The sequence below is a fragment of the Amycolatopsis sp. NPDC006125 genome (assembly GCF_040614195.1).
Taxonomy (GTDB): Bacteria; Actinomycetota; Actinomycetes; order Mycobacteriales; family Pseudonocardiaceae; genus Amycolatopsis_E; species Amycolatopsis_E tucumanensis.
Map to the genome: position 1 here is coordinate 1 of NZ_JBEXTZ010000019.1, position 54976 is coordinate 54976.

58 protein-coding genes and 1 pseudogene (1 of these 59 cut by a window edge) are annotated in these 54976 nt (G+C 71.6%); 27 read left to right on the top strand and 32 right to left on the bottom strand.

Going from position 1 to position 54976, the window contains the following annotated elements:
- Positions 1-108 precede the first annotated feature (108 nt).
- Positions 109-1266, bottom strand: coding sequence for a helix-turn-helix domain-containing protein (locus ABZ193_RS12285; protein ID WP_354709847.1), 1158 nt, complete (start codon positions 1264-1266; stop codon positions 109-111).
- 165 nt (positions 1267-1431) lie between these two features.
- Here ABZ193_RS12285 and ABZ193_RS12290 point away from each other — a divergent pair, with 165 nt between their 5' ends.
- The 3 genes from ABZ193_RS12290 (at position 1432) to ABZ193_RS12300 (ending at position 4636) form a co-directional block, all read left to right on the top strand.
- Positions 1432-2646, top strand: coding sequence for an oxygenase MpaB family protein (locus tag ABZ193_RS12290; protein WP_354709848.1), 1215 nt, complete (start codon positions 1432-1434; stop codon positions 2644-2646).
- Positions 2647-2747: 101 nt separating this feature from the next.
- Complete coding sequence (locus ABZ193_RS12295; protein ID WP_354709849.1) at positions 2748-3584, top strand: DUF6597 domain-containing transcriptional factor; 837 nt, start codon at positions 2748-2750, stop codon at positions 3582-3584.
- A 125-nt stretch (positions 3585-3709) separates the two neighbouring features.
- The gene (locus tag ABZ193_RS12300) at positions 3710-4636 is read left to right on the top strand and encodes an NAD(P)-dependent oxidoreductase (protein ID WP_354709850.1); all 927 of its coding nucleotides are present in this window, start codon (positions 3710-3712) and stop codon (positions 4634-4636) included.
- A gap of 133 nt (positions 4637-4769) precedes the next feature.
- Here ABZ193_RS12300 and ABZ193_RS12305 read toward each other — a convergent pair whose 3' ends face one another.
- Genes ABZ193_RS12305 through ABZ193_RS12315 form a run of 3 tightly spaced genes read right to left on the bottom strand, consistent with a single transcriptional unit; the run spans position 4770 to position 8339 of the window.
- A complete protein-coding gene (locus ABZ193_RS12305; protein WP_354709851.1) occupies positions 4770-6941 on the bottom strand; it encodes a xanthine dehydrogenase family protein molybdopterin-binding subunit in 2172 nt (723 codons plus the stop codon).
- Positions 6941-7900: a xanthine dehydrogenase family protein subunit M gene (locus ABZ193_RS12310; protein ID WP_354709852.1), complete on the bottom strand. Its 960-nt coding sequence runs from the start codon at positions 7898-7900 to the stop codon at positions 6941-6943. The genes ABZ193_RS12305 and ABZ193_RS12310 overlap by 1 nt, the downstream gene beginning before the upstream one ends.
- Positions 7887-8339, bottom strand: coding sequence for a (2Fe-2S)-binding protein (locus ABZ193_RS12315; protein WP_354709853.1), 453 nt, complete (start codon positions 8337-8339; stop codon positions 7887-7889). Before ABZ193_RS12315 ends, ABZ193_RS12310 begins: the two co-directional genes overlap by 14 nt.
- 170 nt (positions 8340-8509) lie before the next feature.
- Here ABZ193_RS12315 and ABZ193_RS12320 point away from each other — a divergent pair, with 170 nt between their 5' ends.
- Together ABZ193_RS12320 and ABZ193_RS12325 are read left to right on the top strand one after the other, a co-directional pair.
- Positions 8510-9079 (top strand): TetR/AcrR family transcriptional regulator, encoded by a 570-nt coding sequence (locus ABZ193_RS12320; RefSeq protein WP_354709854.1) that lies wholly within the window; start codon positions 8510-8512, stop codon positions 9077-9079.
- A 145-nt stretch (positions 9080-9224) separates the two neighbouring features.
- Positions 9225-10016, top strand: coding sequence for an HD domain-containing protein (locus tag ABZ193_RS12325; RefSeq protein ID WP_354709855.1), 792 nt, complete (start codon positions 9225-9227; stop codon positions 10014-10016).
- On the opposite strand, the gene ABZ193_RS12330 is transcribed toward ABZ193_RS12325, so the two are convergent.
- The 5 genes from ABZ193_RS12330 to ABZ193_RS12350 form a co-directional block, all read right to left on the bottom strand.
- Positions 10017-10418 carry an arsenate reductase ArsC gene (locus ABZ193_RS12330; protein WP_020418982.1) on the bottom strand — a complete coding sequence of 134 codons (402 nt, stop codon included), beginning with the start codon at positions 10416-10418 and terminating at the stop codon, positions 10017-10019. It abuts the gene before it with no gap.
- Positions 10415-11491 carry an ACR3 family arsenite efflux transporter gene (gene arsB, locus ABZ193_RS12335; protein ID WP_354709856.1) on the bottom strand — a complete coding sequence of 359 codons (1077 nt, stop codon included), beginning with the start codon at positions 11489-11491 and terminating at the stop codon, positions 10415-10417. The genes ABZ193_RS12330 and arsB overlap by 4 nt, the downstream gene beginning before the upstream one ends.
- Positions 11488-11844 (bottom strand): metalloregulator ArsR/SmtB family transcription factor, encoded by a 357-nt coding sequence (locus ABZ193_RS12340; RefSeq protein ID WP_354709857.1) that lies wholly within the window; start codon positions 11842-11844, stop codon positions 11488-11490. Before ABZ193_RS12340 ends, arsB begins: the two co-directional genes overlap by 4 nt.
- 47 nt (positions 11845-11891) lie before the next feature.
- A complete protein-coding gene (locus ABZ193_RS12345; RefSeq protein ID WP_354709858.1) occupies positions 11892-12389 on the bottom strand; it encodes a hypothetical protein in 498 nt (165 codons plus the stop codon).
- 224 nt (positions 12390-12613) lie between these two features.
- Complete coding sequence (locus ABZ193_RS12350) at positions 12614-13945, bottom strand: FAD-dependent oxidoreductase (protein WP_354709859.1); 1332 nt, start codon at positions 13943-13945, stop codon at positions 12614-12616.
- Between the two features lie 97 nt (positions 13946-14042).
- On the opposite strand from ABZ193_RS12350, the gene ABZ193_RS12355 reads away from it, so the two are divergent.
- Complete coding sequence (locus ABZ193_RS12355; RefSeq protein WP_354709861.1) at positions 14043-14885, top strand: metalloregulator ArsR/SmtB family transcription factor; 843 nt, start codon at positions 14043-14045, stop codon at positions 14883-14885.
- 57 nt (positions 14886-14942) lie between these two features.
- Here ABZ193_RS12355 and ABZ193_RS12360 read toward each other — a convergent pair whose 3' ends face one another.
- Together ABZ193_RS12360 and ABZ193_RS12365 are read right to left on the bottom strand one after the other, a co-directional pair.
- The gene (locus ABZ193_RS12360; RefSeq protein WP_354709862.1) at positions 14943-15521 is read right to left on the bottom strand and encodes a dihydrofolate reductase family protein; all 579 of its coding nucleotides are present in this window, start codon (positions 15519-15521) and stop codon (positions 14943-14945) included.
- 68 nt (positions 15522-15589) lie between these two features.
- Positions 15590-16411 carry a helix-turn-helix transcriptional regulator gene (locus ABZ193_RS12365; protein ID WP_354709932.1) on the bottom strand — a complete coding sequence of 274 codons (822 nt, stop codon included), beginning with the start codon at positions 16409-16411 and terminating at the stop codon, positions 15590-15592.
- 146 nt (positions 16412-16557) lie between these two features.
- On the opposite strand from ABZ193_RS12365, the gene ABZ193_RS12370 reads away from it, so the two are divergent.
- Positions 16558-16773, top strand: coding sequence for an Imm7 family immunity protein (locus ABZ193_RS12370; RefSeq protein WP_354709863.1), 216 nt, complete (start codon positions 16558-16560; stop codon positions 16771-16773).
- Positions 16774-16824: 51 nt separating this feature from the next.
- Here the strand turns inward: ABZ193_RS12370 and ABZ193_RS12375 are convergent, their stop codons facing one another.
- Together ABZ193_RS12375 and ABZ193_RS12380 are read right to left on the bottom strand one after the other, a co-directional pair.
- On the bottom strand, positions 16825-17745 hold the full coding sequence (locus ABZ193_RS12375) for an alpha/beta hydrolase (protein WP_354709864.1): 921 nt from the start codon (positions 17743-17745) through the stop codon (positions 16825-16827).
- Positions 17746-17758: 13 nt separating this feature from the next.
- Positions 17759-19396, bottom strand: a complete 1638-nt coding sequence (locus ABZ193_RS12380) for an NAD(P)/FAD-dependent oxidoreductase (RefSeq protein ID WP_354709865.1) — start codon at positions 19394-19396, stop codon at positions 17759-17761.
- 177 nt (positions 19397-19573) lie between these two features.
- Between ABZ193_RS12380 and ABZ193_RS12385 the strand changes: the two genes are divergently transcribed.
- The gene (locus ABZ193_RS12385; RefSeq protein ID WP_354709866.1) at positions 19574-21913 is read left to right on the top strand and encodes a LuxR C-terminal-related transcriptional regulator; all 2340 of its coding nucleotides are present in this window, start codon (positions 19574-19576) and stop codon (positions 21911-21913) included.
- A 39-nt stretch (positions 21914-21952) separates the two neighbouring features.
- Here the strand turns inward: ABZ193_RS12385 and ABZ193_RS12390 are convergent, their stop codons facing one another.
- The 3 genes from ABZ193_RS12390 to ABZ193_RS12400 form a co-directional block, all read right to left on the bottom strand.
- On the bottom strand, positions 21953-22699 hold the full coding sequence (locus ABZ193_RS12390; RefSeq protein ID WP_020418993.1) for a cytidyltransferase: 747 nt from the start codon (positions 22697-22699) through the stop codon (positions 21953-21955).
- 116 nt (positions 22700-22815) lie between these two features.
- Positions 22816-24303, bottom strand: coding sequence for a 4-hydroxyphenylacetate 3-hydroxylase N-terminal domain-containing protein (locus ABZ193_RS12395; RefSeq protein WP_354709933.1), 1488 nt, complete (start codon positions 24301-24303; stop codon positions 22816-22818).
- 101 nt (positions 24304-24404) lie between these two features.
- Positions 24405-24947 carry a flavin reductase family protein gene (locus ABZ193_RS12400; RefSeq protein WP_354709868.1) on the bottom strand — a complete coding sequence of 181 codons (543 nt, stop codon included), beginning with the start codon at positions 24945-24947 and terminating at the stop codon, positions 24405-24407.
- 103 nt (positions 24948-25050) lie between these two features.
- Between ABZ193_RS12400 and ABZ193_RS12405 the strand changes: the two genes are divergently transcribed.
- On the top strand, positions 25051-25881 hold the full coding sequence (locus ABZ193_RS12405; protein WP_354709869.1) for an IclR family transcriptional regulator C-terminal domain-containing protein: 831 nt from the start codon (positions 25051-25053) through the stop codon (positions 25879-25881).
- A gap of 43 nt (positions 25882-25924) precedes the next feature.
- Here the strand turns inward: ABZ193_RS12405 and ABZ193_RS12410 are convergent, their stop codons facing one another.
- On the bottom strand, positions 25925-26146 hold the full coding sequence (locus tag ABZ193_RS12410) for a helix-turn-helix domain-containing protein (RefSeq protein WP_354709870.1): 222 nt from the start codon (positions 26144-26146) through the stop codon (positions 25925-25927).
- Between the two features lie 17 nt (positions 26147-26163).
- On the opposite strand from ABZ193_RS12410, the pseudogene ABZ193_RS12415 reads away from it, so the two are divergent.
- Positions 26164-26595, top strand: a pseudogene (locus ABZ193_RS12415) (hydroxymethylglutaryl-CoA lyase); the annotation flags it as partial.
- A gap of 60 nt (positions 26596-26655) precedes the next feature.
- Here ABZ193_RS12415 and ABZ193_RS12420 read toward each other — a convergent pair.
- The 6 genes from ABZ193_RS12420 to ABZ193_RS12445 all read right to left on the bottom strand — a co-directional run bounded on the left by ABZ193_RS12420 (position 26656) and on the right by ABZ193_RS12445 (position 32670).
- Complete coding sequence (locus ABZ193_RS12420; RefSeq protein ID WP_354709871.1) at positions 26656-28059, bottom strand: MFS transporter; 1404 nt, start codon at positions 28057-28059, stop codon at positions 26656-26658.
- A gap of 163 nt (positions 28060-28222) precedes the next feature.
- Positions 28223-29464, bottom strand: coding sequence for an NAD(P)/FAD-dependent oxidoreductase (locus tag ABZ193_RS12425; RefSeq protein WP_354709873.1), 1242 nt, complete (start codon positions 29462-29464; stop codon positions 28223-28225).
- 29 nt (positions 29465-29493) lie between these two features.
- On the bottom strand, positions 29494-30618 hold the full coding sequence (locus tag ABZ193_RS12430; RefSeq protein WP_354709874.1) for a M20 family metallopeptidase: 1125 nt from the start codon (positions 30616-30618) through the stop codon (positions 29494-29496).
- Positions 30615-31280, bottom strand: coding sequence for a DUF1028 domain-containing protein (locus ABZ193_RS12435; RefSeq protein WP_354709876.1), 666 nt, complete (start codon positions 31278-31280; stop codon positions 30615-30617). The genes ABZ193_RS12430 and ABZ193_RS12435 overlap by 4 nt, the downstream gene beginning before the upstream one ends.
- Positions 31277-31699: a RidA family protein gene (locus tag ABZ193_RS12440; RefSeq protein ID WP_354709877.1), complete on the bottom strand. Its 423-nt coding sequence runs from the start codon at positions 31697-31699 to the stop codon at positions 31277-31279. The genes ABZ193_RS12435 and ABZ193_RS12440 overlap by 4 nt, the downstream gene beginning before the upstream one ends.
- A 44-nt stretch (positions 31700-31743) precedes the next feature.
- A complete protein-coding gene (locus tag ABZ193_RS12445) occupies positions 31744-32670 on the bottom strand; it encodes a LysR substrate-binding domain-containing protein (RefSeq protein ID WP_020419002.1) in 927 nt (308 codons plus the stop codon).
- 351 nt (positions 32671-33021) lie between these two features.
- Between ABZ193_RS12445 and ABZ193_RS12450 the strand changes: the two genes are divergently transcribed.
- Positions 33022-33501 carry a hypothetical protein gene (locus ABZ193_RS12450; protein ID WP_354709879.1) on the top strand — a complete coding sequence of 160 codons (480 nt, stop codon included), beginning with the start codon at positions 33022-33024 and terminating at the stop codon, positions 33499-33501.
- Here ABZ193_RS12450 and ABZ193_RS12455 read toward each other — a convergent pair.
- The 3 genes from ABZ193_RS12455 to ABZ193_RS12465 all read right to left on the bottom strand — a co-directional run bounded on the left by ABZ193_RS12455 (position 33483) and on the right by ABZ193_RS12465 (position 35900).
- Complete coding sequence (locus ABZ193_RS12455) at positions 33483-34043, bottom strand: FAD-binding protein (RefSeq protein WP_354709880.1); 561 nt, start codon at positions 34041-34043, stop codon at positions 33483-33485. The genes ABZ193_RS12450 and ABZ193_RS12455 overlap by 19 nt on opposite strands.
- A 24-nt stretch (positions 34044-34067) precedes the next feature.
- Entirely contained in the window at positions 34068-34331 is a 264-nt protein-coding gene (locus ABZ193_RS12460; protein WP_354709881.1) for a hypothetical protein, read from the bottom strand.
- Between the two features lie 417 nt (positions 34332-34748).
- Complete coding sequence (locus ABZ193_RS12465; RefSeq protein WP_354709883.1) at positions 34749-35900, bottom strand: epoxide hydrolase family protein; 1152 nt, start codon at positions 35898-35900, stop codon at positions 34749-34751.
- A gap of 63 nt (positions 35901-35963) precedes the next feature.
- Between ABZ193_RS12465 and ABZ193_RS12470 the strand changes: the two genes are divergently transcribed.
- Positions 35964-36941, top strand: coding sequence for a WYL domain-containing protein (locus tag ABZ193_RS12470; RefSeq protein ID WP_354709885.1), 978 nt, complete (start codon positions 35964-35966; stop codon positions 36939-36941).
- 63 nt (positions 36942-37004) lie between these two features.
- On the opposite strand, the gene ABZ193_RS12475 is transcribed toward ABZ193_RS12470, so the two are convergent.
- Together ABZ193_RS12475 and ABZ193_RS12480 are read right to left on the bottom strand one after the other, a co-directional pair.
- Positions 37005-37733 (bottom strand): SDR family oxidoreductase, encoded by a 729-nt coding sequence (locus ABZ193_RS12475; protein ID WP_237339063.1) that lies wholly within the window; start codon positions 37731-37733, stop codon positions 37005-37007.
- On the bottom strand, positions 37721-37999 hold the full coding sequence (locus ABZ193_RS12480; RefSeq protein ID WP_354709887.1) for a hypothetical protein: 279 nt from the start codon (positions 37997-37999) through the stop codon (positions 37721-37723). The genes ABZ193_RS12475 and ABZ193_RS12480 overlap by 13 nt, the downstream gene beginning before the upstream one ends.
- Before the next feature lie 153 nt (positions 38000-38152).
- Here ABZ193_RS12480 and ABZ193_RS12485 point away from each other — a divergent pair, with 153 nt between their 5' ends.
- From ABZ193_RS12485 to ABZ193_RS12500, 4 genes are all read left to right on the top strand, one after another.
- Positions 38153-39028: a helix-turn-helix transcriptional regulator gene (locus ABZ193_RS12485; protein WP_237339061.1), complete on the top strand. Its 876-nt coding sequence runs from the start codon at positions 38153-38155 to the stop codon at positions 39026-39028.
- Complete coding sequence (locus tag ABZ193_RS12490) at positions 39025-39186, top strand: hypothetical protein (RefSeq protein WP_237339060.1); 162 nt, start codon at positions 39025-39027, stop codon at positions 39184-39186. Before ABZ193_RS12485 ends, ABZ193_RS12490 begins: the two co-directional genes overlap by 4 nt.
- A 461-nt stretch (positions 39187-39647) precedes the next feature.
- Positions 39648-41033: an MFS transporter gene (locus tag ABZ193_RS12495; protein ID WP_237339059.1), complete on the top strand. Its 1386-nt coding sequence runs from the start codon at positions 39648-39650 to the stop codon at positions 41031-41033.
- Between the two features lie 375 nt (positions 41034-41408).
- Positions 41409-41750: an IS3 family transposase gene (locus ABZ193_RS12500; RefSeq protein WP_308191203.1), complete on the top strand. Its 342-nt coding sequence runs from the start codon at positions 41409-41411 to the stop codon at positions 41748-41750.
- Positions 41751-41812: 62 nt separating this feature from the next.
- Here ABZ193_RS12500 and ABZ193_RS12505 read toward each other — a convergent pair whose 3' ends face one another.
- Positions 41813-42559 carry an SDR family oxidoreductase gene (locus tag ABZ193_RS12505; RefSeq protein ID WP_237339058.1) on the bottom strand — a complete coding sequence of 249 codons (747 nt, stop codon included), beginning with the start codon at positions 42557-42559 and terminating at the stop codon, positions 41813-41815.
- A gap of 69 nt (positions 42560-42628) precedes the next feature.
- On the opposite strand from ABZ193_RS12505, the gene ABZ193_RS12510 reads away from it, so the two are divergent.
- Positions 42629-43474 carry a LysR family transcriptional regulator gene (locus ABZ193_RS12510; RefSeq protein WP_237339057.1) on the top strand — a complete coding sequence of 282 codons (846 nt, stop codon included), beginning with the start codon at positions 42629-42631 and terminating at the stop codon, positions 43472-43474.
- Between the two features lie 102 nt (positions 43475-43576).
- Here the strand turns inward: ABZ193_RS12510 and ABZ193_RS12515 are convergent, their stop codons facing one another.
- Positions 43577-43717: a transposase gene (locus tag ABZ193_RS12515; protein ID WP_237339081.1), complete on the bottom strand. Its 141-nt coding sequence runs from the start codon at positions 43715-43717 to the stop codon at positions 43577-43579.
- Between ABZ193_RS12515 and ABZ193_RS12520 the strand changes: the two genes are divergently transcribed.
- Positions 43716-44060: a hypothetical protein gene (locus ABZ193_RS12520; protein WP_237339083.1), complete on the top strand. Its 345-nt coding sequence runs from the start codon at positions 43716-43718 to the stop codon at positions 44058-44060. The genes ABZ193_RS12515 and ABZ193_RS12520 overlap by 2 nt on opposite strands.
- Positions 44061-44382: 322 nt before the next feature.
- Here the strand turns inward: ABZ193_RS12520 and ABZ193_RS12525 are convergent, their stop codons facing one another.
- Positions 44383-45114, bottom strand: a complete 732-nt coding sequence (locus ABZ193_RS12525) for a TetR/AcrR family transcriptional regulator (protein WP_237339056.1) — start codon at positions 45112-45114, stop codon at positions 44383-44385.
- Positions 45115-45207: 93 nt separating this feature from the next.
- Between ABZ193_RS12525 and ABZ193_RS12530 the strand changes: the two genes are divergently transcribed.
- From ABZ193_RS12530 to ABZ193_RS12540, 3 genes are all read left to right on the top strand, one after another.
- The gene (locus tag ABZ193_RS12530; RefSeq protein WP_354709890.1) at positions 45208-46254 is read left to right on the top strand and encodes an amidohydrolase family protein; all 1047 of its coding nucleotides are present in this window, start codon (positions 45208-45210) and stop codon (positions 46252-46254) included.
- Positions 46255-46338: 84 nt separating this feature from the next.
- Positions 46339-46452 (top strand): DUF6537 domain-containing protein, encoded by a 114-nt coding sequence (locus ABZ193_RS12535; protein ID WP_354709935.1) that lies wholly within the window; start codon positions 46339-46341, stop codon positions 46450-46452.
- Positions 46453-46481: 29 nt separating this feature from the next.
- The gene (locus ABZ193_RS12540) at positions 46482-46625 is read left to right on the top strand and encodes a hypothetical protein (protein WP_354709892.1); all 144 of its coding nucleotides are present in this window, start codon (positions 46482-46484) and stop codon (positions 46623-46625) included.
- Positions 46626-47410: 785 nt separating this feature from the next.
- Here ABZ193_RS12540 and ABZ193_RS12545 read toward each other — a convergent pair.
- Positions 47411-48028, bottom strand: a complete 618-nt coding sequence (locus ABZ193_RS12545) for a TetR/AcrR family transcriptional regulator (RefSeq protein WP_237339053.1) — start codon at positions 48026-48028, stop codon at positions 47411-47413.
- A 108-nt stretch (positions 48029-48136) separates the two neighbouring features.
- Here ABZ193_RS12545 and ABZ193_RS12550 point away from each other — a divergent pair, with 108 nt between their 5' ends.
- From ABZ193_RS12550 to ABZ193_RS12575, 6 genes are all read left to right on the top strand, one after another.
- A complete protein-coding gene (locus ABZ193_RS12550) occupies positions 48137-49342 on the top strand; it encodes a cytochrome P450 (RefSeq protein ID WP_354709894.1) in 1206 nt (401 codons plus the stop codon).
- Positions 49342-50286 carry an MBL fold metallo-hydrolase gene (locus ABZ193_RS12555; RefSeq protein WP_354709896.1) on the top strand — a complete coding sequence of 315 codons (945 nt, stop codon included), beginning with the start codon at positions 49342-49344 and terminating at the stop codon, positions 50284-50286. Before ABZ193_RS12550 ends, ABZ193_RS12555 begins: the two co-directional genes overlap by 1 nt.
- Positions 50283-51266, top strand: coding sequence for a fumarylacetoacetate hydrolase family protein (locus ABZ193_RS12560; RefSeq protein ID WP_354709898.1), 984 nt, complete (start codon positions 50283-50285; stop codon positions 51264-51266). The genes ABZ193_RS12555 and ABZ193_RS12560 overlap by 4 nt, the downstream gene beginning before the upstream one ends.
- Complete coding sequence (locus ABZ193_RS12565; RefSeq protein WP_354709899.1) at positions 51242-53203, top strand: acetoacetate--CoA ligase; 1962 nt, start codon at positions 51242-51244, stop codon at positions 53201-53203. The genes ABZ193_RS12560 and ABZ193_RS12565 overlap by 25 nt, the downstream gene beginning before the upstream one ends.
- A gap of 8 nt (positions 53204-53211) precedes the next feature.
- On the top strand, positions 53212-54168 hold the full coding sequence (locus ABZ193_RS12570; RefSeq protein ID WP_354709900.1) for a PDR/VanB family oxidoreductase: 957 nt from the start codon (positions 53212-53214) through the stop codon (positions 54166-54168).
- Positions 54169-54501: 333 nt separating this feature from the next.
- Positions 54502-54976, top strand: partial view of a helix-turn-helix domain-containing protein gene (locus ABZ193_RS12575; protein WP_354709902.1) — the 5' end (the start) only. Its footprint extends 1208 nt past the window's final position; 475 of the gene's 1683 nt are visible here — the first part of the coding sequence; its start codon is at positions 54502-54504; its stop codon lies beyond the right edge, outside the window.

The following is a 54976-nucleotide window of genomic DNA, read 5'->3' on the forward strand; positions in this document are numbered from 1 at the left end:
AATCCGCGACGACATCCACCAAGCCTTCCTCAGCATCGCCTGCAGCATCATCTGCTGGCGCCGACTCAAGAAACACTCAATCTGTTAGGGCCTCTTAGGCGCCCAGGATCAGGCGCCCAGCGCGCTCAGCACCAGCGCCGACACGGTGGCGCGGTGCGCCGGGCTGTCCTCCCACCGAAGCCGGCGCCCGGACTCGACCACCACGCCGAAACCGGCGTGCACCAGCACCCGCGCCTGCCGCGAGTCGAGCTCCGGCCGCACCGTCCGCAGGTGCTGCTCCCACACCGCGATGTGGTCCCGCTGCGCGGCGACCAGCGGGCGCCGCAGGTCGTCCGGCAGCCCGACGATCTCGGCGTTCGCGACCGTGGTGAGAGCGTTGTACTCGAAGCTGTACGCCACGTAGGTGGCCGTCAGCGCGGCGAGCGCGTCACGCGGATCGGTCACCCCGCGCAGGTTGTGGTCCACCGCCTGCGTCAGGAGCGCCGCCGCCTGCAGGCACGCCGCCGCCAGGATGTCGGCCTTGCCCGGGAAGTAGCGGTACAGCGCGGACGGGACCAGGCCGACGGCCTCGGCGATCCGGCCGTTGGTGACCGCGGCGAACCCGTCCCGTTCGAACAGCGGCACGGCGGCCGCGAGGATCTCCGAGCGCCGCGTCCGCGCCACCGGTTGCGCGGGGAGTTCGACCGCGTGCGCGGCGCTCGCCTCCGGGTCGGCCGCCGCCACGCGCAGCGCGCAGCTCCGCAGCTCGTCCTCCAGCCGTCGCTGGGCGATCGACGTGTGGTGCATCGTGATCGACCCGATCGCGCCGAGCGCCGCCACGGCCCGCAGGTGCTCGTCGGGGCGCGGGTGCTCGCGCCGCACCGCCTCCGCCACCCGCTCGACGACACGCGCGAACTTGCCCCGCAGCACCCGCCGGTCCGCGCGGTCGAGGTAGCGGGACTCCCACCGGTAGAGCCCGCCGGACGCGCGGTGGGCGACGGTGACGCGGGTGGCGGCCGCGAGCACGTCGGCCAGGGGCGCTCCGGCGGGCACCTCGTCCAGCGCGGCGAGGAGGCCGTCGACCATGACGTCCGCGCACTCGGCGAACAACGCGTACTTGTTCGGGAAGTGCCGGTACAGGGCGGCGGCGGTGATGCCGACCCCGGCGGCGATCTCCTCCATCGACGCCGCGTGGTAGCCGCGCTCGCTGAACACGCGCCCGGCCGCGTCGACGATGAGCTGCCTGCGGTTGCGGGGCCGGACGGCCGCGGCCGGCTCTGCGGTCACCGTGCGTCGGACGTACGCGGGAACTGGGCCATACGCGCCAGTCAACCACGCCCCGCGCGGCTCCTCTTGCCGACCAGCCGCCGTGCTCGATATGTTAATGAGAAATCTCTTCATCGACTGGCAACGAATGCCCCACCACACCTACCAAGGAAGCTAGGTAAGTAAATGACCGATCTCAACCGACGGAAAGCACTGTCGCTCGGCGTCGCCCTGGGTCTGGTCGGCGCGGCGAGCGCCACGCCGGCGTGGGCGTGGTCCCCGGCCGGGTCGGTGGCGGGCACCGGCACGGGCGCGGATCCGTGGTGGGTCTGGGACGACGAGGTGGACGCCGTCGTGGCCGGGCTCTTCGCCGAGGGCCGCATCCCGGCGGTCAACACCGCGATGGCGTCCTGGGTGAACAACCACGACCCGCTGCCCGCCGGCCTGCCCGCCGAACTGTCAGCCTGGCTGCAGAAGGTCAACAAGCTGCCCACCTGGGCCGACCCGGTCAAGCTGCGCCGCGCCGCGGACTTCAACCGGCGCAAGGACACCTACCTGTTCATGCTGTACGGGCTCGGCAGCGGCATCATGAGCACGGTCATCCCGCGGGAGGCCAAGTCGGTGTACTGGTCCGCGGGCGGCGCCGACATGCAGGACCGGGCGGCGAAGACGTTCACCTTCGGCTACGACCTGAGCGACCTCGACGCGTTCGAGCCCTCAGGCCAGTTCGTGGTCACCGCCAACAAGACGCGCCTGGTGCACGCCGCGGTGCGGCACCTGCTGCCGCAGTCGCCGCACTGGCGGGCGGTGGCCGACGAGCAGAAGCGGATCCCGATCAGCAACGGCGACATCCTGATCACCTTCCACAGCCTGGGCACGTTCGTGCACCGCAAGCTGATCGAGTGGAAGGTCCCGATGTCGCCCGCGGACGAGGAGGCCTTCCTGCACTCCTGGCAGGTCGCCATCCACCTGCTCGGCGTGCGGGAGGAGTTCATCCCGAAGACGTGGGCCGAGGCGGACGCGCAGTCCGCGTCGGTGCTCACCCCGCTGCTCGCGCCGACGTTCGAGGGCCAGGAGCTGGCCGAGGACCTGCTGGGGCTGACCGCGCAGATCGACCTGGGCGTCACGCGCGGGTTCCTGAACGAGTTCGTGCGGTACGTGCTGAGCGACGAGATCGGCGACTGGCTCGGACTGAGGCGGGACTACGCGGCGGCCGGGCTGATCCGCGCCGGGTGGCCGGCCTACATCGCCTTCCGGGAGGGCCTGCTGCCCGTCGCGCCCGCCGGGTTCTACATGTTCGACCAGTTCATCCGGGCGATCGCGATGCTGTTCCTGAACAAGGGCACGTCGGCGACGACCACGCCGATCACCATCCCCACCGGGAACCGCCCCGGAACCTGATCCGTGCGGTCGTCGCGCCCGGTGCGGTGGCCCGAGCGCGACGACCGCGCTTCCAGCGCCCTGCCTTGACGCCGTTCGCGCCCGCGCGGTTGGCTTCGGAGATGACCGTGGGGGAGTCGTACGTCGAGCGGCCGCCGTTGCCGGCGCTGGCCGGAGTGGTGCGCACGGTCTGGATCCAGCGCACCGGCGACGCGCCGTACGTGCAGCGGCACCTGCCCACCGGCGGGGTCGAGATCCACTTCCCGCTCGGCGGCCGCCCGCAGCTGCTCGGCCCGCTCACCGGTCCGCACGTCGAGGTCGTCCCGGCCCGCACCACGCTCGTCGGGGTGCGGTTCCGGCCGGGAACCGCACCGCCGCTGCCCGCTGCGCTGGGCGACCTCGTCGACCAGCGCCTGGACCTCGCCGGACTGTGGGGCCCCGCGGCCGGCCGGCTGGTGGAGGAGGCCGCGGGCGCGCCCGAGCGTGCGCTCTTGCTCCTGCAGCACCACCTCCTGCGCCGGTTCCGCGCGGCGGGGAGAGTGGATCCGCTGGTGCGCGAGGCCGCCACGGCGCTGATGCCCTGGCAGCCGGTCGGCATCGACACCCTGGCCGACCACCTGGCTCTGTCGGCGAGCCAACTGCGCCGCCGCTGCCTCCAGGCGGTGGGGATGGGCCCCAAGGTCCTGCAGCGGACGTTGCGGTTCCAGGGGTTCCTTGCGCTCGCCCAGGCGGGCGCCACGGCGACGGGCCGTCGCGGCGTGGACGGCGTGGCCGGCCTCGCGGTCGACGCCGGGTACGCCGACCAGGCCCACCTCAGCCGGGAGTGCCTCCGCCTGACCGGCGTCACCCCGCGTGAACTGCTCGGCGGTGACGTCGAACGCTGCGCCTGCGGCCACGATCACTCCGCGTCGTACCTGCCGTTCCTCGCGCGGCGCGACCGGGCGCCCCTGCTCGTCTGATTCCTGCGCGTTTTGTTCAAGAGCCGCCGCCGCGCCGCTCCTAGTGTCGTCGCCGCGGTCGAGCGCGCCTGCGACCCGCACCGGTTCTCCGGCTTCCCCCAGGCGATCACCAGCGAAGGAGCGCAATGACCAAGGTTCTCGTCACCGGCGGGCTGGGCATGATCGGCGCGCACACCGCCCGCGCGCTCGCCGACCTGGGCCGGGAGGTGGTCTGCACCGCCCACCACCGGGCCGAGGTGCCGTCGTTCCTGGCCGGCGAGGTCGCCGTGGAGGCTCTCGACGTCACCGACCGGGACGCGTTTCTCGCCCTCGGCAGCCGCCACGACATCGGCGACATCGTCCACCTCGCCGGCAGCGTTCCCGGCGACGACCCGGTGGCCTTCTTCCGCACCGACACGGCCGGACTGCTCAACGCGCTCGACGCGGCCCGCGTCTGGGGCGTGCGCCGGTTCGCCGTCGCCAGCAGCCTCGGCGTCTACTTCGGACGGACCGAAGTGCCGTGGCACGAGGAACTCCCGCTGCCGTCCGCGGCCCTGCCACACCTGATCATCGCGTTCAAGAAGGCCGTCGAGCCGCTCACCACGCACGCCCTGCGCGGCAGCGGCGTGCAGCCGGTACTCCTCCGGATCGGGAGCACCTGGGGTCCGTTGATGGACCCGGAGTCGCCGTTCAACCCGATCCCGCCCTGCATCAGCGCGGTGCTGCGCGGTGAGCAGCCCAAGCCGCTGTACGCCGACGACGGCGGCGACAGCTGCTACGCGCCCGACGCGGGGCGCGCGATCGCGATGCTGACCACGGCGGAAACGCTGCGGCACGACACCTACAACGTGTCCCGCGGCGAACCGTTCACCAACCGCGAACTCGCCGAGGCCCTGCGGGCGATCACCTCCGGGCCTGCGCTCGACGTCCGGCCGGGACGGCAGAACGGCCCGGGTCCCGACCCCTACCTCGACATCACCCGGCTCACCCAGGACACCGGTTTCACACCCGCGTTCGACACCGCCGCGGCGGTCGCCGACTACGTCGCGTGGCGCGCCGGCAACCCCCGCTGAACGGACATCCCGTCATCGACCCGGACGTGCGCCGCGATCCGCGTCTGGCGCTGTCCCTCGCCCCCGCCGGCAACCCCTTCGAGCCGGGTCGTCGTGCGGGGGCGGGGCGTCGCCCTGATCTGAACCGGGCGGGTCAGTCCAGCAGGTCCTCGATCCGGATCGGGATGTGGCGGACGCGGATGCCGGTCGCGTTGTGGATCGCGTTGGCGACCGCCGCCGCCACGCCCACCGTGCCGATCTCGCCGAGGCCCCGCGCGCCGAGGTCGTTGTGCAGCGTGTCCGGGTACTCCACGAATTCGACCTCGATGTCCGGGATGTCGGAGTTCGCCGGGATCAGGTAGCCGGCAAGGTCCGCGTTGGCGAGCCGGCCGCTGCGCTCCACCTCGAAACCCTCGTGCAGCGCCGCCGACACACCCCAGATCATGCCGCCGCTGAGCTGGCTGCGCGCGGCCTTGTCGTTGATGATCCGGCCGCCGTCGAAGACCCCGAGCATCCGCGACACGCGGGCCTCGCGGGTGAGGCGGTGCACCCGGACCTCGACGAACTGCGCGCCGAACGAGCTGAACGAGTGCTTGGTCAGCTCCTCGCCCGGCGCCGACGACCCGACCGCGGTGAGGCTCGGCCTGCCCACCGCGCGCAGCACCTCGCCGAAGGTCATCGACCGGCCGCCGCCGTGGACGCGGCCGTCGGCGTAGGTGACCTCCTCGCCGGCGAACGGCGCCCCGGGAGCCGAGGCCAGCGCGAGCAGTTCGTCGATCACCTGCCCGGCGCCCGCCATGATCGCCGTGCCCGCGCTCGCCGTCGCGGTGGACCCGCCGGACATCCCGCCGGGCGGCAGAGCCGAGTCGCCGAGGCGCGGGGTGATCCGGTCCGCCGGGATGTCCAGCGATTCGGCGCCCACCAGGGACAGCACGGTCAGCAGGCCGGTGCCCGGGTCCGCGCCGCTGGTCGCGATGTCCGCCGTGTCGTCGGCGTTGAGCGTGATCCCGACCGACGCGGGGAACCGGAGCGCGGGGAACATCGCCACGGCCACGCCCATGCCGACCAGCCAGTCCCCGTCGGTGCGGCCGCCCGGCCTGCGGTCGGCCCACCCGAACCGCTGCGCGCCGATGCGGAAGCACTCGTCGAGGTGCTTGCTCGACCACTGCAGGTCCTTGCCGGGCGGGGCGAGCGAGTTGTTCCGCTGCCGCAGCTCGATCGGGTCCATGCCGAGCGCGTCGGCCAGCTCGTCGATCGCGCTCTCCAGCGCGAAGGAGCCGGGCGCCTCGCCGGGCGCGCGCATGAACGTGGTCGGCGGCAGGTTCAGCGGCACGATCCGCTGGCTGATCTGCAGGTTGCGCGTCGCGTACCACTCGCGGGACGTGCCGTGCGAGGTCGGCTCGATGAACGAGCGCGCGGTGTCCGTGCTGCACCACGAGTCGTGCCGCAGCGCGACCAGCGTGCCGTCCCGTTCCGCCCCCAGGGTGATCCGCTGCACCGTGGCCGCGCGGCCCGCCGTCGCCGTGAACACCTGCTCGCGGGTCAGCGACGCCTTCACCGGCCTGCCCAGCGCGCGGGACGCGGCGGCCGCCAGGAACGCGGGCGCCGAGGTGCGGCCCTTGCCGCCGAACGCGCCGCCCACGAACGGGTTCACCGCCCGCACCGCCGCCGGCTCCAGCCCCAGCGCCATCGACAGCTCCATGGCCTGCAGGTGGGCGCCCTGGTTTCCACTGTAGACGGTGAGGGTGCCGTCGTCCCACACCGCGACGGCCGAGTGCGGCTCCATCGGGGTGTGGTTCTGCGCCGCCGTCCGGTAGGTCGCGTCGACCACCACCGGGCTGGCGGCGATCGCGTCCTCGATGGACTCGACGCCGTCTTCGAGGACGCTGAGCGTCGGCGGCGCGTCCACATGCCCTGGCGACGCCTCGATGGCCGTGGCCAGCCCGTCCTCCAACGAGGTCACGGCGGGCAGCTCCCGGTAGGCGACCTCGACCAGCATGGCCGCGTCCCGCGCCTGCTCGAACGTCTCCGCGACGACGAAGCCGATCGGCTGGCCGACGTAGGTGACCTGCCGGTCGCGCAGCGGGATCCACGTCTCGCCGAACATCGGCATCGTGACCGAGTTCAGCGCCAGCGGGTCGAAGGGGGAGTACACGCCGAGCACGCCCGGGGCGCTCTTCGCGGCGGTGACGTCCATGGACTCGATCTCGCCGTGCGCGATCGTGCTGACCACGATGTAGCCGTAGACCATGCCCGGGAAGTTGTGGTCCACCCCGTACTTCGCGCTGCCGGTGACCTTCAGCGGCGCGTCCAGCCGTGCGGGCATCAGCGGCTCCCCTCGGTGACTTCGAGCAGCGCGCGGACGATCGTCCGCGGCAGCAGGGACAGCTTGAAAGCGTTTTCCGACAGCGGCCGCGCGCCGTCGGTGGCGAGCGCGGCGGCCGCCGTGAACGACTCCTCGGTCGCCGGCTTCCCGCGCAGGGCCGCCTCGACCGCCGTGAGCCGCCACGGCACGGTGGCCACGCCGCCTGCCGCGACCCGCGCGTCGGCGACGATCCCGTCCCGCACGTCGAGAGCGACCGCGGCCGAGCAGAGCGCGAACTCGTAGGACTGCCGGTCGCGCACCTTGACGTAGGTCGAGTGTGTGGCCCAGTCCAGCCGCGGCACGACGACCTCCGTGATCAGCTCACCGGGGCGCAGGTCGTGCTCGACGTGCGGGGTGTCGCCCGGCGTGCGGTAGAAGTCGGTCAGCTTGACGGTGCGCTCGCCGTCCGGCCCGGCGAGCCGGACCCCGGCGTCGAACGCGACGAGGGCGACCGCCACGTCACTGGGGTGGGTGGCGACGCACTTGTCGCTCGTGCCGAGCACCGCGTGCATCCGGTTCGCGCCGCCGAGCGCGGGGCAGCCGCTGCCCGGCTCGCGCCGGTTGCAGGGCGTGGTCACGTCGCGGAAGTACGTGCACCGCGTGCGCTGCATCAGGTTGCCGCCGATGCTGGCCATGTTGCGCAGCTGCTGGGACGCGCTGAGCAGCAGGGCGCGGGAGATCGCCGGGTACACGCCGGGGTGCGCGGCGATGTCGGCCATCCGCTCCAGCGCGCCGATCCGCAGCCCGTCGCCGGTGTCGATGCCGCGCAGCGGGAGCCTGTTGATGTCCAGGACGCGTTGCGGGGTCAGGACGTCGAGCTTCATCAGGTCGACGAGCGTGGTGCCGCCGGCCAGGAAGGTGCCGGGGGAGTCCAGCGCCTCGGCGACGGTGGCCGGGGCGGTCAGCTCAAAGGCTCGCATCGGCCCTCCTCGCCTGCTCGACGGCGCGGACGATGTTCGGGTACGCCGAGCAGCGGCACAGGTTGCCCGACATGAACTCGCGGACGTCCGCGACGTCCTGTTCGACCGCGGCCACCGCGGACATGACCTGCCCCGGCGTGCAGAAGCCGCACTGCAGGGCGTCGTGGTCGGCGAAGGCCCGCTGCACGGGGTGCAGCTCGTCCCCTGTGGACAGCCCTTCGACGGTGGTGACCGGTTCGGTCACGGTGGCGGCGAGGGTGAGGCAGGACAGCACGGGCCGTCCGCCGACGTGCACGGTGCAGGCGCCGCACTGGCCGCGGTCGCAGCCCTTCTTGGGGCCGGTGATCCCGAGTCGCTCGCGCAGCGCGTCGAGCAGCGTGACGCCCGGGTCGACGCTCAGGTGTTCGGGGTGGCCGTTCACTTCGAGTGAGATGTCCACTGGGTCTCTTCCCTGACGGCGTGGTGGGTCCGGAAACGGAAGCGGATATTTATCCGCTTGCTCTCGACGGTATCGGATTACAATCCGCTTCGCAACGAAGAGTACGCCCGGAGCAGCTCCAGGTGTGCGGGTTACCGTGAAGCGGCACCGGAACGGCGAGGGAGGGACCAATGACGACGGGTTCGGTCAGCCCACGGCGTGCCGACACCCGCCGCAACCACGAGCGCATCCTCGCCGTCGCGGCGCAGACCCTCGCCGAGTCGGGGGAGGTGTCGTTCAACGCGATCGCCAAGCGCGCCGGGGTCGGCGTCGGCACCGTGTACCGCCACTTCCCGGCGGCCGCGGACCTCATCCTGGCCGTCTACGAGCGCGAGGTCCGGCACCTGCTGGAGGTCGTGCCGGAGCTGCTGGAGCACGCCGGGCCGGCCCGGGCGTTCCGGACCTGGGTGACCGACCACCTGGCGCCGTACATGATGACCAAGCGCGGGCTGGCGAAGGCGCTGGCCGAGGCGACGGCGCAGCGCGGGACGCTGCCGGTCAGCGCTGTGCAGTCCATCCGCGAGGCGATGGAAGCGCTGCTGACGGCCGGTGTCGAGGAGGGCCTGGTCCGCCCCGGGGTCGACGTCGAGACGGTGATGCGCAGCCTGCTGGGCCTGCTCCACCTCGACCCCGAGGATGACTGGCAGCGCCAGACGGCGGACCTGGTGGACCTCGTGTGGCGCGGTCTTCGCCCGGACTGAGCACCAGCGACTGCTGCCGGGTGCCGCCCCTGGCCGCCCGGGGACGAAGGTCACTTCTCCGGGTAGGGCGCTGTACTCGCGGGTAGCCGTCTGGCAGGGTCGTGACTCCGGCCGCGTTCGCGGGCCGTGTGGAAGGGGTGAGCACGTGCCCGGGACTCTGGAGAAGATCGCCCACGGGCGCCGGGGTGAGCAGGAGATCCGGCGTTTGGAAGGGCTTCTGCGGCTGGAGCAGCCGCAGTTCGCGCCCGGTGTGGTGCACGAGTGGGTGGCGCGCGAGTTCGCCCGGTTCGACGACGCCCCGGTGCGGGCCTACATCCCGATCCTGGTGGAACGCGCCGTCCGGGCGCGGCTGCGCGCGACGCCCGTGGTGCCCTACTCGCCGGCCGCGGACCTGGTGGACTGGGCGCGCGGCACGGCCGAGATCCTGCTGGCCGGGGAGCTGCCGCGCCGCTGGCAGCACACCCGGGGAGTGGCCGGGCGGGCGAGCGAGGTGTCCGCGGTCCTGCCGCCCGCCGAGCGCGCGGTGCTGGTCGCGGCCGCCTGGCTGCACGACATCGGCTATGCGAGCCCGGTGTCGGTGACCGGCCTGCACTCCCTGGACGGTGCCCGGTTCCTGGCCCGGCTCGGCGTTCCGTCCCGGGTGTGCGCGCTGGTCGCCCACCACTCCGGCGCGGCGGCCGTCGCCTCGTTGAGCGGGCTCGCCGGGGAGCTCGCCGAGTTCGGTGACGAGCGCGGGCCGGTGCGGGACGCGTTGTGGTACTGCGACATGAGCACCAGCCCGTGGGGCGAGCCGGTCTCGTTCGAGGAGCGGATGGCCGAGATCGAGACCCGCCGCGGCCCCGAAGACCCGGTGGTCCGGGCGCTGGCGATCAACCGCGCCGAGCGGGCCGCCGCGGTCGAGCGGACCACCGAGCTGCTCCGCCGGCGTTCCTGCTGATCAGCTGCCCGCCAATTCGGTGAGCAGCGCCCGGACGCGCCGGTCGATCTCGTCGCGGATCGGCCGCACCGCGTCGACGCCCTTGCCTGCCGGGTCTTCGAGCCGCCAGTCGAGGTAGCGCTTGCCGGGGAACACCGGGCAGGCGTCGCCGCAGCCCATGGTGATCACGACGTCGGCGGCCCGCACGGCGTCCGTGGTCAGCGGCTTGGGGAATTCCTTGGACAGGTCGAGGCCGATTTCGCGCATGGCTTCGACGACGGCCGGGTTGATGGTGTCGGCAGGGGCGGAGCCGGCGGAGCGCACGGTGACCCGCCCGGCGGCGTGGTGGTCGAGCAGCGCGGCGGCCATCTGGGAGCGGCCGGCGTTGTGGACGCAGACGAAGAGGACTTCGGGTGTGGTCATCGGGTGGTCTCCGTTGTGGTGAACCGGCGGCGGAGGGCGAGCGAGACGTAGACGAGCGCGACCAGCACCGGCACCTCGATCAGCGGGCCGACGACCCCGGCGAGGGCCTGGCCGCTGGTGGCCCCGAAGGTCGCGATGGCGACGGCGATGGCGAGCTCGAAGTTGTTGCCCGCCGCGGTGAAGGCGAGCGTGGTGGTGCGCTCGTAGTTCAGGCCGAGCGCCTTGCCGAGGGCGTACGAGCCGGCCCACATGAGTCCGAAGTAGACCAGCAGCGGCAGTGCGATGCGGGCGACGTCGAGCGGGCGGCTGGTGATCTGGTTGCCCTGCAGGGCGAACAGCACGACGATGGTGAACAGCAACCCGTAGAGGGCGATGGGCCCGATGCGCGGCAGGAACCGGGTTTCGTACCAGTCGCGGCCCTTGCCTCGTTCGCCGAGACGGCGGGTGAGGTATCCGGCGACGAGCGGGATGCCGAGGAAGATCAGCGTGCTCTTCGCGATCTGCCACCCGGACACTGACAGGCTGGTGGTGTCGAGGCCGAGCCAGCTGGGCAGGATCTCCAGGTAGAACCAGCCGAGCACGCCGAACATGATCACCTGGAACACCGAGTTGAGCGCGACCAGCACGGCGGCGGCTTCGCGGTCGCCGCAGGCGAGGTCGTTCCAGATGATGACCATGGCGATGCAGCGGGCCAGGCCGACGATGATGAGGCCGGTGCGGTACTCGGGCAGGTCCGGCAGCAGCAGCCACGCGAGGGCGAACATCAGCGCCGGGCCGATCAGCCAGTTGAGCACGAGCGAGGGCCACAGCAGTTTCCGGTCGCGGGTGACCGAGTCCAGCCTGTCGTAGCGGACCTTGGCCAGCACCGGGTACATCATCACCAGCAGGCCGAGCGCGATCGGCAGCGAGATGCCGTCGACGGCCACGGCGTTGAGGCCGGTCTCCAGGCCGGGGATCCAGCGCCCGGCGAGCAGCCCGAGGACCATCGCCGCGCCGATCCACACCGGCAGGAAGCGGTCCAGTGTGGACAGCTTGCCGACGACCCCGGCGGGGGCGGTGCCGGTGGTCGTCACGCGGTCACCGCCGCCGGCGTGAGGACTGCGGACAGGCGGGCCAGCGTCTCGGGCTGGACGCGGTAGTAGATCCAGGTGCCCCGCCGCTCGCCGGTGATCAGCCCGGACTCGCGCAGCACCTTGAGGTGGTGCGAGATGGTCGGCCCGGTCAGTTCGAACGCGCCGGTCAGGTCACACACGCACGCCTCGCCGCCATCGTGCGAGGCGATCAGCGACAGCAGCCGCAACCGCACCGGATCGCCGACCGCCTTGAACACCCTGGCGAGCTCCGCGGCCTGCGGCTCGGACAGGGGCTCGCGCACGAGCGGCGAGCAACAGGCGACGTCCTCCGCGAGCGGCAACTGCTTCGACATGCCTCTATCTAAACAGACTTCTATATTGGGGTGTATCGAGGCAAGGATCACGCCCGGAGGAGACGGCTCACCAGGTACTTCGCGTCGCGGCCGACGCCACGGATGGTCGCGGAGGCGAAGCTGCGCTGCCACTCCAGCCCGACGTAGCCGAGGCCGGGATGGGTGGTGGACAGGCCGCGGCGCTGCCGGGGCGCGCCGGTGCTGTCGAGGGCGCCGAGACCGCGCAGGTAGGGGAACGCGGGGCGGAACCCGGTCGCCAGGATGATCGCGTCGACGTGCTCGCGGGTGCCGTCCGGCCAGGTGACGGTGTCGTCGTCGCAGCTGGTGAACAGGCGGCGCTGATCGGGGTCGCCGGCCTCGATGGCGGAGCGGTAGCCGCCGGTGTCCAGGACCGGCGTGCTGGGCTTGGTGCGCAGCCACGGCGCCCGGAACCAGAAGTGCACGTCGCGGCCGCCAAGCAGCTGGACGCCGACATCCGCCCCGGCCGCCGGCGTCACCCACGACGGGTAGTTCCAAGTGCAGCTCGACGATGGCCCGCCTGTCACGCACCGATCGTGATCGCCGCGACCGGAGCGTTCGGCTCGTCGCACCGGCCTGCGTTACCCGGGCTGGACCGCTTCACCGGCACCGTGCTGCACTCCAGCCGAGGTTACCGGGAAAGGGCAGGCCTGGGAGGGCCCGGCACCGGGCGGGCGCACACCGCGGGCGAGCAGGGCGTGGGCGGCGGCGAGGCCGGCCTGCCCGCCACCGATGACGACGGCCTCGGGCATCAGGAATGTCCTTTCCGGGCCGGCGACAGCGAGATCAGCTCCGGTCCGGCCGGCGTGCCGCAGCACCCGCCCTGTCCGGGCTCGTCGAACAGCCCCGAACCGCCGCACACCCCGGTCTCGGCGAGCTGCAACTCCACCCGCTCCGCGGCCGCGTGGTCGCCGGCCAGGAAGGCGGCGATCGAGCGGACCTGCTCGTAGCCGGTCATCGCCAGGAACGTCGGCGCCCGGCCGTAGCTCTTCATGCCGGCCAGGAACACGCCCGGTTCCGGGTGCGCCAGCTCCTTCGCCCCGTGCGGGTAGACGGTGCCGCAGGAGTGCACGTTCGGGTCGATCAACGGCGCGAGCGCGACCGGCGCCTGCAGCGTCGCGTCCAGCTCCAGCCGCAGTTCCGACAGCCACGAGAGGTCCGGGCGGAACCCGGTGACCGCCACGACCTCGTCGACCTCGAGCCGTGTTCCCGCCGAGGCGGTCAGGATCAGCCGGCCCGCCGGGTCGCGGTCGACGGACTCGGTGCGGAACCCGGTGAGCACCGTGACCAGGCCGGCCTCCACCGCGGCCTTGGCCCGCAACCCGAGGGCGCCGCGCGCCGGCAGCTGGTCGGCCTCGCCGCCGCCGAAGGTGTCGCCCACCGCGCCACGCCGCAGCAGCCAGCTGATCCGGGTCTCCGGCTCCTCCTGCGCCAGCGCCGCGAACGCCACGAGGGCGGTGAGTGCGGAGTGCCCGCTCCCGGCGATCGCCACGTGCCTGCCGGCGTAGCGCGCGCGGACTCGCGGGTCGTCCAGGTCGGGAACGCGGTAGGCGATGCGGTCGGCCGCGGCTCGTTCGCCCGGGGCGGGCAGGCCGTCGCCGCCCAGCGGGTTCGGTGTCGGCCAGGTGCCGGACGCGTCGATCAGGGCCGCCGCGGTGACCAGCTCCTCGCGCCCGTCGCGGTCGCGGACGTGCACGGTCAGCGGCTCGGTGTCGCGGCCGTGGTCGACCACCCGGTCCCGGCCGCGCCGGGCCACGCCGGTCACTTCGGCACCGAAGCGCACCCGGGCGCCCAGCGCGGCGGCCAGTGGGGCGAGGTACTCGGTGACCCACTCCTGCCCGGTCGGGTAGCGCTCCGGGGCGGGCCGCTGCCAACCGGTCGCTTCGAGCAGCCGTCCGGCCGCCGGGGCGACCAGCTCGCGCCACGCCGAGAACAACCGGACGTGGTTCCACTCCGACACGGCGGCCCCCGCTCCAGTGCCGCGTTCCAGCACCAGCGGCTCCAGCCCGCGCTCGGCCAGCTCGGCCGCGGCCGCCAGCCCGATCGGCCCGGCACCCACCACAACGACCGGCAACTCGCTCATCCGAACCCCTTTCATCGATCCCTGTCGATTGAGGTCGGACTCTATCGACCGGCGTCGATGGTCGCAAGGATCGATTCCAATCGATACACTCGGCGGCATGACCGTCGTGACGTCACCCGCGGCCCAGGTCCTGCCCGAGGGCGAGGCCGGCACCTATGCCGAGTGGTTCGCGTGCCTGGCCGAGCCCACCCGCGTGCGGCTGCTGCACGCCGTCGCGACCGCGCCCGGCGGCATCACCGTCGGCGCGCTCACCGAGTTGCTCGGCATCAGCCAGTCCACGTGCTCGCACCACGTCCGCAAGCTCGCCGACGTCGGGTTCGTGCGGGTGCGGAAGGAGGGGACCGCCAGCGTCGTCACGATCAACGCGGCGTGCTGCTCCGGCCTGCCGCACGCCGCCGACGCGGTGATGGGCCTGCTCGCGCCACGGCCGTGCTGCCCCGAGGACGTGCCCGCGGACGTCACGGTGCGCGCCCTGGGCGACGACGACTGGCCGTCCGTGCGGCGCATCTACGGCGAAGGCATGGCGACGGGCATCGCGACGTTCGAAACCACGGTCCCCAGCCGCGCGGTCCTCGACGCGAAGTGGCTTCCCGGCCACCGGTGGGTCGCCGAGGTCGAGGGCAAGGTGGTCGGCTGGGCGGCTGCAACCCCGACGTCGGCCCGCGACTGCTACTCCGGAGTGGCCGAGACGTCGATCTACGTCGCCGACGGCCACCGCGGCCGCGGAATAGGCAAAGCGCTGATCCGCAAGCAGGTCACGGCCGCCGACGAGGCCGGCCTGTGGACCCTGGAAACCTCCATCTTCCCCGAAAACCGGGCCAGCCTGGCCCTGCACCACGCGGCGGGCTACCGCACCGTCGGAATCCGCGAACGAATCGCCCAGCGGAACGGCGAGTGGCACGACACGGTCCTGCTGGAGCGCCGCAACAACCTCGGCTGACACAGCTGCGGCCATTCGGTCCGATGTGGACCTAGCGTTCTCCTGCGCCCGGGTCGGTCAGCGGCGCACCTGGTAGCGCAGGTGCAGCACCCGGTTGCCCTGCAGCACGTCCGGGTCCTCCAGCAGGTGCTGCGCGTCGACCGAGCCGAAGTAGCGCTTGCCGGATCCGAACACCACGGGGACGACGTCCATGCGCACCTCGTCGACCAGGCCCGCGGCGAGCACCTGGCCACCGACGTCGCCCGCGGCGACTTCGACCACGCGGTCGCCCGCGAGCTCCTGCGCCTTGGCCACGGCTGCTTCGATGCCGTCGACGAAGTGGAACGGCGCCTCGGGGTCCCAGCCCTCGGGCGGCGGCCGGTGCGTCACGACGACCACGTGGTCGATCCCGCCCGGGGGCTTGCCGTCCCAGCCGTCGGTGAGGTCGAAGACGTGGCGGCCGGCGATCGTCACCCCGATCCGGTCCCAGTACGCCCGCGTGTAGTCGTAGGAGGTCCGGGACACGTTCAGCGCTCCGCTGTCGTCCAGGGGGACGTCTCCGCTGGTCAGCCAGTCGAACAGCGGTCCGGGCTGGTCGTTCTCGTCGGCGATGAAGCCGTCCACCGACACCGAGCTGTACAGGACCACCTTGCCCATGGGGACTCTCCTCTGCTTGGAAGGTGCCCCGAAACTAGCCGGTCGTTAGCGGCGGCTCGTGTAAGAAATCAATCGGCGGGCAGCGGCCAGCCGTCCAGCGCGTGGCCGGGGTGTTCGCGCAGGAACCGCCGCCGGACTTCGAGGTACCGGGTCGGCGTGAGCCCGGTGAACTCGCGGAACTCGTGGCCGAAGTGGGCCTGGTCGAAGTAGCCGGCGCCGGCGGCGAGCTCGCCCCAGTCGACCGGTCCGGCGGGGTCGATCGTGAACACGGTGGCCGTGAGGCGGTAGGTGCGGGCCAGCCGCTTCGGCGTGACGCCGACGAGCTGCTTGAACCGGTGTGCCAGATGGGTGCTGCTGACACCGGCCGCCCCGGTCAGGTCGCCGATCGCCACCGCCCCGCTGGTCGCCTCGATGACGCTGCTCGTGTGTCGGACCAGCCCCAGGCCGGCGGTCTCGCGCAGCCGTCGCCTCAGTTCGTCCTCGAGCAGCGTCAGCATCTCGTGCGGTCCGTCCGCGGTGGCCAGCCGGTCCCGCAGCTCGGCGGCGGCGGGCCGGCCCCACACCTGCTCCACCGTCACGGGCCGGTCGCACAGCTCGGCCGCGGGCATCGGCAGGAACGGCGCCAGCCCCCACGGCTTGAAGTGCACGCCGACGGAGCGGGTGCGGGGCGGGTAGCCGAAGTCCAGCGCGCGGGTGGGCATGGTGATCACGCACCCGTCGGCGTACTCGCCCGTCTCGATGTCGGTGCCGGCGCGGATGCGGAACGGCGCCCCGAGGTTGACGATGAGCAGGGCGGACGGCGCGGGCGGCAACGTCAGCCGCGCATACGGCGCCTCGCCCTCCAGGTAGTAGAGGTCGTCGATCAGCCCGTCCAGCGGCGCCCGCGGCACCCGGGACACGTACTCCACACCCCCAGCATCGCCGACGCGCGCCGGGCTGGTCCAGCCGCGTGTCGAGTCTTCACGGAGCGCTCGACCGCTACGCTCCACGGTACGGCGTGGAACCGGTCGTCGTTCTTGAGCCGTTTTGAGGGGGCATGTGTACGAACTTCACGGCGCTGCGGTTCGTCAGCAGGCGTCTGCCCGGCTCGTACGGTCTGCTGTACCAACGCGACGACGAGATGAGAATTCCGCCTGGCCCCAACGCATTCCGGGTGACCGTTCTCGCCCGGGGAAACGTGTGTTCCCGTCATCGAAGACTGATGCCCCGCGGTGCACGCCTCGGCCGCCGCGGCGCCGTGCACACCGCCTGACGCAAGGCCGGCGGAGGCCCCGGACCGGAGGACCTCCGCCGCCCGAGTCGGCTACAGCGTCGACCGCAGGTGCTCCACCGCCGCCTGGTGGATTTCCGCGCTGCGCGGGATCGCCGCGGTGGCCCAGTAGGTGGCGTGCGCCAGGCCGTCCATCCGCATCGCGCGGGCCTCGACACCCGCGGCGCTCAACGCGGCCGCGAAGGCCTCGCCCTCGTCGCGGAGCGTGTCGTACTCCGTGGTGATCACCAGGGTCGGCGGGAGGCCGCTCAGCTCGTTGCGGTCCAGCGCCAGCCGGGGGTCCACGGCGTCCTCCGGGCTGCCGCAGTACTGCGCGCCGAACCACCGCAACGCGTCCAGGTGCAGCAGGTAACCCTCGGCGTACTCGCGCCGCGACGCGGTGTCGGCCGCCGGGTCCACCAGCGGGTAGACCAGCACTTGCGCTCGCACGGCCGGCTCGCCCTCGTCGCGGGCCCGGATGACCGCCGACGCGGCCAGGTTGCCGCCCGCGCTGTCACCCATGACCGCGATCCGCCCGGGATCGCCGCCGTGCGCGGAGATCTCCTTGGCCGTCCACCGCAGCGCGGCGAACACGTCGTCGTGCGCGGCGGGGAACTTCGCCTCGGGGGCGAGCCGGTAGGTGACCGACACGACGATCGCTTCGGCGTCGAGCGCGAGGGCACGCACGGGTTCGTCGACGACGTCGAGACCGCCCGCGACGAACCCTCCACCGTGGACGTAAAGCACGACCGGGAACGGCCCGTCGCCCGCCGGCACGTAGATCCGCGCGCGGTGGGCCGGGTCCGGCCCGTAGGACACCTCGCTGGTCCGGGAGAATCCGCGCTTGGGCTTCTGCAGCCCGGCGAACGACGCGATCGCCTCGCGGGTGGCTTCGAGGCCGATCTTCTCGAACGACTGGAAACCCTGCTGCGCCAAACCTTCGAGCAGGGCGGAGACGGCGGGATCGAGTGGCATGACGGCTCCTCGTTCAGGCGAAGACGCGGGAGGCGGACGACAGGGTGAAGCCCGCGTAGCCGGCGGCGACGACCTCGTCGCACTTGGCGCGGTAGGCCGGGGCGCCGCCGAGGTAGACCAGGACGCGGCGCGGTTTGCCGGGGATGTTGTTGCCCATGTACCAGGACGTGGGGGAGTCGGGCAGCAGCGTCGCCTCGGCCAGCTCGTTGGTGTGCGCGACCCACGCCCGCTCCGCTTCGGGATCCGGCTCGATGACGTCCAGATCGTTCTCGCGCAGGTGGTCCAGCGCGGCGACGGTGAAGTCGACGTGGTCCTCGATGGCCAGCGGCATGTTGTACAGCACCGACGGGCTCTGCGGGCCGGTGATCATGAACAGGTTCGGGAACCCGGCGGCCATCAGGCCGAGGTAGGTCTGCGGCCCGTCGGCCCAGTGGTCGGCCAGGCGCAACCCGCCGCGGCCGGTGATGTTCATCGCCAGCAGCGGTCCGGTGCACGGGTCGAAACCGGTGGCGAGGATCAGCATGTCGAAGTCGTGCTCGGTGCCGTCGGCCAGCCGCACCCCGGTCGGGGTCACCGCCGCGATCGGGTTGGCCTTGACGTCGACGAGGTCGACGTTGGGCCGGTTGTAGGCCTCGTAGTAGTCGGTCTCCAGCGGCGGCCGCTTGGTGCCGTACGGATAGCCCTCCGGTGCGAGCAGCTCGGCCTTGGCCGGGTCCTGCACGCGTTCCCGGATCCGCTCGCGGATGTAGGAGGCGATCGTGTCGTTGGCGGCCTTGTCGAACAGGATGTCGCCGAAGGAGTCGATGAACAACCGGAAACCGCCGCGGTTCCAGCGGTCGTCGAACACCCGCCGCCGCTCCTCCGGCGACACGGCCAGCGCTGAGGGCTGCACCTCCGAGTAGGGCACGCCGAGGAAGTGGTTGCGCGAGGCGTCCCGGATGGCGCGGTAGTCCGCCTTCTCGGCGGCCTCCTCCTCCGGCCGGGTCGGGTAGTTGCCGATCGGGGTGGCGTAGTTGGGGGTGCGCTGCAGGACGGTCAGGTGCCCGGCGGTCTTGGCGATCTCGCTGATCGCCTGGATGCCCGACGAGCCGACGCCGATGATGCCGACCCGCTTGCCCGCGAACGACACTTCGTGGTGCGGCCAGTTGCCGGTCATCAGGACCTCGCCGGCGAAGTCCTCGACGCCGGGGAACTCCGGCTTCTTCGGTACGGAGAGGGTGCCGGCGCCGGAGACGACGAACCGCGCGCGGTGCGTCTTCCCGGTGCTCGTGGTGGCCGTCCACAGCGCGTCCGCGTCGTCCCAGGTCAGCGAGGTGATCCGGGTGTTGAAGCGGAAGCTGCGGCGCAGGTCGTAGCGGTCGGCGACGTGTTCGAGGTAGGACAGGATCTCCGCCTGCGCGGGGAACCGTTCGGTCCAGTGCCACTCCTGCTGCAGCTCGTCGTCGAACGAGTAGGAGTAGTGCACGCTCTCGATGTCGACGCGGGCGCCCGGGTAGCGGTTCCAGTACCAGGTCCCGCCGACGTCGCCGGCGGCGTCGAAGCCGATGACGCGCAGGTCCCGCTGGTCGCGCAGGACGTGCACGGCGTACAGGCCGGCGAAACCGGCGCCGATGACGATGGCGTCGTGGGTGGACGGTTCAGGTGACACCACTGATCCAGCCTCCTCGATGGTTCGGGGTGTAATCGCCGCTACAGCCTGCGGTCGTGCGCGGCGGGCCGGACAGGGTGAGATCACCCCATTGCCCACCCCATCGCGGTCCCGGGCACACCCGCGTGTCCTACGGTGGGAGCCGCGGTGTCCAGCGGCGGGCGCGTGATGGGAGGCGTCATGGGTGACGGTGCCGGAGGGGGACTGCGGCATCCCGCCGTGGCGCTGACCAGCTTCGTCGGCCGCCGTCAGACCTTGGCGCAGCTGGACGCCGAGTTGCGCGCCCACCGGCTGGTGACCGTCACCGGCCCGGGCGGGGTGGGCAAGACCCGCACCGCGATCACCGCCGCCGACCGGACCAGCCTGCCCGGCGGGGTGCGGGTGGTGGAGCTGGCCAGCGTCACGCACGACACCCAGGTCGCGCCCACCGTCGCGACCGCGATCGGCGTCCCCGACCAGTCCAACCGCGACGCCGTCGACCGGGTCGTCGACCACCTCTCCGGCACCAGCACGCTGCTGGTCCTGGACAACTGCGAGCACGTGCTGGACGCCACCGCACGGCTGGTGCTGCGGCTGCTGGAGGCGCTGCCCGGCCTGCGCGTCCTGGCCACCAGCCGGGAGCCGCTGGGCATCGGCGGGGAACGCGTGCACCTGCTCGCGCCGCTGGCCGTGCCCGAGGAGAGCGACGCGGCGGGCACGGGCGCCCTCGACCACGTCCCGGCGGTCCAGCTGCTGGTCGACCGGGCACGCGCGGTGCTGCCGGACTTCGCGGTGACCCCGGAGAACCGGGCGGCGGTGGTGGCGCTGTGCCGCCGTCTCGACGGGCTGCCGCTGGCGATCGAGCTGGCCGCGGTGCGGCTGCGGTCGTTGTCGGTGTCGGAGGTGGTGCGGCGCCTGGACCGGCGGTTCCACCTGCTCGCCGGGACGGACCCGGCGGCCGGCCCGCGGCAGCGGTCGCTGCGTGCGCTGATCGACTGGAGCCACGACCTGTGCGCCCCGGACGAACGCCTGCTGTGGGCGCGGATGGCGGTCTTTCCCGCCTCGGTCGACCTGGAGACGCTGGAGCGGGTGTGCGGGTTCGGCGACCTGGCCGGGGACCGGCTGTTCGACGCACTCGACGGGCTGGTCGGCAAGTCCGTCGTGGTCGCCGAACGCAACGGCGAGCAGGTGCGCTACCGCCAGTTCGTGACGCTGCGCGAGTACGGCGCGGAACTGCTGGCAGCCTCCGGTGAAGCGGATTCACTGCGGCGACGGCACCGCGACCACTTCGCCGGCCGCGCCGCGGAGTGCGTCCGCCGGTGGTGCGGTCCCGACCAGGCGGGCGACCTGGCGCGGTTGCGGGAGGACCATCCGAACCTGCTGGCGGCGCTGGCCTGGTCGGCCGAAACCCCGGGCGAGGCCCCGGCCGGGGCGCGGCTGGCGTCGCTGCTGCGCTACCACTGGATCGCGGGCGGGTTCCTCAGCAACGGCCGCCGGTGGCTGGAACGCCTGCTTCCCCAGCTCGGCGCCGGAACCCCGGAGCGGGGCGAGGCGCTGTGGGCGGCGGCGTGGGTCGCGCTCATCCAGGGCGACCGCCTGGTGGCGAGGGGGTACCTGAAGGAGTGCGCGGTGATCGCCGACGCGCTCGGGGATCCGGGGCTGCGCGGGCACGTGCGGTTGTGGCGGGCGCTGCTGAACCTGTTCGAGGGCGATCTCCAGGCCGCGATCGGGCTGTACCGGCAGGCGATCGCGATCCACCGGGCCGGCGGCGACACCGGGCTGGCGCTGACCGCGTCGTTCCAGCTGGCGATGGCGCAGGCCTACGCGGGCCGCCCGCGGGAGGCGCTGGAGACGTGCTCGGCGGTGATCGAGGAGGCGTCGGCCGTCGGGGAACGGTGGAACCGGGCCTACGCGCACTGGGCGGCGGCCATCAGCCACCTGCACCTGGGCGAGGTGGCCGCGGCGCGGACGGCGATCGCCGCGGCGATGCGGATCGAGCAGGACTTCCGCGACGGCGTGTGCACGGCGCTGTGCACCGAGGTGTGCTCGTGGGTGGCCGCCTCGTCGGGGCACGCGGCCGACGCCGCGGCGCTGGAGGGCATGGCGGCCTCGGTGTGGCACCGGATCGGCACGTCGCTGCAGGCCTTCGGGCCCCATGCCGCCAGGGAGGGACGACGGCACTCCGCGGCGGTGGACGAGCAACTCGGAGCGGCCACCGCCGGCGCCATCCGCAAGGACCACGCCGGCGTCACGCTGCCGGACGCCGTGCGGCTCGGGCTCGATCTCGTGGTGCGCCAGAGCGGACGCGGCCGCCCGGCGCCGCCGCGCGAACCTCGCGTGCCGGAGTCGCCGCTGACCGGCCGGGAACGGGAAATCGCCGTGCTCATCGCGCGGGGCCTGAGCAACAAGGCGATCGCGGACCGGCTGACGATCTCACCGCGCACTGTGGACGGTCACGTGGAACGGATGCTGCGGAAGCTGGACTTCACCTCCCGCACGCAGATCGCGTCGTGGGTGGCCGCGAGCAGCGCGGCCCGCTGACGCCGATCCGGAAGACACCGGCACCCGTTCACGGCCGCATCAGCCGCCGAGGAAGTCCACACCCACCGGCCCGCTGCGCGAAGTGCGCACCGCCACGCCCTCGGCGTCCACCTCGACCACGACCTCCTCGCCGCACGTCAGCCGTCCCCGGTAGACGCCCGGCGCGGGCAGCGCGGTCCCCGGCTCCACGCGCAGCCGGCCGTCCGCGAGCACGCCTTCGACGCGGTGCGGCCGGCCCAGCGCCCGCGCCGCACCGGCCACATCGCCGGCCCGCAGGCACGAGCGGACGTGCGTGGACGACACCAGCGGCAGCAGGTCCACCGGGTGGGTGGTGAAGCCGTAGTCGCGCCCGAGCCGCCGCAGCGTCTCCGGCGTGCCCTCGCCCCGGTGGCCGAACGTGAAGTTGCCGCCCACCACCACGGCCGCGGCGCGCAGGCGCCCGGCCAGGATCCGGGCGACGAAGTCCAGGGGCGACATCCCCGCCAGCTCCCGTGTGAAGGACAGGACGCACACCGCGTCGACACCGAGTTCCCCGGCCAGCTCCGCGCGCCGCTCGACGGTGCTGAGCGCGTCCGTGCACCGGGGCGGCCCCACGATCCGCGCCGGGTGCGGGTCGAAGGTGACGAGCACCGTCGGCAGGCCGCGGTCCCGGCCGATGCCGACGGCCTCGCCGATGAGCCGCGCGTGCCCGCGGTGCACCCCGTCGAACACACCGAGGGTCACCACGCACGGCCCGAGATCGGCGGGCACCGTGTCGCGCCACACCGGGCACAGCGTCGCGGTCATCGCAGCTCCTCGCTGGTGTCGCCGGGTGCGGCGCCCCGGGGGGAGGAGGCGCCGCACCCGGCGGTGGTGGCCCGGCGACGTCGTTGTCCACCCGGGCCCCGCCGTGGGATCCGCCGTCAGCGGCGGCCTTCCGGGTTGAACAGGTCCGGCACGGTCCAGCCGTCGAGGTCGTACTCGGCCATGCACTGCTCGGCGAAGCCCTTCATGCCGTCGGCCTGACCCGACTGCTGCGCGGCGAACAGCAGCTCGGCGCGCACGCCCTCGTGGTTGCCCGAGTAGTTGCGCTCGTACAGCTCGTGCCTGCCGCCGAACTCGCTGCCGATCGAGTCCCAGATCAGCTTCATCAGCTTGACGCGCTCGATCGCGTCGATGCCGTTCGAGCCGCGCACGTACTGGTCGAGGTAGGGGCGGATCTCCGGCGAGGCGAAGTCGTCGGCGTGCGAGGGCAGGTAGATCAGGCCGGATCCGAGGTCCTGCATGATGATCTCGCGCACGCGGGGGTAGCCGACGGTCATGAACCAGCGGTAGGCCAGGCCGTAGTCCAGGTGCGGCAGGACCGCGCCGTCGATCCACTCGTCCGGCCGTGCGGCCATCGCGTCGGACAGCGCCCAGAACAGGTTGCGCCACCCGATGACCTCGCCGACGCGGGTCTGGATGCCGCGGAAGTCCTTGGTGCCGGTGACTTCCACGCCCTTCATCAGCAGGCCGGCGATGAAGTCGAGCTTGACCGCCAGCCGCGTCACGCCGTGGAAGGTGAAGCGGTGCAGGAAGCCGGAACCGGGGAAGAACGTGCTGGCCTTCTCGGCGTCGCCGTAGATGAAGACGTTCTCCCACGGGATCTTCACCTTGTCCAGGATGAAGATCGTGTCGTTCTCGTCGAACCGGGACGACAGCGGGTAGTCGAACGCGCTGGTCGCGCTCTGCGCGTAGGACTGGCGGCAGATCAGCTTCATGCCCGGTGCGCCCATCGGCACCGTGCACACCAGGGCGAACTCGCGCTTTTTGATGGGCAGGCCGTAGTGGGCGATGAAGTTGTAGTTCGTGATCGCCGACCCGGTCGCGACCACCTTGGCGCCGGAGACGATCAGGCCGTCGTCCTTCTCCTCCTCGACGTGGATGAAGATGTCCTTCACCTCGTCGGGGTTGCGGTCCCGGTCGACCGGCGGGTTGATGATCGCGTGGTTCCAGTAGAGGACCTTCTCCTGCGATTCGGTGTACCAGCGGCGGGCGTTGTCGGCGAAGGGCTCGTAGAAGTCCGAGTTCGCGCCCAGCGTGCCGAGGAAGGCGGCCTTGTAGTCGGGGCTGCGGCCCATCCAGCCGTAGGTCATGCGGGCCCATTCCGCGATGGCGTCCCGGTCGGCGAAGAGGTCCTCGCGGCTGCGCGGCGTGCGGAAGAACGGGTGCGTGAAGCCGCTGCTGCCGGTGTCCGTCGGCGCGGTCAGCACGCCCTGCTTGTCCGGGGCGTGCAGGGCGTCGTAGAGGCGCGCGGTCATGCGTGCCGAGTTGCGGAACGCCGGGTGCGTGGTGACGTCGTCGACCTTCTCGCCGTAGATGAAGATCTCCCGGCCGTCCCGGATGCTCTCGAGGTACTCCTCGCCGGTCATCGGGCGGGTGGTCCGGGTGGGGGTCACGGCTTCGTCGGGCTGGTGGATCGCCACGGGTGTGGTCCCTTCGTCGTTGAACGGGATCGTTGTGGTTGGCGGGATCAGACGGCCGCGGGAGCGGCCGGGAACCAGCCGATCTCGGGGCAGTCGAGTGAGACGGCCCAGTGCGAGCCGTCGTCGGCGGGGCCGAGTTCGCGGAAGCGGCCCGAGTAGAACAACAGCGGCTCGGCGTCGGTGATCTCGAGGTCGACGACCTCGCCGAGCACGATCAGGTGGTCGCCGCCGTCGTAGGTGCGCCACGGCAGGCACGAGATCGTCGCGGCGTTGCCCAGCAGCACCGGCGCCGTCGGGCCGGCGCCCCAGCGGGGCCCCGGGTCCTGCGGGCGGCCTGCGAAGTGCATCGCCGTGTCCAGCTGGTTCGCGGCGAGGATGTTCACCGCGAAGGGGGACTCGGCCAGGTAGCCGCACGCCTTGGCGGTGCGCGTCAGCGTGACCTGGCAGAGCGCGGGCTCGAGCGAGACCGCGGTGAACGCGTTCACGGTCGCGCCGTGGGGTTCCCCGGCGCTGTTCTGGCAGGTCACCACCGTGACACCGGTGGCGAACCGGCCGAAGCCGGTGCGCAGCTGCCGCTGATCGAGCGTCATCGTCGACACCTCCTGTACGCTATGCGTACTAGCTGTCCGCTTTGCGTTCACGAGAAGGGTGCCCGCCGATGGGTGAGCGAGTCAATACCTCGCATGCGGGAAGATGGCGGCCATGACCACCGAGGGGAATCCGCGCGACCTCATCCAGAGCCTCGAGCGGGGCTTCGCGGTGCTGCAGGCTTTCGACGCCGAGCGGCCCAATCCCACGCTCGCCGAGCTGGCGTCCGCGACGGAGCTGTCGCGCCCGGCGGTGCGGCGGATCCTGCTGACCCTGCAGCACCTCGGCTTCGTGCACGGCGAGGGCGGGCGCTGGACGCTGACGCCGAGGGTGCTGAGCATCGGGCAGCACTACTCCGCCTCGCACGGGATGATCGAGATCGCGCAGCCGCACCTGCTCCGGCTCGCCGAGCAGACCGGCGAGTCGGCGTCGCTGGCCGCGCTCGACGGCACCGAGGCCGTCTACGTGGCCCGCGTGCCGGTGCGGCGGATCATGAGCATCAACGTGTCGATCGGGACGCGCGTGCCGGCGCACTCGACGTCGATGGGCCGCGTGCTGCTGGGGTGGGCGCCGGACGAGGTGGTCGACCACGTCATCGCCGCCGGACTGGAGGCCCACACCGAGCACACGGTCACCGACCCGGACGAGTTCCGGCGCCGGCTGCGCGACGTCCGGTCGCTCGGCTATTCGGTGGTCTCGGAGGAACTGGAGAAGGGGCTGCTCTCGGCCGCCGCGCCGGTGCGGGACTCCTCAGGGGCCGTGGTGGCCGCCCTGGCCTCCTCGACGTCCAGCGGACGCTCCAGTGTGGAGCAACTGCGGGCCGACGTGGTGCCGCTCCTGGTCAAAACGGCGGACCGCATCAGCGCCGACTTCGGCCACCGCCAGGGCGTCACGTCCGGGCCGATGGTCCGAAAAGGACACGAAGGCTTTTTCTGACGGTCGCGGAGCCGGGAGTACGAGGCGCGCGACGGGCCCACCGTCACCGCATGGTGCCGCCGCCTGAAGCGTCGATCAACGAGCGTTTCACCGCGGTTGATCGCCACCCCGGTGTTCGCGATCTCCGCCGGTCCGCGTCTCGCAGGTAGCCAGTGGCGACGAGGCCCTTGGCGAGCCCGTGCAGCGAGGAGCGGGGCGCGTCCAGTTCGGCGGCGAGCTCGAACAGGTTCCGACGGCGCCCGGTACCCCGTGCTCGTGTGCCCAACGACCGCGGCGTGGACCGCGCAGTCGACCTCGGTGCGCGAAATCGCCGTGTTCGGCGGCGTCACAGAGTCGTTCGCCGGCGACACCATCGGCGCCGCCACCCCGGGGCGTGTCGCGGCGCTGCTGGACGCGCTCGCCGTGGCCGGTGTCCCGGTGGAGCAGGTCGCGGTGCACTTCCACGACACATACGGGCAGGTCCTCGCCAACACACTCGCCGCCGTGCGGTGCGGTGTGACCACTGTGGACGCCAGCGCGGGCGGGCTCGGCGGCTGCCCCTTCGCGGGAAGCGCGACCGGCAATCTCGCCACCGAGGACCGCCTGTGGCAACTCGCGGATCCCGGCATCAGGACCGGCATCGACCTGGACAAGGTGGCCGAGACGAGTGTCTGGATGGCCGAACGGCTGGGCCCGCCCAGCCCTCCCCGCACCGTCGCGGCACTCGCCCGCTGAGCACGACCGGGCAGAGGTTGGTCACGGTGACTCCGGTGCGCCTCGGCTGGGGCGCGGGGCTCAGGCCGCCGGTCCCGCTGATCCCTCGCCACGACCGCCCACTGCCGTCGCCGCGCCGGCCGGTACTGGCGCTGCCGAGAGGTCCTCGGCGCGCAGCAGGGGAGTACCCGCCGTCTCGCGCAGGGAGAACGCCGCCACGAGCCCGATCACCGCGGCCACCATCAGGTAGGGCCCGGGCACCAGTGTCGAGCCGGTGGCGGAGATCAGGACGGTCATCACGTACGGGACGGTCCCGGCGAACAGGGCGGCGGTCACGTTGTAGGCGATCGACAGGCCGCTCTGGCGGGTGCGGGTCGGGAAGATCTCCGCCGACCACACGGCATACGTGCCCAGGATCGCGGCGAGGATGACACCCAGCGCGAGCGCGGCGACCCATGTGCCGGCCAGTCCGGTGCGCATCAGCAGGTACGCCGGGGTGGCCAGGACGAACAGCGCGATCCCGGCGCCGACGAGCACCGGGCGGCGGCCCACCCGGTCGGACAGCCTGCCGAAGGCGGGCACCAGCACGAGCCCGGTCAGCGAGATCACCGTGGACAGCAGCGCGGCACTGCCCGCGGAGTGGCCGAGGTAGTCGGTCTCGTAGGTGACCAGGTAGGTCAGCACCGCATAGAACGGCACGTGCATCATCGTCATCAGCCCGGTGGCCTGCAGCAGCTGCTTGCGGTTGTGGCGGAACAACTCCCGCACCGGGCTGCGCGGCACGTTGTCGGTCGCCTCCAGCGCGCGGTACTCGGGCGTGTCCTCGATCTTGGTGCGGATGACGAACCCGACGACGCCCAGCGGCGCGGCGATGAGGAACGGGATGCGCCAGCCCCACGAGGTGAGCTGCTCGCCCGACAACCCCACGGACAGCAGGAGGAACACGAACGACCCGGCGAGGAACCCGAGCAGCGAGCCGACCTCCAGCCAGCTGACGCCGAACCCGCGGCGGCGGCGCGGCGCGTGCTCGGCGAGGAAGCTCGCCGCGCTGCCGAACTCCCCGCCCGCCGCGAACCCCTGCAGCAGGCGCAGGAACACCAGCAGCAGCGGTGCGGCGATCCCGATCGTGGAGTAGCCGGGCAGCAGGCCGATCACCAGCGTCGCGCCGGACATCAGGAAGATGACGAGCGACAACGTCCGCTTGCGCCCGATCCGGTCACCGAGCGGGCCGAACACCAGCGCGCCGACCGGGCGGATGCCGAACGACACCGCGAACACGCCGAACACCGCGAGCAGGCCCGCGGTGCCGTTCTCCGCGGGGAAGAACACCGACGCGATGGTGCCGGCGAGGTAGGCGTAGGTGGCCCAGTCGAACCAGTGGACGAACACCCCGACGGCGCCGGCGGCGACACTGCGGCGCAGCGCCGCGGGATCGGCCATCGCCTCGGTGATCTCGTCGGCTGCGGGGGAGCCGGGTGCGGTCATGGGTGCCTCCTCGGGCCTGCTCTCGCGATGACGCTAGGAGCGGGCGACAGCATCGAACAAGAAGAAAGAGACGAAACAATGCATCGGAAACACCGATGCAGAGCGGCGGAGCTGGGGTGTTGCCCGGGTCTTACACCCGGGCAACACGGAATTCACGCGCGGCTCAGTACCGCAGGTAGTCGCGCTGGATCGTGATGTGGTCGGCGACGAACTTCGCGTCGTGCCACACACCCCAGATGAAACTCGACCCGCGCCGCGCGAGCCACGGCAGGCCCAGGAAGTACACGCCGGGTTCGGTGGACACCCCGCGCCGGTGCCGCGGCTTGCCGTGCTCGTCGAACGCGTCGACCTGCAGCCAGCTGTAGTCGACCGCGAACCCGGTGGCCCAGACGATCGAGGTGATCCCGGCCGCGGCGAGGTCGAGTTCGCGGACGGGATCGGTGACGCACGCCGGGTCGGGTCCCAGCTCGCGCGCCTCGGGTTCCGCCGGGAGTTCCAAGCCGTTGCGGGCGATGTAGGCGTCCGCTTCGTCGAGCAGCGACAGGTAGTTCGCGTCGCCCGCGGCGATGTTGGCGCCGAGGTCCGGTGCGAAGTGGAGGGTTCCGTCGCGATAGGACTCGGTGCGCCCGGTCAGGGTGATGCCCAGCGCGGCGAGGGCGCGGAAGTCGACTGTGTGCCCGCCGCGCGCGCCGCTGACGGCGATCGTGACGTGCTCGGCACCGCGGGGCGGGGTTTCGGCGTCCCACTTGCCCAGAACTCCCAGCCACCAGCAGAAGTCGCGTCCCCGGTACCGGCGCGGCGGCCGGTCGTGCGGGCCGACGGACAGGTGCACCGCGCGCCCGGCGCGGCGCAGCTCCTCGGCGATCTGCACCCCGGAGGACCCGGCGCCGACCACGAGCACGCCGCCCTCGGGCAGCTGGGCGGGGTTCTTGTAGGAGCTGGAGTGCAGCTGCAGCGGCCCGGCGTCGCCGGGGACGATCGGCGGGATCACCGGCCGCTGGAACGGGCCGGTCGCGGCGACGACGAACCGCGCGTCGAGCTCACCGTCCGAGGTCCGCACCCGGAAGCCGGGGCGTCCCCGGTGCCGCCGCACCGACGTCACCTCGACGCCGGTCCGGACCGGCGCGGCGATCTTCTCCGCGTAGGCCTCGAAGTAGTCCGCGATCTGGTCCTTCGACGCGAAGTCATCGAGTGCGAGGTCGCCGAACTCCATGCCGGGGAAGCGGTCGTGCCACGCGGGCCCGTTCGCGACCAGCGAGTCCCACCGCTGCGACCGCCAGCGCTCGGCGATCCGGTCCCGCTCCAGGACGAGGTGCGGCACCCCGGCGTCGCTCAGGTGCTCACTCATCGCGAGGCCGGCCTGGCCGCCGCCCACGACGAGGACGTCCACCTCTTGTCTCGACATCGTTCTCCGTTTCGGTCCGGTGTGGAGGGTCAGGCGCGCCACGCCGCGCGGTCGATCCCGGTCCAGGCGAGCGCGACCGCGCCGTCGAGGAGCGCCCGCCGGGCGGTTTCGCCGACGCAGAACGCGGCGAACTCGCGCTGGTGGTTGGTCGCGGGCAGGGACCCGATCCCGATGTAGGGGTGGATCGCCGGCACGACCTGGGAGACGTTGCCCATATCGGTCGAGGCGCGGTTCATCCGCGCCGCGGTGCCCGGCGGGGCGAACTCGCGCCCCAGCGCCACCGCGTTCGCGCGGTAGTCGGCCAGCGCCGCCTCGTCCGCGCGGAACTCCGCGTAGGGCTTGCTTTCCGGCTCGACGCTCAGCTCGCAGCCGGTCGCCAGCGCCCCGGCCTCGAACGCGCGCATCACGCGTGGTTCGAGTTCGGCCAGCTCCGCCAGCGTCTCCGCCCGCACGTACCAGCGGCCGGTCGCGTGTTCGGGGATCGCGTTCGGCGCGTCGCCCGCGTGCGTGACGACGCCGTGCACCCGCGCCGAGGACGGCAGCTGCTGGCGCAGCAGCCCGATCGCGACCTGCGCGACCGTGAACGCGTCGGCGGCGTTGATCCCGGCCTCCGGGTAGGCCGCGGCGTGCGCGGACTTGCCGGTGTAGGTGATCTTCGAGTGGCTGACGGCGAACGGGCGCGCCTCGGCCACGTCGACCGGTGCGGGGTGGACCATCATCGCGAGGTCGGCACCGGTGAAGGCGCCGCGGTCGAGCATCTCGATCTTGCCGCCCCCGCCCTCCTCGGCGGGGGTGCCGTAGACCTCGACGGTGAGGCCGGCGTCGTCGGCGACCGCGGCCAGTCCGAGTGCGGCGCCGACGCTGCTCGCGGCGATGAGGTTGTGGCCGCACGCGTGCCCGAGGCCGGGCAGCGCGTCGTACTCCGCGCACAGCGCGATGCGCGTGGGGCCACTGCCGAAGCGCGCGTGGAAGGCCGTGTCCAGGCCGAGGTAGCGCGGGGTCACGTCGAACCCGGCGCGGTCGAGCAGCTCGGGCACCATCGCGGCGGCCCGGTGCTCCTCCCACGCCGTTTCGGGGTCGGCGTGCAGGCGCTCGGACAGGCGCACCAGGTCGTCGGCGTGCCGGGTGACGGTCTCCCGCGCGGCGGTCTTCACAGGTCCCCCGGAACGCCGTAGGAGGGCGCGGCGGCGGGGTCGAGGCCGCGGCGGACGTAGTCGTCGCGCTGCGGCAGCCACACCGCCAGCAGGTCGGCGAGGCGGTCGACGGGGTCGTCGGCCCAGTCCACGCGCAGGTCGGTGACCGGCCACCCGACATCGGCGACGACGACGAGTCCCGCCGAGCGCACCGGGCCCTCCTCGCCGCCCGCGGCGACGGCCGCCTGCAGCGCGGCGACGAGCCGCTGTTCCAGCTCGCCGGAGGTGGCGGCGAAGGCGTCGAGCATCACCTGGGGGATGTGGGTGCCGGCGAGCATGTTGCCGGCCGCGACGGCGCCGTCCGCGGTCGCGGTGGCGTGCGTGCCGAGCGTTTTCGCGCCGCTGTAGGCGAAACCGGGACCGGTGCGGCCGAGGACGGTCAGCTGGCGGTAGGCGATGTGCTCGGCGGAGGCGGTCACCTCGGACAGCGCACGCTCGGCGTCGCCGTGTTCGGCCAGCTGGTCGAGCAGCTTCGCGCCCAGCCGCGGGTCGGTGACGTTCTGCGAGGACGCGGCGCCGACGCCGGGGCGCAGGTGCGCGACGCGGGCCGCGACCGCGGGGCTCGACGAGCTGGCGACGATGCCGAAGCGGTGGCCGTCGCGGGCGACGAGGGAGAAGGTCACCGCTCCTCCTCGGGGATGACCGCGATGGCGTCGATCTCGCACAGCCATTCCGGGCGGGCCAGCGCCGAGACGACGACGCCGGTCGAGATCGGGTGCACGCCCTTCGTCCACTTCCCGACCACGCGGTAGACCGCCTCGCGGTAACGCGGGTCGATCAGGTAGATCGTGAGCTTGACCAGGTGTTCCATCCGGCTCCCGGCTTCCTCCAGGAGCAGGGCGATGTTGGCCATCGCCCGCTCGGCCTGGGCGGTCGCGTCCCCGATGCCGACGGACTCGCTGGTGTCGAGGTCCTGGCCGATCTGCCCGCGGACGTAGACCGTGCCGTTGGCGACGACCGCCTGGCACAGGTCGTTGTCGAGGTTCTGTTCCGGGTAGGTGTCGCGCGTGTTGAACGGCCGGATGCGCTGGTGGACGGTCATCGGCCCAGCGTGCGGTCTGGCCGAGGTTCTGTCCAACAGATGTTTCAGCGCTTTTGCATCTGTTTTCCTGATGCGTAGAGCTCGCGACACAGCTTGACGAACTCCTGGGCGCGGCGGGTCAGGCGCACGCCGCGCATCCAGGCGACGACGATGTCCAGCGAGGCGACGTCGTCGGTCAGGGCGAGCGGCACCGCGCGTTCGCCTGCGTAGGTCGACTCGGCGGGCGGGCGCTGGTTGAGCAGCGCGAACCCGTGCCCGTGGGCGACGAGCGCCCGCACCGTCTCGTAGCCGGTGGTGCGGTGGCGGATCTCCGGCTCGACACCGGCGCCGCGCAGCACCGACTGCAGGTACTCGCGGCTGTGCGGCAGGTCCAGCAGCACCATCGGCTCGCCGTCGAGGTCGGCGAGCGCGACCTTCCCGCGGGTGGCGAGCCGGTGCCCGGGGGAGACGAGCACGTAGGGCGGCGCGGTGTCGACGACCACGCGGTCGATGTCGTCGTCGAGGTCGTAGCCGTAGAGCAGCGCCACCTCGCATTCGCCGCTGCGCAGGGCCGCCTTGAGCGCCGAGTGCTCGCCCTCCCGCAGCTGCACGCGGACCTGCGGGTGGCGGTCCTCGAACTCGGCCAGCAACCCGGGCAGCCGGAACGGCGCGAGCGTGGTGAAGCAGCCGACCGTCAGTGGCCCGACCAGCTCGGTCCCGGCCTGCCGGGCGGTCTCGACCAGCTCGGCGCCGTGGGCGAGGAAGTCCAGGACGCGCTGGTGGAACGCCTGCCCGGCGGTGGTGAGGCTGAGCCCGCGGGCGTGGTGGCGCAGCAGCAGCTGGACCCCGAGTTCGCGTTCCAGCTGCGCGATCGCGGTCGACACGGCCGACTGCGAAACGAGCAACTCCCGCGAGGCCGCCGTCATGCTCAGGTGCCGCGCGGCGGCCTCGAAGTACCGCAACTGGACGAGGGTGAAGGAGGGCTCGCTCACGGCGCCATCCTGCCCCCGGCGCGGGGCCGCGGCCAGGCGCGGCCCAGGAGTGTGACCCTGCCTGCCCGCGACGAAGGGCGCGCGAGGCTGTTCCTGCAGCCTGCAGTGGAAGCACCAGCACCCGCCGTCCACCAGCCCGAAGATGGCGACCGGGTACCGCAGCCGGCGTTTTGACCATCGGCGCGATGAAGTTCGTCGGCGCAGCAGTGGAGGTTGTTGGCAAGGTGAGGCGCCAGGGCGGCAGCGTCGGTCGAGAGGATCGCGCCCTCAGCCGGAAGGCCGTGAATCCGATCCACGTCCATCTAGAATGGCGGAGGTTCCGCAAGAGCTATCACAAGAAATGGCGCGTACGTGACATTCGAAGTGGGCGATCGGCTCCTCAACTTCCTCCGCGAGCTTCAGGTGGCCACCACGTGGACGGTGGTCGTCACCGAGGAGGCCGGCGGCGGTTCGAAGTGGCGGCTCGCGGGATCGACGTGGGAGGCCACCCTGGTCGTCGAGCCGCGAAGCTGGCTCGGATTGACGTTCGAGGCGCGGGATCCACTTGCCGGCAGGTCTGCCACCTACGACATCGACACCGACCTGTACGACATATCGCTGGACGATCAACGCGAATTCGCGGAGGAAATCGAGTGCGATATCATCGAATTTCTTGCCAACCTGAGAGCTAAAGCCGTTCTCCGCGGGAATGACGGATCAAAGTTCGTGCTCGTCTTTCCTTCGAACGGCTCCTGTGTTCGCGTCGTCCAAGGTCGTTTCCTGGCCAGCGTGTCCACGTGCGCCGATCTCGCCGCCGCTCGGACGGGCGATGACTACGTCCCGGTGGAATGACGAACGCTCCTTCCTCCGAACCGTTCACCGCCGGTGTTGACGAGCACGCCGAGCCAGAACGCGTGCAGCGGGAACGGTGGCGGCGCGGCACTGCTGCCGGGCGAGGGCATCGACAGGTCGACCGCGGCCGAATGGCACCGCGACCAGTCACCCGCCGGCGTCGCACCCGCCTGGATCGCGGCGGTGATGCCGTCCCCGGTGGCCAGGCGGGTGCCGCGCAGCCGCGCGCTCGCCCAGTCCGGCCCCAGGTGGCGAAGGCGGAGCTGCGGGGAGGCCTGGAACCCGCCGGTGGCGACCACCACGGCACCGGGCACCACACCCGCGCCGGTCACCGCGCCCGTCACCCGGCCGCCATCCCGGACGAGGCCGGCGAGCGGCGTGGACCAGCGGATCTCGACGCCGATGCGCTCGGCGTGCCGTAGCAGCGGCTCGATCACGGCGAAACCACGTGACATCCCCGCACCTGCGCAGGTCAGGACCTGCCCGGGCGGCACGTGCAGCACACCGTCGCGCACCTGCGCGCCGAGCGTCCGGTTGAACACGAACCGCGCGCCCCGGGCGGCCAGTCAGCGCACCGTGTCCAAGGACCGCTGTGCGAGGGTGCCGACCAGCGCCGGGTCGGCGCGGCCGCCGCTCATCGCCATGAGTTCGGCGGTGTAGGCCTCGGCGGTGTAGGGCGGGGCCTCGATCCGGTCGTGTTGCAGCCCGGGCTCGACGTCCTTCGTGATGGACGTGAGGTCTTCCGGGCCGTCGTAGCGGAACAGGAACAGCCCTCCGGAGACGGCGGCGTTCCCGCCGACGTCCTCGCGGCCGTCCTTCTCGAGCAGCACGACCCGCGCACCGACCTCACGCGCGGGCGATCGCGGCGGACAGCCCGGACAGGCCGGCTCCGGCGACAACGACATCCGTCACGCGCGGGCCCGTTGGGGCCGCCCCAGGCGAAGATGACGTAGGTGGCGAGCTCGATGTCGTGGACGGCGGCGAAGGCGGCCATCCGCTCCAGCTCGGCCAGCGCGTCCGAAGTGGAGCGTCCGGTGTCGAGGGCGAGCTGAAGGAAGTGGAACGCGCCGTGAAGGAGCACCGCCGCCGGTGGCGCGGTCCGACGGCTGAAGCTGAATCGCGGTGCGCGGCCGCCGACGTGCTCTGCCGGGGCCGCGCACCTCATCGTGATACTGGTGAGTCGTTCCGCTTCACCGAGGCAGGCCGGCCGCCGCGCGGGGTGCACGGCGCGGACCTCTGCCGTCCGGTCAGGCCAGGCTCCGGAAGAACTCCCGGAGGTCGGAGATCATCAGGTCGGGCGTCTCCAGAGCCGCGAAGTGGCCGCCGCGCTCGAACTCCGACCAGCGCACCACGTTGTGCGCCTGGTCGGCCAGGGGGCGGACCGAGAAGTCGGTGGGGAACACCGCGACGGCGGTCGGCACCGTCCCGCGCTCCTTCGGCGCCCACATGGTGAAGTCGTTGAACCGCTCGTAGTAGGTGTGCGCCGCCGAGCCCGCGGTGCCGGTGAACCAGTAGATGCTCACGTTGGTGAGGATCCGGTCCCGGTCCACCGCGTCCTCGGGGAGCTCGGCCGCCGGGTCCGTCCAGTCCTTGAACTTCTCCACGATCCAGGCGAGCTGTCCGGCGGGGGAGTCGTGCAGCGCCGCCGCGATCGTCTGCGGGCGCGTGCCCTGCAGTTGCATGTACGCGCCCAGCTTCTCCTGCCACTCCTGCATCCCGGCCAGCCGCCCGCGCTCGGTCTCGCTCAGCGAACCCATGATCTCCGGGTCGCCGCCGGGGAACGTGAGCAGGCCGTTGACGTGCACGCCGATGACGTTGTCCGCCGCGGCGCGTCCCACGAGCGGAGCGATGAACGCGCTGACGTCGCCTCCCTGCACGCCGTACCGGTCGTAGCCGAGCCGGGACATCAGCTCCGCCAGCGCCGCGGCGGTGCGGCCGTCGGTCCAGCCGGTGGCGGGCAGCGGGCCGGAGAAGCCGTATCCCGGCAGCGATGGGATCACCAGGTGGAAGGCGTCGGCGGCCTCGCCGCCGTGGGCCAGGGGGTCGGTGAGCGGGCCGATGAGGTCGAGGAACTCCACGACCGAGCCGGGCCAGCCGTGCAGCAGCAGGAGCGGGGTGGCGCCCGCCTCGGGGGAGCGCACGTGCAGGAAGTGCACCTGCGCGCCGTCCACGGTGGTGGTGAACTGCGGGTAGGTGTTGAGCGTCGCCTCTTGGGCGTACCAGTCGAAGCCGTCGGCCCAGTAGGTGGCGAGCTCCCGCAGGTAGCCGGTCGGCACGCCGCGCTCCCATCCGGTGCCGGGCAGTTCGGGGGCCCACCGGGTGCGGTGCAGCCGCTCGTGCAGGTCGTTGAGGTCGGCCTTGAGGATCTCGACGCGGTAGGGCTGGATCTCGTTCGTCATGTCCGGGACGGTATTGGCGATTGGTGACAGGTTCCGGCACCGATCACGGCCACAATGGTGCCCATGTTGGAAACCTCCGCGCGGCTGCTGCGGCTGCTGTCGCTCCTGCAGGCGCGTACGGACTGGACCGGTGCCGAAATCGCCGGCCGGCTGAAGATCGGCCTGCGCACCGTGCGGCGCGACGTGGAACGGCTGCGCGAGCTGGGTTATCCGGTGGAGGCCACGCCGGGTGTGGCCGGCGGGTACCGGCTGGGGGTGGGGGCCGCGTTGCCGCCGCTGCTGCTCGACGACGAGGAGGCCGTGGCGGTGGCGATCAGCCTGCGGATGGCCGCGACGGGCAGCGTCGCCGGCCTGGAGGAGGGCGCGGTGCAGGCGCTGGCCAAGCTCCAGCAGCTCCTGCCCGCCCGGCTGCGGCACCGGATGGAGGCGTTCCGCGCGGCGACCGTGGCGCTGCCCGGGGCGGCCGATCCGGCGGTCAGTGCCGAGGTGCTGGCCGCGATCGCCGCCGCGTGCCGCGACCGGCGCCGCGTACGCCTGCGCTACCGCGGGCGCGACGGCCTCACCGCACGCGAGGTCGAGCCGCACCGGCTGGTGCACACCCCGCGCCGGTGGTACCTGGTGGCGTGGGACGTGGCCAAGGACGACTGGCGCACCTTCCGGGTCGACCGCATCGAGGGGCCACTCGGACCGCCGGGCGCGCGGTTCACGCCACGCCCGCCGCCCGAGGAGAACACGGCCGCCTACGTCTCGCACGGGATCACCTCGGCGCCGTACGCCTACCAGGCCCGTGTCCTCTTCCACGCCCCGTTGGAGGCGGTGGCACCGCGCACGTCGCCCGGTGCGGGACGGCTGGAGGCCGTGAACGCGCGCACGTGCCTGTTCACGGCCGGCGCGAACTCGCTGCGCGAGCTGGCGGTGCACGTGGCGGTGAAGGGGTTCGACTTCGAGGTGCTGGATCCGCCGGAGCTGGTCCCGGTGCTGCGCGAGCTCCGCGACCGCCTCGATCGGGCCGCGACCACATCGGACCCGGGTTCGGGCTGACGGCAGCGAAGCGCGAAGGACTGTCGGGACCGATCCACTTCGGACGGTCTCGCCGCGTGGGTCCTATCTGATCGTCAATCCACCGTCGACGTGCAGCACTGTGCCGGTCACCCACCGGGCGTCGTCCGAGGCGAGGTAAACGGCGGCTTCGGCCACGTCCTCGGGTTCGCCGATCCGCTGGGCCGGATACGCGTCGTGGACGTAGTGCTCGTAATCCGCGCGCTGGTCCGGGGTCATCCGCGCGAGGTAGGCGCGTTCGAACGTCGGCGTGCGGATCGAGCCGGGCGCGATGGCGTTGACCCGGACACGCGGACCGAGTTCGTTGGCCAGCGCCTTGGTGAGCGAGTTGAGCGCGCCGCGGGTGGCCGAATAGACCGAAGAGGGGCGCCCGGCGACCATTTTGTCCGCCCAGTAACTGGAGATGTTCACGATCACGCTCAGCCGCTCGCGCAGCAACTGGGTCAGCAGCACCGGTACGCGCAGGTTCAGGTGCACCATCGCGTCGAACTGGGGCTTGGTGAGTTCGGACAGCGGCGGCATGTGCGAGACACCGGCGTTGTTCACGAGCACGTCGACGTCCAGGGATCCGGCAGCGGCGACGAGCGCGTCCTCGTCGTTGAGGTCGACGGCGACGGTGCGCGTGTTCGGCAATGTCACGGCGTCGAGCTTGCGGCTGTCGCGCGCGAGAAGCACGAGGTTCGCCCCTTCCCGCGCGAACGCGGTGGCGATGGCGAGGCCGATTCCCTCGCTGCCGCCGGTGATCAACGCGGTCTTGCCGGTCAGGCGATCCATCGGGTCTCCAAGTCGGCCAGCTGGCGGATCCGGGCGGCGCGGATTCCGGCCGAGGCGTCGCTGCCGACGGTGAGCCGCAATGGCGGTTGCGGCAGGCCGACCAGCGCGATGATCGCGGCCGCCACTTCCTCCGGCTCGGTCGGCCGCCGAGCATCGCGCCCGATGCGGTCGAGCCGGGCGGCGAGAGCGTCGTAGTCGGCGATCGTCCCGGGCCGCTCGCGTTCGGCCCAGCTCCGGCGAAATCCCGTGTTGACGGTCGGCTTCATCGTGACCAGGCCTCGCCGCGTCGCCGTTAACGATGTCCTGGTCCGGCCGACGGAGCAGCAGGATTGACCGCCGCGATGCCGGAGCGCCGGCCAGGCCTGCATGGGTGTGCTGCACCCACGCTCCGGGAGCCGGCCGACATTACTGTCGGCGGCGTGGACAGTGAGAACAAGCTCGGTGACTACCTGCGTGCTCGACGGGCGCTCCTCCGGGCGCAGGAGGTCGGTCTGCCCGACGACGGCCCGCGGCGGGTCCCGGGGCTCCGGCGCGACGAAGTGGCGTTGCTCGCCGGCGTGAGCACGGACTACTACATCCGGCTCGAGCAGGGCCGGGAACGGCATCCGTCCGACCAGGTGCTGCGGTCGATCGCCAGCGCGCTGCGACTGGATGACGCCGCCGCGGCGCACCTGTTCCGGCTCGCCCTTCCGGTGTTCGGGGCGAGTTCAGTCACCTCGCTGACGGTCGCTCCGGAACTCGTCCGGCTGATGGACGGCATGCCGGACGTGCCCGCTTTCCTGGTCGGCGCGGCGCAGGACATCCTCGCCGCCAACGCCATGGCCAGGGAGCTCTACCGCGGGTTCGCCCGGTACGACAACTTGCTGCGCATGATCTTCCTCGACCCGTACGCGAGGTCCTTTTACGGCGACTGGGACGCGGCGTCGCGGCTGGCGGTGAGCAACCTGCGGGCATCGTCGTCGCAGTTCCCCGCGGACGAGCACATCGAGCGGGTCGTCGGCGAACTGACCTTGCGCAGCCCGGCGTTCGCGAACCTGTGGGCCCGCTACGAAGTGCGTCCGCGGACCCGCGAGGTGAAGCATTTCCTGCATCCACAGGTGGGGGAGCTGAGGCTGCACTTCGAGACGCTGGCCGTCGCCAGCGCGCCCGGGCAGCACCTGTCCGTTTACAGCGCCGAACCCGGTAGCGCGAGCCACGACGGGCTGGTCCTCCTGCGCCGTCTGGCCGAGCAGGCAGCCACCGCCGACAACGCCGACCAGGACGAGGTCCTGGAGAACGGTGACACCCGATCATGACCGCCTGTGCCGCGGACAGCGTGGGCACCTACGGGATCACCGGGAAGAAGGTCGGTCGCCTGGGCTTCGGCGCCATGCGGCTGACCGGGCTCGGATTCCGGGGCGAGCCCGAAGACCGGCCGGTCGCCCCGAGTACCTCCGGCAGCAGGCGCGGCTGATCACCGACCTCGCCACGGTCCTGAACCGGTACAACCGCTGACCGAAGCTCCGCCGACGTCCTGGTCTACTGCACTCGGCACGACATCGGGTTCATCCCGTGGACTTCCGTCACCGCCGGGCAGCCGGCGCGCCCCATCGCCGCGGCGCACGACGCGCCACCGTCCAATGTGGCACTGTCCTGGATGCTGCACCACTCCGACGTCGGCCTGCCTGTTCCGGCACGGCCAAGGTCGCGGACACCTCGCTCCGCCGGAGCAACCCCAATCTCCTGTCTTTCGCTGCTCGATTTCGTGGGCCCGCCTGCCTGGCCGCGGGGATAAGAACCGGAAAGGGAATTCATGGAAACCGTCTTCGTGATCTACCGAGGAACCCGGCTCCGCGGTGTCTCGTCCAACGTTGCCGAAAGCGGGACCAAGCAGTGAGTTCAACACCGAAAACGCCGGCCCGGACTTGGGTAGGCGTGGTCACACTGCTGGCCGGCACGCTGCTGCCGCCTCTGGACTTCTTCATCGTCAACCTCGCCATCCCGTCGATTCAAGACGACCTCGGTGGCGGTGACATCCTGGGCCAGCAGATCGTGGCCGGTTACGCCGCCACCTATGCCGTGACGCTCACCCTCGGCGGCCGGCTCGGCGATCTGTACGGGCGGCGGCGCGCTTTCCTCATCGGAATCGTCGGGTTCGTCCTGGCCTCGCTGATCTGCGGTTCGGCCGGCGCGCCCTGGCTGCTCCTCGCCGGGCGCATCCTGCAAGGTCTGACGGCCGCGCTGATGGCGCCGCAGTCGCTGGCCCTCATCCGCGCGAGCCTCGACGGCCGTGACCAGACGATCGCCCTCGGCTTCCACGGTGCGACCCTTGGCCTCGCCGCGGTCATCGGCCAGTCCCTTGGCGGCCTCCTCGTCACCGCCGATGTCTGGGGGCTGGGCTGGCGAGCGATCTTCCTCATCAACCTGCCCGTCGCGGCGCTGGCTCTGCTGGGCAGCCTGTTCCTGCGCGACCGGCACACCCGGGGCGTGGAAAGACTCGACTGGGTCGGCGCCGTCCTGCTCTTCGGAGGTCTTGCCGGGATCGTCATCCCCTTGGTCGAGGGGCGCGCGCTGGACTGGCCTTGGTGGTGCTTCGTCCTGGTCGTCGCCGCCGTCATCCTGCTGCGCAAGTTTTGGCGTTACGAGTCCTCGCTCGGCGGCGACCGGCGCGGTGGTCGTGTGATGCCCCTGGTGCCACCCGGAGCGGTCACCGCGCCCGGAGTGCGGATCGCGCTCGTGGCGGTCGCCCTGTTCTACTCGATCGCCGCGTTCTTCCTCATCTTTTCCGAACACGAGCAGACGGTCGGTCGCACGCCGTTGCAGGCGAGCCTGGACATCCTCCCGCTGGGCATCGGTTTCCTCATCGGCCCGCTGACCGTGCCGTACCTCGTGCGGGTGATGGGGCGCCGGATCGCCGCGCTCGGCCTGTGCCTGGAGACCATCGGCTTCCTCGCCTTCGCCGGGCTCGCCGCCGCATTCGAGCACACGGCGTGGACCGCCGCACCCTTGGCGCTCATCGGCTTCGGCCAAGGGCTCGCTCTGCCCGCGCTGATCCGCCTCACGGTCACCCACATCCCGCGCGCGTTCGCGGGACTGGCCAGCGGCCTGGTGAACGCGACCCTGCAGATCAGCGCCGCCTTGTCGGTCGCGATCGTCGGCGGTCTCTTCTACACCGCTGCCGGCACATACGGATCGACCGCCGCCATCACCGCGGTGTCGATCCTCATCGCCGCGCTGCTGTTCGGCTCCGCGCTCTTGTCGCAGCGGGCTGAACGCGTCCCGGCCGTGGATACGCTCTCGAAGGCGCTGTCGGTGAGGTAGCCGGCTCGACGGGAGGCGACACGACCGAGGAGGTGCCGCGCCAGCCGACGTCGCGCGGATAGCGAGGGTGGACGCCAGCCGGGAATCGCGGGTGCTGCGCAACGACCCGCGCTCCGCCGAAAAAGTCGGCTACCCGCGACGTCCGACAGACACTGATCAACGCCGACCCGGCGGACAAAGCGGAGGCCTACCGCCGGCTCGGCCTGCACCTGGTCTCCCACCCTGGAATACGAACAGAGCTTCGGACGAGCCTGCGGGGAGCACCTGCACAGCGTCACGCCGGTTCGCTTTGATGGGCAATACGCCGGTCCCGACGAGTTCGCCGGGAGCGCCGGCGCCACCTCACCGAAGCGCACACGCTTCTCGGTGCTGCGCATGGCGCGGCTGCTGCAACGCCGCGCCGACCTGGAGGTGAAGATCACCCAGGCGCACCGGGACTCGCACGGCACCTACGGGTCGCCGCGCATCACCGCCGAACCGCGTGACCAGGGCGAGGTGGTCACGGCGAAGACCGTCGCCAACATCATGGCCGGGGTCGGGCCGAGGGCATCAGCCCACGCACCTTCAAGGTCGAGACGACAGGTGATCGCGTTGTCACCAGCGGTGTTGATCTCGGCAGTGAGCCGTTCGCCGCGTCGGCCTGGGGCCGGTAGTCGATGGCCACCGCTGCCCCGTCGATGCGAGCCGTCGCACGACCGCCGCGCCGATTCCGCGTGAGCCACCGGTGACCAGCGCTGCCCTGTCCCTCAGCGCACCCGTCGTCCTGCCTTCCGGCCCCCTCACCAAGGCACCCTGCCGTTGTCGTCGAAGAAGCCGCCTGTGGGACACTCTCGCCCGAGCGTGGCCAGCCGCACCACGATCGCAGCGCCCTCGGCTGCGGTCCGAGTCAACTGGAACGGCAGGCCCTTGGCGAAGTCCGTGTCACACGCACCAGGCGCGACCGCGTTCACCAGGATCCCTTCGCGTGACAGTGCTTTTGCGTACTGCACCGTGAGCATGTTCAGTGCCGCCTTCGACACCGGATAGCCCAGCGAACCCGGCATCCGACTCAGGTAGTGGGTGGCATCGGTCGTCCACGTCATCGACGAGGTGCCGCTGGAGACGTTCACAATCCGTGCCGCGGACGAACGGCGCAGCAGCGGGAGCATCGCCTCGATCACGGTGACGACACCGAACAGGTTCGTCTCGAACACCGCCCGCACCCCATCGAGGTGTGCGGAGCCCGGCGCCTGCGTCCCGAGGTCGCCGGCGATGCCGGCGTTGTTGACCAGGACGTCCAGACGGCCGAACCGCTCGGCGATCTGCTCGGCCGCCGCGCTCACCCCGCGTTGGTCCGTCACGTCGAGGCCGATCGGGTGCGCGATACCACCCGCCGCGCTGATCTCGGCCACCGCCTCGGCGCCCTTCTCCAGGTCTCGGGCACCAACTACCACCGTCATCCCGAGCCTCGCGAGCTGGCCAGCGACGGCCCGCCCGATCCCCTTGTTCGCCCCCGTCACCAGGGCAATCGTTGCGTCATCACTCATACGATCAGCGAATCACCCGTCGTTCCCCTAGGCCAGGACCGGACTGATCTCGCTCGATACCCTCCTTGTATGGACGTCCAGACCCGGGAACTGCGCTACTTCATCGCGGTCGCCGAGGAACTGCACTTCGGGCGGGCTGCCCAGCGGCTGGGCATCGCACAGCCACCCCTGTCCCGGGCGATCCGCCTGCTCGAACAACGGATGGGCCTCACTCTGCTGGACCGCACCAGTCGCGGGGTGCAGCTCACGGCGGCCGGGGAGGTGTTCTTGGCCGAGGGACGTGTCGCACTGGATGCGGTGGCCGCCGCGGTGCGCCGTGCGCGAAGGGCGGCGGAAACCACTCCGCGGCTGGTCCTGGCGCTCAAACCCGGCAGCGACGCCGACCTGTTGCAGCCGATCCTGGACCGCTACGCTGCCACCCCCGACGCCGTTCCGGTCGATCTCGTCTTCAGTGTCGGCGAACGCGCCGCGATGGTGCGCGACGGCCGCGCCGACCTCGCCCTGCTGCACCGGCCGCAGAACGATCTGAGCGGCCTGGACAGCGACGACCTCCACGTCGAAGGCCAGGTCGTGGTGCTTCCGGATGGCCACCCCCTGACCGCCCGCACCGAGGTGTCGATGGCCGACCTGCGCGGCGGAACCCAGCCCCGATGGCCGGAGTCTCGCCCCGAGGTGACCGGCCACCTCGTCACCGACACCGACCAACTGCTGCAGCTTGTCCGGCTCGGGCGGATGGTCGCGGTGCTCCCGGAATCGATCCGTGATCGTCTGCCACCCGGTACGGTCAGCCGTCCTGTCCTCGACGCCGAGCCGGCCACCCTCGTGATCGCCTGGCACCGGGAGTCAACCTCTCGCCAGGTCGCCGCCTTCATCCGCGCCGCGACCTCTGTCAAGACCGAGCTGGAACAGGTCTGACAGGTTACGGCCGGAATACGCCAGCTACCAGCGCTGACCAGCAGCTTTACGCGGCTCGCTCGTACTCGATCATCAGGCCGCCAAGGAGCCGATGTCGCCTGATCAGCTGGGGCTGAGGTTCGCCACAGGGCGGGTCAGCCGAGGCGGGCGAAGCTCTCGGGAACGATGAGGCCGTCGACGGTTGAAATGCCGGACGTACTCGGCGAGCACGACGTCCAGATGGCGCTGGCTCAGGATCAACATGCGGTCGGCGAGCTCGGATTTGAAGGTCAGCACGAACCGTTCGGTTCCGGCTCGTCCGCCTTGGAACCGGGACCGGACAGTCGAAACGCTGGTGGCCTCTCAGGGGAAGAACGAGACGGGAGCGCATGATGCCGCTCGGCATCGCTCGGAGGCGGCGGAGGCGAAGCTGCGGCGGCTGCGATCAACGATCGAGGCAGGAGTTGATCCGGCGGCGCTGGTTGAGGCGATCACCGAGTCGCAGGCGCAGCGAGCAGCCGCACGGGCCGAGTTGGACGGGGCCCCGGCGCCGAGTCTGCTGACGTTCGCCGAGGTGTACGCCATGATCGACTCACTCGCGACGTAGGCCGGGAGCTGAACAGCGCCGACGTCCTGTTCGCGAGTGAGATCGGCGAGCTTGTGGCCACCCCGTGTCAGCCGGGCCGATCTCCTCGGTGCGGCACCGCATCTGGCAGTCGACTTTCATCGCGCGCCGGCCGCGCCGCTTGACCGGCTGTTCGACCTGACGCAGCTGGCGGTTCAGGTGCACTAACCGATCGGGCACCTGGGCGCGGCGACAAGCGACATGGCGCGGCAGGCGGGCGATGAATGCTGTGAAGCGTGTCTCTTGGTCCTGTGGTCCTGCGCCGGACTTCCCCGCCGGAAACGCGCGGGCCGTGGAGGCCGGGTCAGCGGTCCTTGTGGTGGTCGGCGGTCAGGCGGTCGAGCCACTCACTCAGCAGGTGTTGCTCCGCACTGCTGAGCGTTGTCTGTTCGGGCAGAAGGGCACGCAGCGCCCGGGCGGCAGAGGCGGGGCTTGCGTCGCGTACGGCGGGTTCCTCGAGGGTGACGGCGGTGATCATCGCTTCCCGGAGGGCGGTCAGGAGGGCGGGGTCGCGTTGATCGCCGGGGAGCGATAGCCAGGTGAGCACTGCTCCGCGGGCGGTCGCGTGGATGAGAGAGGCAGCGAGTTCCTCGCCGACGCGCAGCAGGCCGCTGCTGGCGAGGCGGTGGATGCGATCGAGCAGGATCTCCATGCCGGCTCGGAAGGCGGCCGAGTCCGTGCCGCGCCTGGGTTCGCCGTACATCAGCGTGTACAGCTCGGGATTGGCGAGCCCGAACTCGACGGCGAGGTCCCAGCCCGTGCGCAGGTCCTCGACGGGATCCTCCGGACGGGCGTCGGCGTGTTTGGCCGCGAGGAAGGTGGCGTAGCCGTGTTCGGCCACCGCGTCGAGCAGCCCGTCCTTGTCGCCGAACAGGCGGTAGATCGCTGGGGCCTGTACCCCGGCGGCGGCCGCGACCGCCCTGGTGGTGACCGCCTCGCGTCCCTCGCGCGCGAGCAGGTCCGCCGCCACCTCGACAAGCCGCTGTCGGGACACCTCGCGTGCCGCGACCTGTGCGTCCTCCGATCCATCAACCATGTGTCAATGATATCGAGTACTTGCTTCCACTGATGTTTCCGGTGATACCATGATTCGAGTATCGTTGGAAACACCAGTTGAGGAGCTGCTGACATGAGCGACAAGCTGCGTATCGTCGGCCTTGAGGAACACGTGGTCCTGCCCGTTCTGCTCGACGCGTGGGCGGCGGCGGGAGTCCGGCCGAACGTCTACCCCGACGACCACCCGGTCACGCGAAGGCTGTGCGATGTCGGCGATGAACGCTTGGCCGACATGGACGAGCAGGGCATCGACGTCGCGGTGCTGTCCCTGGCCACTCCGGGGGTGCAGAACCTCCCGCCGGCCGATGCCGTGCGCGTCGCGCGCGAGGCCAATGACGCGCTCGCCGCGATCGTCGACGCCAATCCCTCGCGGTTCCAGGCATTCGCCGCCATCCCGACGTCCTCGCCCGAAGCCGCCGTCGAAGAGTTGGAGCGCGCGGTCACCGGACTCGGCTTCCGCGGTGCGATGCTGTATGGCCGCACCGGCGACGCACTGGCCGACGCGCCGCAGTTCGACGACCTCTACGGAGCCGCCGAACGACTTCACGTCCCCTTGCACTTCCACCCCCAGGCGCCGGTGCGTGCGGTCCAAGCGGCGTATTACTCGGGACTGCCCAACGGGGTGGGGGCGGCATTGGCGACCGCCGGGCTCGGCTGGTACTACGACCTGGGTGTGCAGTACCTGCGGATTATCTTCTCCGGGGTGTTCGACCGTCACCCCGGGCTGCAAGTGATCGCCGGGCACTGGGGCGAGGTCGTGCTGTTCTACCTCGACCACGTCGGCTTCCTGCGGGAGATGGCCAGGTTGCAGCGGCCGTTGGCCGACTACTTCCGTCAGAACTTCTGGGTGGCCGGCAGCGGTACGGTCAGCGAACGCTACCTGCGCTGGACCGCCGAGGTCGTCGGAACCGACCGCATGCTCTACTCGACCGACTACCCGTACACCTTCGGCACCCGGCCCGGCGGCTTCCCCTACCTGGACACCAGCGGCGGCATCGCCAGGTCGTTCCTCGAGAACGCACCCTTCACCGACGAGGAGAAGGCCGCCATAGGATCCGGCAACTGGGAACGGCTGACCGGCCACCTCAACGTCGACCGCCGGCCCCGCCGACCGGCATGACGGGTGCATGGGGCGTCACCTGGGTTGCGGACGGTGCAGCCACGGCGCCGACGTCGGTAGAGACCCTGTATGCCGGTCTCGCGCATGAGCCGGGCCCCGCGGCTGCGCGGCACGCCATTCGACCCGTTCGGCCGCGCCTCGGTGCGGCGCGCCGAGCAGGCGTCGGTCGCTGGGTACCGAGGGTGTCGGCCGACCTGAGACACTCGCTGTGTCCGGAAAACCACGACGTGGCCGTGGAAATCGCGAACCTGCCGGACGCCGTCCGCGGCTACGAGGACATCAAGCCCGGCAACGTCGCCGCCTACCGTGACGCGCTCACCGAAGCGCTGCAACGGTTTCGCGCACAGGCGAAGGCGGGGGAGTCGTGCTGACCGCGGCCGTCGCCGACGAGCTGCGGGCGTAGCCGCCTGCGGGGCGAATGATCGTCGAGCCGGACGTCATGGTGGCCTACCCGCGCGACCAGGCACCGTGGGCGAGGACGGGCCACTGGCCGGTAGTAGTGGTACGAGCGCTCACCACTAGCACGGTCGCGACGCTGTTCTTCTGCCTGCCGGCGTAGGCGGACGGGCGTGTTCGGCCTGGTGGGCAGCGGTCCGCGACGGGATCCACCTCACGGTCAGCGACGACGGCCGGGTGCGCTTACGTGTCGCCTACGACGGGACACGCGACGAGTAGACCGACCTGCCAGCGGACAGGAAGTCCACCAGCGGTCGGGCCGGTGCGTTCCTGTCAGGGGCTCGGCCGCGACCACTCCGAAGTGCGCTGCGAGCCTGGTGAGCTCGGGCCGAGGCGTCGGGGCGCACGCTTCACGAGCCGCGCCATGACGGCCCCGCCGAACCGCTGCGTCCGCATCCAGTCCGGCGCGAGGTCGCGAGCCTCGGCGAGGTAGCGCAGCGCCTGCCCGATCCTGGTGGAGCTGGAGCGAGGTGGCGGCCAGGCGCAGCCGGTGTCCGGCTTCCCAGAAGGCCGGCACTTCTCCGCGTGCCTCGGGCACAACCTGCGCCAGCTGGAGCGCCTTCTCCAGGTCTCGTGCTCGTGCCGTGCTGCCGACGAGCTGGAGCGCGGCGACGCGGAGCCTGAAGATCGCAGCCTCACTCGCGCTGTCGCTATGGGCCCGGACTGCGGAGCAGGGCGGGCTGGATCTGTTCCACGGCCTTCACCGCGGCGCGCTCGGCGTCGTGCCGCCCGCCCGGATGGCCGACAGGACGAGGTCGATGGCGCTGTCCGCCGCCGTCTGCAGCGTCCGGGACGTGTCCGGGTCCCGTACCCAGCGGAAGATCACTCCCGTGTAGACGTCGCTGAGGGTGCGTGCCGCCTCGGCGACGTCCACCCCAGGATCGACTTCTCCGCGTTCCTGGCCATTTCTGAGCAGAGGTGTCAGGTCGGCCAGCAACTGTGACTCGTAGCGGATGGGGCCGCCCGCCGCGGTCCAGCCGAGCATCATCTGCCTGCTCAGCTCGGGCTCCGCCTCCACCATCCGGCTGATCAGCCGGAAGTAGGCGCGGACCCGTTCCGGCACCGCTTCCTCCGTGGCCTCGGTGATCACCTCCACGGCGCGGTCCGCCATCCGCCGCGTCCACAACATCGGGATGTCGCCCTTGCTGGGGAAGTGGTTGAACGCCGTGCGGCGCGAGGTGCCTGCCCGCTGGGCGATGTCCGCCATCGTGGTGTCCTCGTAGCCACGTTCCACGAACAAGGCCGCCGCGGCCTCGTAGAGCAGATCACGGGTGGCCGGAGCGCGCCGGCCCGCTGCGCCCTGTTCGGTTGCGGTCACCGCCGCCCTCGCCCCTTCCTGATGCTTGACATCGCCTGCACCCGAGTGCAAACATCCCTCGCACAACGACTGCACCCGAGTGCAACGACTCGTCACAAGGGAGTGACCATGTCCAACATAACGTCCTCGATGCGGCCCAGCGACCTCGACCTCTACCACCCGGAAGCGCTGCTCGATCCGTACGCGCACTACGCGAAACTGCGCGAGCTGGGACCGGTGCTCTTCGAGCCGGAGCGTGAGATCTGGCTGGTGCCCGGCTACACCGAGGCGTCAGGTGTGCTGCGCAACCACAAGGAGTTCGTCTCCGGCGACGGCGTCACCTACGAGGGGGTCGGCGACCGGCTCGAACGGTATCCGCTGATCGAGAACGACCCGCCGGTGCACACCCGCATCCGCCGGGCGGTCCAGCCGGCGTTCACCAGGAGCCCGATCGAGCAGCTGCGGCCCGCGATCGAGGCCGCCGCGAAGTCGATCGCCGAGAAAGCCGTCGCGCTCGGCGAGATCGACGCCGTCCAGGCGGTGGCCCAGCCGATGCCCGACAAGGCCATGGAACTGCTGACCGGGCTCACCCCGCCGAGCGCCCAGACGCTGGCCGACTGGAGCGACGCGGTCGTCCGCGCGCAGGAACCGGCGGCGAGCCCGCGCCACTCCGAGCTGCTGATCGAAGCACTGAACTGGCTGACCGAGGTGGGCGTTCCCGGCCTGCCGGCGCACTGCTTCGGCCGGCTGATCACCGAGTCCGGAGGCGCGAACGGGGGGCTCGAAGCCGACGGCTCGGAACGGCTGATGACCCTCGCCTCCATCTGGCTGGCGGGCATCGACTCGACCGGCGCGATGCTGGGCAACGCGATCGACGCGTTCATCGAGCACCCCGACCAGTGGGAGCTGCTGCGCGCCCGGCCCGACCTGATCCCGAACGCGGTCGAGGAGCTGCTGCGCTTCGAGGCTCCCTTCCGCGTCTTCTACCGCCGCACGCGCGCCGAGACCGAGATCGGCGGAACCACGATCCCGGCCGGTGCCGCGGTGTGCGCCGTACTTGCCTCGGCGAACCGCGATCCTCGGCAGTTCCCCGACCCCGACCGGCTGGACGTGACCCGGGAGAACGCCCGCACGCACCTGTCGTTCGGGACGTCGATCCACCTGTGCCTCGGTTCGCCGCTGGCGCGGCTGGAGGCCACGTCGATGCTGACCGAGCTCACTCGCCGGGTGCTTCGGTTCGAGCGCACCGGCGAGCCGGTGCGCTCCCCCAGCCAGACCATGCGCAAGTTCGACTCGTTGCCGGTGCGGCTGGTCCCGGCCCCGGGAGCGGCGTGATGAGCGGCTACTCGAAGGGACCCCACGACCTGGGCGGCGGCTGCCACGCCTGGCTGCTGCCCGACGGCGGCTGGGGGGAGAGCAACACCGGGCTGGTGCGCGGCGCGGGGGTGTCACTCCTGGTGGACACGCTCTACGACCTCCCGCACACCGCGGAGATGCTCGACGCTTACCGCCCGCTGACCGTTGGCCATCCGATCCGGACCCTGGTCAACACCCACTCCGACGGCGACCACTGGTTCGGCAACCAGCTGGTCGCCGGGCCCGACGTGGAGATCGTCGCGTCGGAGGCCGCGGCGGAGCTGATGACTCCGCGCGCGGTGTCCGAAATGGCCTCCCTGCACAACCGCCGGGACCGCGTCGGCCGGTTCATCCACTCGGTCGGCGGCCGCTTCGACCTGTCCGGGATCACCGCGATCCCGCCCACCCGCACCTTCGCCGGCGAGCTCGACCTCGACGTCGGCGGGCGCGAGGTGCGGCTCGTTCAGGTCGGTCCGGCGCACACGCCCGGCGATGTGCTGGTGCACGTGCCGGACGCGAAGGTCGTCTACACCGGGGACATCGTCTTCGTCGGTGGTGCCCCGCTCGTGTGGGCGGGACCGGTCTCGCGGTGCATCGCCGCCTGCGACCGGATCCTCGACCTCGACCTCACCGCGATCGTGCCCGGGCACGGCCCGCTCACCGACAAGGACGGCGTTCGGCTGGTCCGGGACTACCTCGCATTCGTTGAGGTCGAAGCGACCAAGCGGTTCGAGGAAGGGCTCAGCGTCGAGCAGGCCGTCGCGTCGATGGACCTCGGCCGGTTCGCGGCGATGTCCGAGCAGGGACGGATCGCGGCCAATGTGCTCAACGTCTACGAGGAGCTCGATCCGGACAGGCCGCGCGCGGACCGGCTGGAGCAGTTCAGCCGGATCGCCGCATTCGAACTCGGAGAGCAGGCATGAAGATCGCGCGAATCCAGATCGAGGGAACGACCAGGGTGGGCATCGTCGACGGCGACCAGGTGCAGCCGCTCGCCGCGGACACCGACATGTGCGAGCTGCTCGCCGCGACCCCGGCACAGCGCACGGAGCTCGTCCAGCGCGCCACGGAGGGCGAGCCACGCCCACTGTCCGAGGTGCGGCTGCTCGCGCCCGTGCAGCCCAGGACGCTGCGGGACTTCCTCACCTTCGAGGAGCACCTGGAAGGCAGCCTGAAGCTGCTCGGCGCGCCGGCACCCCACCCCGCCTGGTACGACCAGCCCCTGTTCTACTTCTCCAACACCAACGCGGTGAAGGGACCCGACGACCCGGTCGCGGTGCCACCGGGGTGCCGGCTGCTGGACTTCGAGCTGGAGCTGGCCGCCGTCATCGGTAAGCCCGGCAAGGACTTGAGCCCGGAGCAGGCGGCCGAGCACATAGCCGGGTACACCCTGTTCAACGACTGGTCCGCGCGGGACCTGATGTCGCCGGTGGTCCCGGTCGGCATGGGGCCGGTGAAGGGAAAGGACTTCGCCAACACCCTCGGGCCGTGGATCGTCACCGCCGACGAGCTCGCGCCCTACCGCCGCGACGGCCGGCTGGCGCTGGAGATGCACGCGGAGCTCAACGGCGCCGCGCTGCCCGCGGGCGGGGACAACTCGGCCAACATGTCCTGGTCGTTCGAGGAGATGGTCGCGTTCGCCTCGCGCGGCGCGGAGCTGGTGCCCGGTGACGTGCTCGCCTCGGGGACCTGCGGAGCCGGCTGCCTGCTCGAATACTGGGCCCACACGGACAGCGAGGAGCCCCCGCCGCTGCGGCCGGGCGACGTCGTGACGCTGGTCGCCGAGGGCATCGGTTCGGTGTCGAACCGGATCGTCGCCGGGGCCGAACCGGTGGCCGTGCCGAGGGCCCGGGTGGGGCAGCGGCGACGTGCGCGCCCGTGGAACACCGCGGGGTCGTCGTGAGCGCCGAGGTCTGGACACCGACAGCCCAGGCGGCCGCCGAGGCGACGATCACCGCGTTCGCCCGCTTCGCCGGGAGGCGGGGCGGCCCGCCACCCGGCGCGTCCTACGAGGAGCTGTGGCGGTGGTCGGTCGACGACACGGCCGAGTTCTGGAGCGCCGTGGCCGAGTTCTGCGAAGTGGCTTGGGACACCCCGCCTGACGCGGTCACCGATGGTGCCTCCATGCCGGAAACTCGCTGGTTCCCTGGCGGGCGCCTCAACTACGCCGCCCAGGTGTTCCGGACCCCGCGCACCGGCGCGGCGGTCGTGGGTCACGACGAAACCGGGATCAGCCAGACCCTGACCTGGGCGGAGCTGGAGGCGCAGGTGAGCGGCCTCGCCGCCACCCTCGCCGGGCTGGGGGTCAGGGCGGGCGACCGGGTGGCCGGGTACTTGCCCGACCGCCCCGAGGCGATCGTGGCCTTCCTCGCCACGGCGAGCGTGGGGGCGGTCTGGGCCGGCTGCGGCACAGACCTGGCCGGGGACGCCGCCCGAGCCCGCCTCGCCCAGCTGGACCCGGCTGTCCTCATCGCCGCCTCGGGCCACCACCATCGGGGGCAGTGGATCGACCGCACCACCGACGTGCGGAAGCTGCGGGAGGGATTGCCGACTCTGCGTGCGACCGTGCTCGTCGGCGACGGTCACCCGACGGACGGGACCACCCTCACGTGGGCGCAGGCCGTCTCTCCGCCCGCACAACGCGTGGAGCCGGTGCCGGTACCCGCGGAGCATCCGCTGTGGGTGCTGTTCACCTCGGGAACGACCGGCCCCCCGAAGGGCATCGTGCACAGCCACGCCGGCGTTGTCGTCGAGCACCTCAAGACCCTGAGCCTGCATCTGGAAGTCCGGCCAGGGGACCAGTTCTTCTGGTACACGACGCTGAACTGGATGATGTGGAACCTCCGGGTGGGCGGGCTGCTCCGGGGAGCGACCGTCCACTGTTTCGACGGCGCGCCGACCGTGCGCGCGCTCTGGCAGGTCGCCGAGCGTGGCGGGGTCACGCACCTCGGGCTGAGCCCCGGCTATCTGAGCGCCTCTCGCGACGCGGGGCTGCACCCCGCCGCGGACTTCGATCTCCCGGCCCTGCGGGTGGTCGGGTGCACTGGATCCGTGCTCACCGCCCCGTTGCACCAGTGGGCGGCCGAGGAACTCGGCCCGGAGGTCCTGGTCGGGTCCACCACCGGCGGGACGGACGTGGTCAGCGGGTTCGCCGGCTTCGCGCTCACGGTGCCCATCCGGGCCGGGGAGATCGCCGTCCGCTGTCTGGGGGTCGATCTCCAGGCCTGGTCTGCTGACCGGAAGCCGCTGACCGACGCGGTGGGGGAGCTGGTCGTCACCTCACCGATGCCGTCGATGCCGCTCCGCTTCTGGAACGACCCGGACGGCAGCCGCTACCGCGGCGCCTACTTCGAGGAATTCCCCGGGGTGTGGCGGCATGGCGACTGGGTGACCGTGACCGGCCGCGGATCGGTGATCGTGCACGGCCGCTCGGACGCCACGCTCAACCGGCACGGCATCCGCATGGGCAGCGCCGACATCTGCCAGGCGGCCGAGGACCTTCCCGAGGTCGGTGAGGCGCTGGTGGTCGGCATCGAGGAACCCGACGGGGGCTACTGGATGCCGATGTTCGTCACTCTCTCCGGCGGACGGCACCTCGACGAGGAACTCGCTGCCGCGGTGCGGGCCGCGGTGCGCGACCGGGTGTCACCGCGGCACGTCCCCGACGAGGTGATCGAGGCACCGGGGATTCCGCACACCCGCACAGGCAAGAAGCTGGAAGTCCCGGTCAAGAACATCCTGCGGGGCTTCACCGGAACGGTCCAGAAGGACGCCGTCGACCGGCCCGAACTCCTGGAGTTCTACCGGCAGACCGGCGAGAACCGCCGCCGCACCAGATGAGGAAAGCCATGCCCATTCCCGAGACCTTCGAAGCGGTCGTGCTCGGCAAGGAGACCGTGGCCGACGGAGTCGTCCTGCTCACGCTGGGTCGGCCGGACCGTGGCGAGCTCCCGGCGTGGCAGCCCGGGGCGCACATCGACCTGCACCTGGGCGAACCGCCGGTGATCAGGCAGTACTCACTGTGCTCTTCACCCACCGAGCGCGACCGTTACCAGGTCGCGGTCCTTCGTGAGCCGGACAGCCGCGGTGGATCAGCGTATGTCCACGACGGACTGACGTTGGGGGACACCATCCTGGTGAGCCTGCCGCGCAACAACTTCGCGCAGATCGAGGCGAAGCGCTACGTCTTCGTGGCCGGCGGAATAGGCATCACGCCGATGCTCCCGATGATCGAGGCCGCGCGGCGCGCGGGTGCGGACTGGACGCTGCTCTACGGCGGGCGCACCGCCGCATCGATGGCGTTCACCGAAGAACTCGTGGCAACCGGGGGAGAGCGGGTGTCCCTGCGTCCGCAGGACGAGTACGGGCTGCTCGATTTGGCGAGCCTGCTCGCCGAGCCCACCCCGGACACGGCTGTCTACTGCTGCGGCCCTGAGCCACTGCTGAAGGCCGTGGAAGCGCACTGCGCCTCCTGGCCGAAGGGGACACTGCACGTGGAGAGGTTCTCCCCGGCGGAGGGAGCGCTCGACGGCCCGACGACCGAGTTCGACGTGGAATTCGCGCAGTCCGGCGTGACGCTCACGATCCCGCCGGGCCGCTCGATCATCGCGGTCGCCGAGGAGGCCGGGATTCCGGTCGTCTACAACTGCGAAGAAGGCACCTGCGGGGTCTGCGAGACACCGGTCCTCGACGGCGCCCCCGACCACCGCGACTCGGTGTTGACCGATCAGGAACGCCAGGCGAGCTCATGCATGATGATCTGCGTGTCCCGCGCCCGCTCGCCCCGCCTGATCCTCGATCTGTAGGGAGTTTCGTGTGCGTGCTGGTCATTTCGGGTGAGCTGGGAGAGGTCTGCCCGCTGGGCCGAGGAGGTGACGTCAGCGCGACGGACAACGCTGCTGGTGCGGCGACCTGCCGGACGCCGGGATCACCTGCTCGACAGTGGACACTTCGCACTGGAGAGCCACCTCGACCTGATCACCGGCCACATGCGCGACTCTCGCGCCCGCGTTCACCCGGGCTGGTACCGGAAACTCCGGCTGGCCGCCGGAGGAGGCCACCCGGAGGCGGCATCGGCTACCGCCGGTGCGACCACGCCCATATCGTAGGTGTGCCAGCTTCAGCGGAAGGGGGTTGACATGGGCGTCGACGGGTTCGAGGCGACCGCCGTGGCCGGCGAGCTGCCGAGCGCGGCGGAAGCCGAGATCCGGGATTCGTGGCGCCGCTCCTGGCGGTCCGGGGTACGGCCCGACCTGCCACTCGAGCGGCTCGACGCGGTGGACGTCGACCAGCGAAGCCGCCTGTTGCGGGCCGCGTTGCCCGTGCTCGACCAGGTTGCCGCCGAACTCGGCGAGACGGCCTACTTCACCGTCCTGGCCGACAGCGCCGCCCGGATCGTCCACCGGGGACGCATCAGTTCGCGCACGGCCGACATCCTCGACGACACCGGGGTCGTCCTGGGCAGGCGGTTCACCGAGGACACGACCGGCACCAACGCCATCGCCACACCGTTTGAGCTTCGCCGGGGCGTGGCGGTGATTGGCGGCGAGCACTTCGCCCGGTCGCTGCGCGGCTACAGCTGCTACGGCTACCCGATAGTGCACCCCGCGACGC

Coding starts and splice junctions, on each gene's coding strand:
- ABZ193_RS12530 (WP_354709890.1), top strand. CDS start 45,208: ATGAGCGACAAGCTGCGTATCGTCGGCCTTGAGGAACACGTGGTCCTG.
- ABZ193_RS12440 (WP_354709877.1), bottom strand. CDS start 31,699: ATGACCGTCCACCAGCGCATCCGGCCGTTCAACACGCGCGACACCTAC.
- ABZ193_RS12520 (WP_237339083.1), top strand. CDS start 43,716: ATGCGGTCGGCGAGCTCGGATTTGAAGGTCAGCACGAACCGTTCGGTT.
- ABZ193_RS12350 (WP_354709859.1), bottom strand. CDS start 13,945: ATGAGCGAGTTGCCGGTCGTTGTGGTGGGTGCCGGGCCGATCGGGCTG.
- ABZ193_RS12420 (WP_354709871.1), bottom strand. CDS start 28,059: ATGACCGCACCCGGCTCCCCCGCAGCCGACGAGATCACCGAGGCGATG.
- ABZ193_RS12480 (WP_354709887.1), bottom strand. CDS start 37,999: ATGAAGCCGACCGTCAACACGGGATTTCGCCGGAGCTGGGCCGAACGC.
- ABZ193_RS12355 (WP_354709861.1), top strand. CDS start 14,043: ATGACCGTCGTGACGTCACCCGCGGCCCAGGTCCTGCCCGAGGGCGAG.
- ABZ193_RS12320 (WP_354709854.1), top strand. CDS start 8,510: ATGACGACGGGTTCGGTCAGCCCACGGCGTGCCGACACCCGCCGCAAC.
- ABZ193_RS12395 (WP_354709933.1), bottom strand. CDS start 24,303: ATGACCGGCGAGGAGTACCTCGAGAGCATCCGGGACGGCCGGGAGATC.
- ABZ193_RS12360 (WP_354709862.1), bottom strand. CDS start 15,521: ATGGGCAAGGTGGTCCTGTACAGCTCGGTGTCGGTGGACGGCTTCATC.
- ABZ193_RS12295 (WP_354709849.1), top strand. CDS start 2,748: ATGACCGTGGGGGAGTCGTACGTCGAGCGGCCGCCGTTGCCGGCGCTG.
- ABZ193_RS12550 (WP_354709894.1), top strand. CDS start 48,137: ATGTCCAACATAACGTCCTCGATGCGGCCCAGCGACCTCGACCTCTAC.
- ABZ193_RS12340 (WP_354709857.1), bottom strand. CDS start 11,844: ATGTCGAAGCAGTTGCCGCTCGCGGAGGACGTCGCCTGTTGCTCGCCG.
- ABZ193_RS12385 (WP_354709866.1), top strand. CDS start 19,574: ATGGGTGACGGTGCCGGAGGGGGACTGCGGCATCCCGCCGTGGCGCTG.
- ABZ193_RS12305 (WP_354709851.1), bottom strand. CDS start 6,941: ATGCCCGCACGGCTGGACGCGCCGCTGAAGGTCACCGGCAGCGCGAAG.
- ABZ193_RS12525 (WP_237339056.1), bottom strand. CDS start 45,114: ATGGTTGATGGATCGGAGGACGCACAGGTCGCGGCACGCGAGGTGTCC.
- ABZ193_RS12290 (WP_354709848.1), top strand. CDS start 1,432: ATGACCGATCTCAACCGACGGAAAGCACTGTCGCTCGGCGTCGCCCTG.
- ABZ193_RS12375 (WP_354709864.1), bottom strand. CDS start 17,745: ATGCCACTCGATCCCGCCGTCTCCGCCCTGCTCGAAGGTTTGGCGCAG.
- ABZ193_RS12300 (WP_354709850.1), top strand. CDS start 3,710: ATGACCAAGGTTCTCGTCACCGGCGGGCTGGGCATGATCGGCGCGCAC.
- ABZ193_RS12475 (WP_237339063.1), bottom strand. CDS start 37,733: ATGGATCGCCTGACCGGCAAGACCGCGTTGATCACCGGCGGCAGCGAG.
- ABZ193_RS12330 (WP_020418982.1), bottom strand. CDS start 10,418: ATGACCACACCCGAAGTCCTCTTCGTCTGCGTCCACAACGCCGGCCGC.
- ABZ193_RS12560 (WP_354709898.1), top strand. CDS start 50,283: ATGAAGATCGCGCGAATCCAGATCGAGGGAACGACCAGGGTGGGCATC.
- ABZ193_RS12535 (WP_354709935.1), top strand. CDS start 46,339: ATGAGCCGGGCCCCGCGGCTGCGCGGCACGCCATTCGACCCGTTCGGC.
- ABZ193_RS12390 (WP_020418993.1), bottom strand. CDS start 22,699: ATGACCGCGACGCTGTGCCCGGTGTGGCGCGACACGGTGCCCGCCGAT.
- ABZ193_RS12370 (WP_354709863.1), top strand. CDS start 16,558: ATGTGTACGAACTTCACGGCGCTGCGGTTCGTCAGCAGGCGTCTGCCC.
- ABZ193_RS12515 (WP_237339081.1), bottom strand. CDS start 43,717: ATGTTGATCCTGAGCCAGCGCCATCTGGACGTCGTGCTCGCCGAGTAC.
- ABZ193_RS12505 (WP_237339058.1), bottom strand. CDS start 42,559: ATGAGTGATGACGCAACGATTGCCCTGGTGACGGGGGCGAACAAGGGG.
- ABZ193_RS12555 (WP_354709896.1), top strand. CDS start 49,342: ATGAGCGGCTACTCGAAGGGACCCCACGACCTGGGCGGCGGCTGCCAC.
- ABZ193_RS12500 (WP_308191203.1), top strand. CDS start 41,409: ATGGCGCGGCTGCTGCAACGCCGCGCCGACCTGGAGGTGAAGATCACC.
- ABZ193_RS12310 (WP_354709852.1), bottom strand. CDS start 7,900: ATGCGAGCCTTTGAGCTGACCGCCCCGGCCACCGTCGCCGAGGCGCTG.
- ABZ193_RS12470 (WP_354709885.1), top strand. CDS start 35,964: ATGTTGGAAACCTCCGCGCGGCTGCTGCGGCTGCTGTCGCTCCTGCAG.
- ABZ193_RS12570 (WP_354709900.1), top strand. CDS start 53,212: ATGCCCATTCCCGAGACCTTCGAAGCGGTCGTGCTCGGCAAGGAGACC.
- ABZ193_RS12490 (WP_237339060.1), top strand. CDS start 39,025: ATGACCGCCTGTGCCGCGGACAGCGTGGGCACCTACGGGATCACCGGG.
- ABZ193_RS12400 (WP_354709868.1), bottom strand. CDS start 24,947: ATGACGCTCGATCAGCGGCAGCTGCGCACCGGCTTCGGCCGGTTCGCC.
- ABZ193_RS12425 (WP_354709873.1), bottom strand. CDS start 29,464: ATGTCGAGACAAGAGGTGGACGTCCTCGTCGTGGGCGGCGGCCAGGCC.
- ABZ193_RS12510 (WP_237339057.1), top strand. CDS start 42,629: ATGGACGTCCAGACCCGGGAACTGCGCTACTTCATCGCGGTCGCCGAG.
- ABZ193_RS12465 (WP_354709883.1), bottom strand. CDS start 35,900: ATGACGAACGAGATCCAGCCCTACCGCGTCGAGATCCTCAAGGCCGAC.
- ABZ193_RS12405 (WP_354709869.1), top strand. CDS start 25,051: ATGGCGGCCATGACCACCGAGGGGAATCCGCGCGACCTCATCCAGAGC.